The sequence below is a fragment of the Lysobacter dokdonensis DS-58 genome (assembly GCF_000770795.1).
Taxonomy (GTDB): domain Bacteria; phylum Pseudomonadota; class Gammaproteobacteria; order Xanthomonadales; family Xanthomonadaceae; genus Noviluteimonas; species Noviluteimonas dokdonensis.
In genome coordinates this window covers 53850-108941 of record NZ_JRKJ01000007.1, presented here as the reverse complement: position 1 = coordinate 108941, position 55092 = coordinate 53850, and the positions used below count along the sequence as shown (strand labels likewise).

Here is a 55092-nt window from a genome sequence, read left to right as displayed (position 1 = left end):
AACTTGGTCCACGTGCCGCCCTCGGCGACGCCGGTCCGGATTCCCCTGCACCTGGCGCGTGACAACGCCGAGATCGACCGGTTGTGGGTGCAGCGCGTCATGGTCGACGAGGTGTGGCTCGAACACGGGACGTGGCGCTCGCCGAAACAATCGTTCTTCCGGCCCGAGGAAGACATCCCGTCCTTCCCCACCGGCTTCGCGTTCGAGCTGCCGCGAGGCGTGGAAGACGTCGACCTGATGATTTCGACGCAGGCGCCCGTGAACGTGCGCCCCACGTCGCAGACCGCCTCGGGCGTGGCCGAATTGCAGCAGCGCGGCGGCGCGCTCGCTGGCGCCAACTACGCGAGCCTCGCGGTGCTCGCGTTCATGGCGCTGTCGTTGTTCGCCGCGGTGCGCGACCGCATCTACCTTGCGTTGCTGGCGTTGTCGGCGAGTGCGTTCGCGTGGTTCGTCGCCTCCAACGGGCATCTGTACGGATGGACCGGCGTGCGGTGGTTCGCGCTGTGGGGTGCGCAGGGCGTGTGGGCGCTGCAACTGCTGCATTGCGCGGCGGCGACGTGGCTCGCGCAGCGGTACGCGGAACTCGAACTCGCATCGCCCAGGCTCGATCGCGTCGGCAATGTCCTGCGCTACGTGGCGCTCGGGCTGGCCGCGATCGCGCTGCTGCGCCTGGATGCGCTGGCGTGGCCGATGGCGTGGGGCGCGGCATTGGTCGGCGGTGCGACGTTGGTGTTCACCATCGCCACCGCCATCGTGGCCGTGCGCAACCGGGTCTGGAACAGTTTGTCGGTGCTGACCGTGGTGCTGCTCGTCGCCGGCGCGTTCGCGTTGCGCGCGTTCGCGCCGTTCGGCATCCACGGCTTCTGGGTGCGCTACGGACCGCAGCTCGCGCTGACGATCTGCGTATTGCTCGTCGCGGTCGGCATGATCGGCCGCATCGCGCATGTGCGCGACGAGCGCGACCGCGAACGCCTCGCGCGTGGCGACAGCGAGCGCCGCCTCGAACGCGAAGCGGCGCGCGTCGAACTCGTGCAGCAACTCCAGCGCCGCTTGCGCGAACTGCCTGCCGGTGACCTGGAATGGGCCGCCTTCCGCAGCGTGTTCGAACGCCTGCTGCCCTTGCTGCGGCTGGAATCGGCGGCGCTGGTCGCATACGGCTTCCACGGCTTCGATCTGCTGCTGGCCGAACCGATCTCGAGCAAGCCGCACTACACCGACCTGCTCGCCGCGCGCATGGGCATGATGAAAGGCCTGGCGCGCACGCAGGCGCCGGTGCAGTTGCAACTGGGCAACGGCGAGTCGGTGCACCTCCTGCATGGCGTGGTGCCGCTGCCGATCCGCGCCCCGGCATGGGGCGTCCTGCTCCTGCAGCGCAGCGATGGGTCGAGCTTCACCGACGAAGAACTCGCGCTCGCCAGCGACTTCGGGCGCCTGGCGGTGCAGCACGCGGACGAGGCGGCGGCGGCGCTGAGCCTGCGCCGCTCGGCGGAACTCGATGCGCTGACCGGCACGTTCAACCGGCGCACGATCGACCTGTGGCTCTCGCGCTGTTTTTCCGACGCGCATCGCGAGGAGCAATTGCTGTCGGTGCTGTTCGTCGACATCGACCACTTCAAGTCGATCAACGACACGCACGGCCATGCGGCGGGCGATGCGGTGTTGCGGCAGGTCTCCGAAGTGTTGCGGAAGGAATTGCAGCCGACCGACCTGCTGGGCCGCTACGGCGGCGAGGAGTTCGTCATCGTGCTGCCGGGCCGCAACGGCGACGATGCGCGCCAGCTCGGCGAACGGATCCGCTCGGCGATCGAACTGGTGCGCCTGGACTACGAAGGCAAGCCGATCCGCATCACGGTGAGCGTGGGCGTGGCCACGCGCCTGCCGCGCGAAAGCGAACCGGCCGCCGCCGTCGCGCGCGCCGACCAGGCGTTGTATGCCGCCAAGCGTGGCGGACGGAACCGGGTGAACGTGGCGCCGGCGGTGTTCTCCTAGCTAGGATGGGCGTCTGTCCGCGTTCGGCCCCCCTTCGATGCTTACCCTCGTCATCGGCAACAAGAACTACTCCTCCTGGTCCCTGCGTCCCTTCCTCGTGCTGCGCACCTTCGGCGTGGCGTTCGATGAAGTGCGCATCCTGCTCGACACGCCGCACTTCCAGCAGGACGTGGGCAAGTGGGCGCCGAACCTGCGCGTGCCCGCATTGCACGACGACGGCCTGGTGATCTGGGACTCGCTCGCGATCTGCGAATACGCCAACGAGCAGTACCTCGATGGGCGCGGCTGGCCGGCGGAGACGGCGGCCCGCGCGCAGGCGCGTTCGGCCGCCGCGGAGATGCATTCGGGCTTCACGGCGCTGCGCAAGCAATGCCCGATGAACATGCGCCGCACGCCCGACAACTATCGGCCGGATGCGGAAGCGCAGCGCGACATCGACCGCATCCAGGCGATCTGGCGCGAACTGAAGCAAACACACGGGCAGGGCGGTGACTTCCTGTGCGGCGCGTTCTCGATCGTCGATGCGATGTACGCGCCGGTGGTCTCGCGCTTCCTGTCGTACGGCGTGGAAATGGACGACACCGCACGTGCGTTCGCCGATGCCATCCAGTCGCTGCCGGCGTGGCAGGAGTGGCGCGACGCCGGGTTCGCCGAAATCGAATATCTCCCCGACACCGAAAAGTTCCGCGCATGAGCAGCGCCGCCGCGCGCGGCCCGCTGGCAACGATGCTGCTCGGCGCAGTGCTGATCAGCACCTCGGCGGTATTCGTGCGGTGGGTCGACATGGGGCCGACGGCGTCTGCCTTCTGGCGCATGGCGCTGGCAGCAGGAATGTTGTTGCCGGTACTCGCGGTCGCCATCCGGCGCGGCGTGTCCACGTTCACGCCCACGCCGCGCGTGCTCGGCCTGGTCGCCATCGCCGCGGTGTTCTTCGCGCTCGATCTGTGGATGTGGCACCGGAGCATCCTGTTCGTCGGCGTGGGCATGGCGACGCTGCTGGGGAACTTCCAGGTGTTCGTGCTCGCCGGGTACGGTGCGCTGTTGCTCGGCGAACATGGGGGTTGGCGGCTGTGGGCCGGCTTGTCGCTCGCGGTCGCGGGCCTGGCGCTGATGCTCGTGCCGGGGTGGTCGCATTTCGACGCCCGCTTCCATGTCGGCGTGTGGTTCGGCCTCGGCACCGCCGCGGCTTACGCCGGCTTCCTGATCGCGTTCCGAAAGGCGCAGGGCACGCGCGAAGGCGCGTCGAACGAATCGCTGTTGTGGTGGATGTGCGTGTTCACCGCCGTGTTGCTGCTGCCGATGGCGCTTGCCGGCGGCGAAGCATTGCCGCCGAAAAGCCACGCGGACTGGGGGTCTCTGCTCGCCTATGCGCTCATCGCGCAGGTGTGCGGGTGGCTCGTGATCGGCAAGGCGATGCCGAAGTTGACCGCCGGCGTGCTGGGCCTGTGCCTGTTGCTGCAACCGCTGATGGCGTATGTCTGGGATGCGCTGCTGTTCGGCACGCGGCTCGATGCGCTGGGCATGATCGGGCTTGCGCTTTCGCTTGCGGGCATCTTCCTGGGATTGACGCGCGGTGCGGGCAACCGCGCCGCCGACGCGTGACTCACTCGCGCGAAATCGAACACACGTAGACGACTTCGCAGGCGCCGCTGCCGCTGTCCTCGCGCGTGAGCGAGCTGCGCCAGCGCCAGCCATCGGGGGCGTCGGCTTCGACCAGCCAGCCGTCGATGCGCACGTTGTCGCCGGCGCGCACCTGCGCGAGCGCACGCGCCGCGTTGCCGTCGGCGGGAATCATGTGCATGTTCGCGCTGGAGCGGACGATCTCGCGCACGGGAATCGGCGGGTCGCCGCGCCAACGATAGTGGTACCAGCGGTTCGACTGATCGATCGACAGGTGGTCGAGCACCGCGTCGTCGCGCATGCGGCCCCAGCCGAGCGCGAGATCGGTGGGAGAGAGATCGGATTCGCGGCCGAGTGCGTAGTCCTCGCGCGACAGCACGCGCGCATCGACGCTGAACCCCGCGAGCGGCCGCAGGCGTGCCGGTTGCAGGGGGATGGCGCCGAACCCGTCGGGCACCGGGCTTTGCAACGGTGCTTCCCCCGCGATGACGCGCGGCGGCGGCGGGCACGACACCGTCGCACCGGCGACGGCAGCCGGCGCATCGGGCGTGCGATGCCACCACCAGAAGGCGATGGCGGCGATGACCACGAGGACCGGCCCACTTGCGGAGGCTCATGCGCGTTTGCCTTTCGCCTCCGGGCGTTTGGCGGGCGGCGGGGGAGCGAGCTCGGACGTCGGCGTGAACAGTTCCGGCGGCAGCGTGCAGAAGACTTGCGCAAGGCGTTCGAGGAACGCGCCCATCGCCGAACTCTTGCGCCACACCATCGCGATCCTGCGGCTCGGGTTCGTGTCGCGGAACGGAATCAGGTGGATGTCCATCGACCGTGCGACCGGCGGCTTCACCGCGAGCGTGGGCAACAAGGTCACGCCGACATTCGCGGCGACCATCTGGCGCAGCGTTTCCAGGCTCGTCGCCTGGAAATCGCGCATCTCGCCGGCCCCCGCGAGCTGGCACACGTCCAATGCCTGGTCGCGCAGGCAATGACCGTCTTCGAGCAGGAGCAGGCGTTCGTCGGCCAGGTCGGCCAGCGCCAGTTGCTTGCGCTTCGCGAGGTGGTGGGTTTCCGGCACCGCGAGCAGGAAGGGTTCCTCGAACAGGAATTGCACGTGCAGTTGATCGTCGTGCACCGGCAGCGCGAGCAGGCCCGCGTCGAGTTTGCCTTCGCGCAGGCGCGAGAGGATCACGTCGCTCTTTTCCTCCACGAGCAGTAGTTCGAGCTTCGGGAACTGCGCGCGGATGCGCGGCACGACATGCGGCAACAAGTAAGGCCCCAGCGTCGGGAACAAGCCGAGGCGCACGGTCCCCGCTTCGGGGTCGCGGCTGCGGCGCGCGGCTTCGCGCATCTGTTCGACTTCCGCGACGATGCGGCGCGCGCGGTCGGCGATGTCGCGGCCGGCGGGCGTGAGCATCACCTTGCGCGGGGCGCGTTCGACCAGCGCCACGCCGAGTTCTTCCTCCAGCTTGCGGATCTGCGTCGACAACGTCGGCTGGCTGACGAAGCTGGCCTCGGCCGCGCGGCCGAAGTGCTTGTGGTCGGCGAGAGCCACCAGGTAGCGCAGATCGCGGAGGTTCATGACCGATAGCCTATACCTATCGTCTGCATCGTAACAATCGACTTGCCGTATCGGGCGACGAACGGCAAACTGCCTGTTCTTCGCCGGGGGTCCGCACCCGGCGACCCCAATCTCCCCTCTTTCCCCTGTGCACTTTAGGAGCACTCCCGCATGTTGACCGTCGGCGACAAGTTCCCCCAGTTCAACCTCAAGGCCACCGTCTCGAACGACCTGAACAACGCGTTCGTGGACATCGACAACAACACGTACAAGGGCAAGTGGCTGGTCGTGTTCTTCTACCCGAAGGACTTCACCTTCGTGTGCCCGACGGAAATCACCGGTTTCGCCAAGCTCGACCAGGCCTTCAAGGACCGTGACGCGCAGCTGCTGACCGGGTCGACCGACAGCGAGTTCGTGCACCACGCCTGGCGCACGCACCACAAGGACCTCAACAGCCTGCCCTTCCCGATGCTGGCCGACATCAAGCGCGAGCTGACCTCGGCGCTGGGCATCCTGGGTTCCGACGGCGTTGCGCAGCGCGCGACGTTCATCGTCGACCCGAACGGCGAGATCCAGTTCGTCTACGTGACCGCCGGTTCCGTCGGCCGCAACCCGGAAGAAGTGCTGCGCGTGCTCGACGCGCTGCAGACCGACGAGCTGTGCCCGTGCAACTGGAAGCAGGGCGACGACACCCTCAAGGTCGCCTGATCCGCGCGTGATGTAAGACCGCCTCCCCCTCGAAGCGGGACCCACCGTGGCCGGGCGACCCCCGGCCACGGTTTTATCCGGAGCACTGAAAAATGAATTTGCAGGAATTGCGCAACACGCTTCCCGACTACGCGAAGGATCTCAAGCTCAACCTCGACTCGGTGCTGAGCGAAACCGGCGCCGCGGGCCTCGACGCCAAGCGCATCCGCGTCATCGCGCTGGCCTGCGCGATCGCCGCGCGCCACCGCCCGCTCGTGTCGGCCATCGAAGCCTTCGCCGCCGAACAGCTCTCGCCGGAAGAATTGAACGGTGCCCGCGCCGCGGCCGCGATCATGGCGATGAACAACATCTATTACCGCGCCACGCACCTGATCCACAACGACGAGTACGGCACGATGCGCGCCGGCCTGCGCATGAACGTCATGGCCAGCCCGGGCGTCGACAAGATGACCTTCGAACTCGCCTCGCTCGCGGTGTCGGCCATCAACGGCTGCGGCGCCTGCCTGGATTCGCACGAACGCACGCTGCGCATGCACGATATCAGCGCGCAGGGCGTGCAAAGCGCGCTGAAGATCGCGGCGGTGCTGCACGCGGTGGCGGTCACGTTGGAACAAAGCGCGGATTGATCCAATCATGGTCGGAGCTTTCGGCGGAAACCGGTGAAAGCTCTCCGACGTTAAGCGCGTCATTCCTCCGCTCATGGGTCGAACGGATTTGTAACGTCCGTTGGCCGCCGCAATCGCGGCCAAACACAGACCGGAGAGACCCATGACACGCACGATGCTGCGCGACGCCATTTGTCGCGCCCTATTCGCGGGCGCGACATTCGCCGTCGTCCTGCCGCTCCACGCGCAGGACGCCCCTGCTGCCGCAGACGCCGAAGGCACCCCCGCGCCCGCCACCCTCCAGACCGTCACCGTCACCGGTTCGCGCATCGCGCGTGCGGTGGACGTGGAAACCGTCCAGCCCGTCCAGGTCATCTCGCGCGTCGAGATGCAGCGCATGGGCCTGCAGTCCGTCGCCGACATCCTGCAGTCGTCGACCGCCATCGGTTCGCCCGCCATCAGTCGTGCCGACGCGCTGTCGAGCGGCGAGAACGTCGGCGGGTCCTACATTTCGATGCGCGACCTCGGCCCGCAGCGCACGCTGATCCTGCTCGACGGCCAGCGCCTCGGCACCACGACGAGCGGCTACTCCGACGTTTCGCAGATCCCGACCGCCGTCGTCGAACGCATCGAGATCCTGAAGGACGGCGCCTCGTCGATCTACGGCTCCGACGCGATCGCCGGCGTCGTCAACATCATCACGCGTCGCCGGTTCGACGGTGGCGAAGCCAATGTCTACCTCGGCGAATACGACGTGGGCGACGGGCGCAAGCAGTCCTACGACGCAACCTTCGGGTTGACCAACGACCGTGGCTGGATCACCGCGGGCGTCGCGCACGCGGTGGAAGACCCGGTGTGGGCGAAGGACCGCGCGTTCACCGCCGACGGCACCAACAGCGCCGTCTCCGAGAAGGGCGTGCTGCGCATTGGCCGCACCAATCCGTCGACGTGGCTGACGTATGCCAGCGGCGACCCGCGCGACCTGGCGAGCTACCGTCCGTACACCTCCGCCGACTATGCCGAGCCCAACGCGCAGATGTCGTTGATGACGGGCATGGAACGCACCTCGGTGTTCGCCAACGCGGGCGTCGACCTCAACGAACACCTCACCCTCGTCGTCGATGCGCTCTACAACCACCGCGACACGATGCAGCAGATCGCCGGTTATCCGTGGCAATCCTCCGGCAGCAACCTGTTGTCGGGCCAGAGCTGGTTCAACCCGACCGGCAACGACGTGCATTACTTCCGCCGCACGTGGGAAGTGCCGCGCGTGACCGACAGCAAGGCCACCACGCAGCGTTACGGCGTCAAGCTCGAAGGCCGCTTCGACGCGGGTGGCATGCCGTGGACGTACGACACCGGCTTCTTCCAGAACACCTTCCGCACCGTGAAGGACAGTACCGGCAACCTCCTGATTCCCGCCGTGCAGCGCGCGACGGGCGCCTCGTGGTTCAACCCGGCGACCAATCGCGTGGAATGCGGCACCGCGGCTGCGCCGATCATGTACGGCGCGAACTACGGCGCCGGCCAGTGCATCCCGTGGAATCCGCTCGCGCCGTACGGCAGCGGCGTGGTGGGTTCGCTCGCCGATCCGGCGCTGCAGTCCTACCTGATGCCCATCGGCCACGACGTCGGCGAAACGGAAACGACCTCGCTGTTCGCCAACGTCGCCGGCGTCCTCGCGGAACTGCCCGCAGGCGACCTCGGTCTGGCCGTCGGTTACGAACACCGCCGCGAACGCGGCAACTTCTCGCCCGACGCGCTGCGCCAGACCGGTCTGTCGACCAACCTCGGCTCGGGCAACAGCGGTGGCGCGTACCACCTCGACGAGCTCTACGCCGAAGCGAACATCCCGCTGCTCGCCGACAAGCCCTACGCGCAGGTCCTCGCGGTCAACCTGTCGTCGCGCTATTCGAACTACAGCTCGTTCGGCGCGACCACCAACAGCAAGGTTGGCATGGAATGGAAGCCGATCGCCGACCTGATGGTGCGCGGTACCTGGGGCGAAGGCTTCCGCGCGCCGACGATCAACGACCTGTACGGGCCGCAGAACCAGAGCTTCGTCTTCTATACCGACCCATGCGATTCGCGGTACGGAGCGGCGCGCGGCACGCCGGCGTGCGACGCCGCGGTGCCGCCGGGTTACCAGCAGATCGCGCAGGGCGGCATTCCAGCCGCCGGTCCGAACTCGCAGTCGAACATGCCTTTCCTGTCGGGCTCCAATCCGGATCTGCAGCCGGAAGAGTCGGAAACGGCGACCATCGGGTTCGTGTACAGCCCGAGCGAAGTCGAGGGTCTCAACGTCAGCCTGGATTGGTGGCGGGTGAGCATCGACAACGCGATCGTGGCCGACAGCGCGACTGCGATCCTCAACGATTGCTACGTCCGCAACGTGTCGAGCAGCTGCGCGCGCTTCACCCGCGATGCGGTGACGGGCGAAGTCACAAGCCTGAGCTACGCGGTCGACAACATCGCGGCATTCGAAACCGCGGGCTACGACTTCGGCGTTCGGTACCGCTTCCCGGAGCAGTCGTGGGGCGTGGTGGGCCTCGCGTGGGACACGACCTACGTGGACTACTACCAGGCCAAGGTCAGCAGCGATGCGCAGGTGGCCACGCAGTACACCGGGTGGGCAGGCAACTTCCGCGTGCGCTCGAACCTCAACACCGACTGGTCGTTGGGCAACCACGGCGTGCGCTGGGGCCTGCGCTACTACTCGGCGTTGTACGAAGACTGCACGTCCAACGGGTGCAGCGATCCCGACTTCGCCGCGCCGTACACCAACGGCAAGGTCGTCGGCCGCAATCGCGTGGGTTCCAACACGTTCAACGACATGCAGTACCGCTGGTCGACGCCGTGGGAGTCCACCGTGTCGGTCGGTGCCAACAACGTCTTCGACAAGGTCGGCCCCACGATGTACAGCCAGCCCAACAGCAGCTTCAACTACTACGGCGGCTTCGACATCGGGCGCTTCCTGTACCTGCAGTACCAGCAGAAGTTCTGATCCCCATGGCGTGAACGCATCCCCGGCCCTCTCCCGTTCATGCGGGGGAGGGCAGGGCGCGCGGTGACGTGAGTCGCGGTCTCTAGGACTTTCGTCATGGGTTCTTCCGGCACGGCCGACGTACTCTCGGCGGATTCGTCCCTGGAGTTCCCCTGCATGACCATGCTTCGCCGCAGTCTCCTCGCCACCGCGCTGGTCGCCTCGCTCGGCCTCGCGCATGCCGCCGACAACACCGACGTCCCGAAGGGCCCCCTGCCGCGCACCGTGGTGCCGTCGCTGGTGTCGCTGGAACTCAAGCTCGATCCGAAGCAGGCCCACTTCACCGGCACCACGCGCATCGAAGCGCAGGTGTCCGAGGCGACCGATTCGTTCTGGATGCACGGCCGCGACCTCAAGATCTCGAAGGCAGAAGCGATCGTCGGCAAGAAGCGCATCGCGCTGACCGCGACCCCCGCCGATGTCTCCGGCGTGCTGAAGGTCCAGGCCGCCAGCAAGATTCCCGCCGGCAAGGTGGTGATCGAAATCGCGTACGAAGCCCCGTTCGGCGAACTGCAGGGCGCGTACCGCGTCAAGCCGGACGGCAACGATTACGTCGTGACGCAGATGGAACCGATCGGCGCGCGCAACACGTTCCCGTCGTTCGACGAGCCCGCGTTCAAGCAGCCCTGGGACATCACGCTGATCGTTCCGGAGAACGACGTCGCGGTGGCCAACAGCGCCGAAGCGAAAACCGAAACGCTGCCGGGCGGCTGGAAGAAGGTCACCTTCAACCGCACCGAAGCGTTGCCGAGTTACCTCATCGCATTCGCCGTCGGCCCCTGGGATGTGCCGGCCGGCCCGGACATCGGCCCGAACGGCACGCGCACCACGCCGATCAAGCTGCGCGGCGTCGCGGCCAAGGGGCAGGGCGGCCGCATGCAGTACTCGCTGGCCAACACCCCGCCGATCGTCAAGGCGCTCGAGGATTACTTCGGCACGCCGTATCCGTTCGACAAGCTCGACAACGTCGCCGCCCCCGACTTCTGGGCCGGTGCGATGGAGAACGCGGGCCTGATCGTCTATCGCGACAGCCTGATGTTCCCCGACGAGAAGTCCTCGGTGGCGCAGCGCCAGTCGTTCTGGGGCGTCAGCGCGCACGAACTCGCGCACCAGTGGTTCGGCGACCTGGTCACGATGCGTTGGTGGGACGACCTGTGGCTCAACGAAGCCTTCGCCACGTGGATGGGCAACAAGATCCACGGCCAGTTGCGCCCCGAAGCCCACACCGACCGCGGCCTGCTCGAAGGCGCCATCGGTGCGATGGGCGCCGACAGCCTTTCCAGCACGCGTCGCGTGCATGAGCCGATCAACGACTTCACGCAGATCCAGTCGGCGTTCGACGGCATCACCTACCAGAAGGGCGGCGCGGTGCTCGGCATGTTCGAGCGCTACATCGGCGAGGACCAGTTCCGCACCGGCATCCGCAACTATCTGCACGACCACGCGCGCGGCAACGCGACGAGCGCCGACCTGATCGCCTCGGTGGCGAAGCAGAGCGACGATCCGGCGGCGGTGGACGCGGCGTTCAAGAGCTTCATCGACCAGCCGGGCGTCCCGTTCGTCACCGTCGCGGTCGAGTGCGGTGCCGGCAAGCCCGCGCTCGTCGTGACGCAGAAGCGTTATCTCCCGCTCGGCTCGTCGGCCAATGCGAACATCACGTGGGGCATCCCGCTCAGCGTGCGCTATGCGGACAACGGCACGATCCGCGAACAGAAGGGCATCGTCACGGGCCAGTCCGCGCGCGTCGAACTCACGCAGGCCACGTCGTGCCCGCAGTGGGTGATGCCGAACGCGCACGGCGCCGGTTACTACCGTTTCGCGCTGGAGCCGAAGTTCCAGAAGGCGTTGTCGGATTCCTTCGCCAAGCTCGACGAACGCGAACAGCGCGTTTACGCCGATTCGATCACCGCCGCCTACGGCGCGGGCCACATCGGTCCGAAGGAGCTGCTGGCCGCGCTGCCGCAGTTCACGACCGCGCAGGTGCGCCAGACGGTGACCGCCGGCATGAGCGCCATCGGCTGGATGGACGAGCAGCTGCTGACCTCCGATGCCGAGCGCACCGCGTTCCGCGCGAAGGCCGCCGACATCTATCGCCCGCGCCTCAACGCGCTGGGCCTGATGCCGAAGGACGGCGAGTCCGACGACGACCGCCTGTTGCGCGCCTCGCTGGTGAACTGGTTCGCGCTGACGGCGAAGGACCCGCAGGTCCGCGCCGAAATGGGCAAGCAGGGCCGCGCGGTGCTGGGCCTGGGCGGCGACGGCCAGTTGCACGCCGACGCGGTGCCGAAGGACCTGCGCGCCGTCGCGCTCGACGTCGCGGTGCAGGAGGGCGGCAGCGAAGCGTTCGACGCGGCCGAGAAGCACTTCCGCGCGAGCCAGGACCCGACGATCCGTTCGCAGATGCTCTCCGCGATGGGCTCGACGGAAGACGCCAAGCTCACCGAACGTGCGCGGGCTCTCGTCTTCGAAAAGGGCCTGCTGCGTCGGAACGAGATCTTCCCGATCGTCGGCGGCCAGACCGACAGCGAGAAGACCCGTCCGGCGCTGCGCCAGTGGGTCGATGCGCACTTCAGCGAGCTCGAGGCGCGCCTGGCGCCGGCGGGCGCGGCACTGGTCGGCCTGTATTCGGCCGGCATGTGCAGCGAGGCCGAGGCGGCGGATGTCGAATCGCGTTTCGCCGACCGCATGAAGTCGATCGAAGGTGGCCCGCTGGAGCTCAAGCAGACCGCCGAAGCGATCCGCCTGTGCTCGGCGCAGAAGACCGCGCGCAAGGGCATGCCGCTGGCCTTCGTGGCACCGAAGAAGAAGTAAGACCGGCACGTCGCGGCCCGGGGCGCATCGCAGTACGATGCGCCCCATGGCCGATCCTTCCCCCGTTCGCGTCGACGCCTTGCTTGCGCAGGCGCGCACGAAAGTCGACCACGCCGACGCCGAATGGCTCCTCGCCTTCGTGCTCGGCAAGTCGCGCAGTTGGTTGTACGCGCGTGGCGACGACGAAGTCGCCGCCGACAACGCGCAACGATACGAAGCCTTGCTCGCGCGGCGCATCGCCGGCGAACCGCTCGCCTACCTCACCGGCCGCAAGGGTTTCTGGCGTTTCGAACTCCAGGTCACGCCCGACACGCTCGTTCCGCGCCCGGAAACCGAACTCCTCGTCGAACTCGCGCTCGCGCACCTCTCGCGCGACGAGACGATCCGCGTCGCCGATCTCGGCACGGGCAGCGGGGCGATCGCGCTGGCCATCGCCTATGAACGCCCCCGCGCGGAGGTCGTCGCCGTCGACGACAGCGCCGCCGCACTCGAGGTCGCGCAGGCGAATGCGCGCGCGCTGCGCCTGACCAACGTCGAATTCCGCAACGGCCACTGGTGCGAACCGCTGGGTGAGGCGCTGTACGACACCATCGCGAGCAATCCGCCTTACATCGCGCTCGGCGACCTGCACCTGGAGGCGTTGCGCTACGAACCGGCGTCCGCGTTGTCGTCGGGCTCCGACGGGCTCGATGCGATCCGCGAAATCGTGCGCACTGCGCCCACGCATCTCAAGCCCGGCGGTGCGTTGCTCATCGAGCATGGCCGCGACCAGGGCGCGGCCGTGCGCGCGTTGTTTGCCGACGCGGGCTTCATCGACATCGACACGGGCGTCGACATGGAACGCCGCGAACGCGTGACCTCCGGCGTCAAGCCGGGCGGACCGTCGCTGGGATAGACTTTCCGTCCCACGTCGCGGCTCGGAGGCCGACCATGTTGCGCGAGCTCTATCCCGACCTCCAGCCCTTCGACACCGGCACGCTCAAGCTCGACGCGCGCCACACCATGTATTACGAACAGTGCGGCAATCCCGACGGCAAGCCCGTCGTGATCCTGCACGGCGGCCCGGGCGGCGGCGTCAGCGACCGCATGCGCCGCTTCCACGATCCGGCCAAGTACCGCATCGTGTTGTTCGACCAGCGCGGCAGCGGGCGTTCGACGCCGCACGCGGACCTTGTCGACAACACCACGTGGCACCTGGTCGCAGACATCGAAACGCTGCGCGGCAAGCTCGGCATCGCGCGCTGGCAGGTCTTCGGCGGTTCGTGGGGCTCGACGCTCGCGCTCGCGTATGCGCAGAAGCACCCGGAGCGCGTGACCGAACTCGTGCTGCGCGGCATCTTCATGCTGCGGCGCTGGGAGCTGGAGTGGTTCTACCAGGAAGGCGCTTCGCGCTTGTTCCCCGACGTGTGGGAGCACTACCTCGCGCCGATTCCGCCGGTCGAACGCCACGACATGATGAGCGCCTACCATCGCCGCCTCACGAGCGAGGATCCGGAAACGCGCATCGCCGCCGCGCGCGCATGGAGCGTGTGGGAAGGCGCGACGAGCTTCCTGCGCACGGACCCGGATTTCATCAGCGGGCATGACGAAGCGGAGTTCGCGCTCGCCTTTGCGCGCATCGAGAACCACTACTTCGTCAACGGCGGCTTCTTCGAAGTCGAGGATCAGTTGCTGCGCGATGCGCACCGCATCGCGTCGATCCCGGGTGTCATCGTGCACGGCCGGTACGACGTGGTCTGCCCGATCGCGAATGCGTGGGAGCTCAAGCGTGCGTGGCCGGGGTCGGAGCTGGTGATCACGCCGACGTCGGGGCACTCGGCGTTCGAACCGGAAAACATGGACGCGCTGGTGCGCGCGACGGACAAGTTCGCCGGCTAACGCAACGAGCCGTCGGGGTTGCGTTCCAGCATCCACAGCCCGGCCCACAGCTTCAGATCGAGCTCGTACCCTTCGGCCTGCTTGCGCATCAACCACGCCGCCGCCTGCGCGCGCTGCACCGCGTGCACGGTGATGTCTTCTCCGTCGACGCCGCCGCCTGCACCCGTACGCACCAGCCCCTCCGCGCGCACGAACGCGATGCGCTCGTTGCTCATGCCCGCCGACGTGGGGCCGACCAGCAGCACTTCGACATGCGCAGGCCGCCAACCGGTTTCTTCCTCCAGTTCGCGCGTCGCCGCCGCTTCGAGCGTGTCGTTGTCGGACTGATCGCCGACCAGGCCTGCGGGCATCTCGATCGTCTTCGACCCGAGCGGCACGCGGTATTGCTCGACGAAGAGCACCTCGTCGTCCGGCGTGGCCGCGACGATGATCACCGCCATGCCCTTGCCGTGCGTGCGCTCGCACGATTCCCAATGCCCGCGCTTCACCAGCCGCAGCCATTGGCCTTCGAACAGGAGCGTCTTGTCGTCGTCGGATGCGGGGCGGTCCATGCCCCCGATCCTAGCCCGCGACAGTGACGGCCGTCTGCACGCCGGAGGCCTGTTGCAAGCGACGGCGCGTGAGCGGGCCGAAGCGGAGCGCATCGCACAGGCCCACCAGCGCAGCGCCGTCGGCCTGGCCGCGATGGAATGCGTCGTGCGACAGCGGTGCATCGAGCGCGATGGTCGTCAGGCGACGCCACAACAACGCCTGTTCCTTGTGCGCCTTCAGTTTCGCCGCGACCTGCGCCGCGCCGCGAATGCGCAGGAACGTCACTTCGTCCACGCGTGCGAGCAACGTATCGAGGTCGCCGAAATGCGCGAGCAGGATCGCCGCGGTCTTCGGCCCCACGCCCGGTACGCCGGGAATGTTGTCCACCGCGTCGCCGGTCAACGCCAGGTAGTCCGCGATCTGGTGCGCTTCGACGCCGTGGCGATCCTTGACCCCCGCCATCGTCCAGCGCTGGTTGCGTGCGTAGTCCCATTGCTCGTCCATGCCGGTGAGCAACTGCGAGAGATCCTTGTCGGCGGAGACGATCACGCCGCGATGGCCGTGCGCGCGCGCGGCATGCAACGCGCTGCCGATCAGGTCGTCGGCCTCGTAATCCGCGTGCGCGAGCACGGCCAGGCCCAGCGCCACGCACAAGGCCTTGCAATGCACGAACTGGCGGCGCAATTCCTCCGGCGCCGATTCGCGGTTCGCCTTGTAGGCCGGGTACAGCGCGTTGCGGAAACAGGAATCGAGCGCTTCGTCGAACGCGACGACGATGTGGCGCGGCCGCTCGCGTTCCAGCAGCTCCAACAGGAAGCGCGCGAAACCGTGGACGGCGTTGGTCGGCCAGCCTTCGTGGTCGTGGAATTCATTCGGCATCGAATGCCACGCACGGAACACGTACATGCTCGCGTCGACGAGGTAGAGCGGGGCTGACGGTGGCTGCGTGGCGGCCGGTGCGTTCATGCGGGGCTCCAGTCGGTGAGCAGCGATTGCGGGTCGGGGCGGTCGCGTTCGGGCGCTTCGAGTTTCGGCGTGCCGATGTGGAGGAAGCCCGAGATGCGTTCGTCTTCCGCCAGGCCCAGCACGCCGGCGATTTCCGGATCGTACGCCGGCCAGCCCGTCAGCCACTGCGCGCCGAAGCCGCAGGCCTGCGCGGCCTGCAACAGCGCGAAGCACACGCAGGCCGCGGTGCTGAAGCGCTCGGATTCGGGAATCTTTTCGTCGAATCCTTGTTTGGCGACCACCACAAGCACCAGCGGCGCATGCGCGAACCGGTTGCGGTCCTTTTCGATCGCGCCGTCGCCGGCCTGCGGGTCGCGAACCCGCGTGCGCGCGACCAGGCGCTCGCCGAGCGCGTGGCGGGCCTGCCCGGCGATGCGGATGAACCGGAAGGGCACGCGCTTGCCGTGGTCGGGCACCCGGACCGCGGCCGCGAGGATGCGCGCCAGGGTGGCCGGATCGGGCCCGGGTTCGCCCAATTGCTTGGCCGGCACCGACCGCCGCGCGTTCAGGAAATGCAGTTCGTCGGACGAATCGGGGTCAACTGGGGACATGGGTCACAGAACCGGAATTTCGAAGATGAGTTGACACAACGCGACACTATGCTGCCCCTCAGTGTCGCATTTGGTCACTTGGTGACGCGACACAAACCGGGGAGCGCGTGGACATGTCGGGACAGGCAATGGATCTGGGCACCAGGGAACGGGCCAACCCGACGGGCGTCCTCGAAGAGATGAAGCGCCTGGCCGTCGAGCAGCTGGGCGGCGTGCCCAGCGCATTGTACGCGCCGGTGGCCGAGGCCCTCGACGATGCCGCGCGCCGCGCCGGGCTGATTCAGATTCGCCGCGGCGACCACATCGCACTGCTCAACCTGCGCCAGCGCAACGCCGGTTACGTCATGCGCTATCGGCAGTTGATCGCGCAGGGCTTCGAGGATTTCCGCGCGCTGCCCAACCGCTCGCGCAACGGGCAACCGCTCGGCCTGGTCGAAGACCGCCACCTCGGTTTCCATTACGCGGGACAGAAGCTCGCCGAATCCATCGGCCAGCGCTACGTGCGGCAGCTGGAGATGCTCGACCAGCGCCTGGAAACGCTGGCGAGGGACCTGGGCGCGAACTCCTCCTCCAACCCGATCGGCGCCACGCGCCTGGCCGGTGCGTTCCTCGCGACCTTCCACGACGCCGACCTGCCGGAAACGCTGCGCCCGTTGCTGTTTCGCCAGTACGAACACGAGCTCTCCCGCGTGCTGGGCGATCTCTACGGCCGCATCAACACGTTGCTCGCAGCCGCCGGTTACGGCCTGAGCCAGACCGCATCGCCTGCCGCGCAAGCCGCCGATGGCGCCACGGTGGCCCCGGCCGCCGCGCATGCCCGTCCTGAATCCCCCGATGTCGACGCGATGGAACGCTTCGGAGAACTGCGCGCCATGTTGCATGCCTGGAGAGATGGGTCGTCCGAGTCCGCCCCCGCGGGCGCCGCTGCCACAGGGGGTCCGCGCCGCGAATTGCGCTCGGCCGAAGTGATCAGCGTGACCTCGCTGCTGCAGCGCGATGGCATCGAGCCGTACGCACGCGCGCTCGCAGGCGCCGGTTCGCTCGCCGATGCGATCCGCAACCAGCTCAGCGAAGGCGCGCGGCGGCTGGGCCTCGACCCGGACCAGACCCGCATTGGCGCGCACGAGAACGACGCGATCGACCTGGTCGGCCTGTTGTTCGAATCGCTCTTCCAGACCCACGCGATGCTCGACCGCGCGCGCCGCGTGTACGCGCGCCTGGTGTTGCCGTACGTGAAGGTCGCCCTCAGCGACGACGGCCTGTTCCTGCGCCGCGACCACCCCGCGCGCCGCCTGTTCGACACGATCACCGAGGCCTGCGAAGGCAACGACGGCGCCACGCCGCAGGACCGCGAGCTGCTCGAACGCGCGGCCGGCATCGCGCAGCGCATCGTCGCCGACTACAACGAAGATATCGAGATCTTCGCGCTCGCCAGCGCGGAACTCGAAGCGCTGCTCGACCAGCAGCGCAAGCGCGTGGACCTGCTTGAAAAGCGCGCCGCCGAAGCCGTGCACGGCAAGGAGCGCCTGCTGCAGGCGCGCCTGCAGGCGGGCGCCGCGCTCAACCAGCGCCTGCGCACGCCGCTGACCGAAGCGGTCGCCGAATTCCTCGTCGAACACTGGCAGCACCACCTGTTGCAGACGCTGCTGCGCGAAGGCCGCGAGTCGCCGAAACACGCCGACGTCCTCGCGCTCGCCGATGCGCTCATCGTCGTCGACACTCTCGCGGCGCAGGCGCGCGGCGGCGTGGTCGCCGATCGCCTGATCGCACTGCAGCCGGCCATCGTCGAATGCCTCGTGGCCTGCGGCCATGATGAGCACGGTGCGAACGACTGGCTCGCCGGCGTCGTACGCGCGCTCGCGCAACCCGACCTTCCTCGCATGGTGCGCAACCTGCCGCCGCCGGTCGTCGCGGACGACGATTCGGAGCAGGGCGCGTTGCGCGTGGTCGGCGGCCATGCCGGCCTCGACTTCGATCCGGACGTCGCGCAGCGCATGCGACTGCTCGCCCCGGGCGAGTGGCTGCGCCTGCTCGACCAGCAGGGCGAACACGTCGCGGCCAAGGTCGCGTGGACCAGCCCGCTCAGCGGTCGCTTCCTGCTCGTGAACCGCCGCGGCGCACGCGTGCTCGTCGCTTCGGCCGAACAACTCGCCGCGCTGGTGGCCGAAGGGCGCCTGGTCGCGGGCACCGAGCAGGCGCCGTTCGACGAAGCCATGCGCCAGATGCGCGCGCGCCTGAACCGGGCCGTCGGGCAGAACTGATCCCGCGCAAGGCCGTTGCGTCGCGCTAGGATGCGTCGAACGCACCCGACAGGCGAGGCGGATCGAATGGCGGTCGAAGTGGGAGTCGCGCGGGAAACCGCACCCGGCGAACGGCGCGTCGCGCTGACGCCCGAAACCTGCAGGAAGTTGGCCAAAGCCGGCGCCTCCGTGCGCATCGAGCGTGGCGCAGGCGCATCCGCCGGCTTCACAGATGCCGATTACACGGACGCGGGCGCGCAAGTCGTCGATGACGGCCACCTCGCGCTCGGCGACGCGGATGTCGTGCTTTGCGTCCAAGCGCCCGACGCGGTGCGCCTGTCGCAACTGAAGGAAGGCGCGGTCCTCGTCGGCTTGTTGCAACCGCAGGCCGATGCCTCGCGCGCCGAAGCGATGCAGGCGCGCAAACTCCTGGCCTTCCCGCTCGAACGATTGCCGCGCACCACGCGCGCGCAAGCGATGGACGTGCTGAGTTCGCAGGCCGGCATGGCCGGCTACAAGGCGGTGCTCATCGCCGCGCAGCTCGCGCCGCGTTTCTTCCCGATGCTGACGACCGCCGCGGGCACCATCCGGCCTTCGCGCGTGTTGATCGTCGGCGCGGGCGTCGCGGGCCTGCAGGCCGTCGCGACGGCCAAGCGCCTCGGTGCGCAGGTCGAAGGGTTCGACGTGCGTCCCGAGACGCGCGAACAGATCGAATCGCTCGGCGGCAAGTTCCTCGACCTCGGCGTGAGCGCGACTGGCGAGGGCGGTTACGCACGCCAGCTCACCGATGAAGAACGCGCCGAACAACAACGGCGCCTGGGCGAACACCTGAAGAATGTCGACGTCGTCGTGTGCACGGCCGCGGTGCCTGGCCGCCCCGCCCCGAAGATCGTCACCGCATCGATGGTCGCCGGCATGCGCCCCGGCAGCGTGATCGTCGACCTCGCCGCGGAAACCGGCGGCAACTGCGAACGCACGCAACCGGGCGAGACGATCGAATCGAACGGCGTCGTCGTCGCGGGCCCGCTGAACCTCGCGAGCATGGGCGCATTGCACGCGAGCGAGATGTACGCACGCAACGTCTACAACTTCGTGGCGTTGTTGTTGAAGGACGGCGCGCTCGCCTTCGACTGGGACGACGAGTTGCTTGCGAAGACGGTGTGGCCGGAGCGCTAGCCCGCGCTCAATCCTTCGGCGGATGCTGCTCCAGCCACGCCTTGCGTTGTTCCGGTGTCATCGCGCGCCACTTTTCCTTCAACTCGCGGCGTTGGTCCGGCGGCATCGAGCGCATGCGTTCGAAGAGGTCGCGGGCCTGGTCGCGTTGTTCCGGCGAGAGGTGGTCCCAGCGGCGCATGCCTTTGTGTGCGGCTTCGCGTTGCGCGGGCGTCATCGTCGTCCAACGGCGCGCGTGGTCGAGCATGCGGCGGCGCTGGCCTTCGTCGGCATCGTTCCAGCGGTCGCGGATCGGTGCGATCAGCACGTCGCGCTCGGCGGGCGTGAGTTGTTCCCACTTCGGCGGCGGCGGGCCCACGGGCGCGGGGTGTTGCTGCGCGAATACAGGCAGCGCGAGCAACGCGAGCGTCAGGGCGAGCCAGGCAGGGCGGCGGTTCATCGGGTTACTCCATGGCCATCAGGGCGGCGTCGTCGGACGCCAGCCATACGTAGAGATCGGGGTTTTCTTCGAGCGTCGAGGCGATGACCGTTTCGTCGGCGTTCGCGCTCGCATTCGTCGCGGCCGGTTGCACCACCGCGACCGTCGGCGCCGACGTCGTCGGCGGCAGCGAATTCAATTGCACGCCGATCGCCAGCGCACCCACCGCCGCCGCGGCCGCGAGCGGGAACGCCAGGCGCCACCTGGAAGCCGGCGCTTGCGCGCCTTCGCCCCGCAGTGCCACGCGACGGCGTTGCTGCAATTGCGCGCGCACGCGCGGAGAGAGTTGGTCGAGCGCGTCGGCGTGCAGGGCACGGATCGCCTCGTCGGACTTGTGTTCGCCGATGCTCATGCGAATTCCTCCAGTTGCGCCTGCAAGGCTTCGCGGGCGCGGAACAGATGCGTTTTCACCGACCCTTCGCTGCATCCCATCACGCGCGCGGTGGTCGCCACGTCGAGTTCTTCGATCACGCGCAGCGTGAAGGCTTCGCGTTGCCGCGCGGGCAAGCCGCGGACCGCCAGGGCGATGCGCGAATACGCTTCGCGGTTGTCGTGCTTGCGCGACGGGTCGGATTCCGGGTCGTGCGTCGGCACCAGCTCGCTCCAGTCGATGGGATCTTCGGCGTTGGCCGATTGCGGCCGCAGCCATTTCAATCGGAAGGTGTTGCGGCGCTGCGCATCGACGATGCGGCTGCGCAACACGCTCCAGAACAGGGGCGTCCATTCCTCCGGCGGCTTGTCCGCGTAACCCAGCATGCGGAGCATCGCGTCCTGCACGACGTCGAGGGCGTCGTCGCGATGGCGCAGGCCCATTTCCGCGAAACGGAAGGCGCGCGCCGAAATGCCGTCGAGGAACGCCTCGAGCGTGCGCGGCGCCTGCGCGGCGCGCTCGGGGGCGTCCACGGCCGCGAAGGCGGTCATCGGATCGTCTGCGTCATCGGTCACCCGGAGGAACATACCAATAGGCCGGTCAGGGTCGCCTGAGCGGGAACGCGGCCGGGCTCCGGTCGTTGACCGGCATTGCCGAGGGTTCACCTGTCGTTATGATGGCCCGACACGACGACGGGGGCAGGGCATGGCGGCGGACGGGTTCGTGGTGCTGTACATCTTCATGCTGGCCGCCATCGCGGGCCACGTGATCATTTCCCGGGTCCCGGTGATCCTGCATACGCCGCTGATGTCGGGCTCCAACTTCATCCACGGCATCGTGCTCATCGGTGCGATGGTGGTCCTCGGCCACGCGGACACGACGCTGGAGAAGGCCATCGGTTTCCTCGCGGTGTTGCTGGGCGCGGGGAACGCGGCCGGTGGCTACGTGGTCACCGAGCGCATGCTGGACATGTTCAAGGCCAGCAAGAAGCCGGAGCCCAAGCCGTGATGGCGTCCTGGCAGGGGCTGCTCGCCGCCACGAGCTATCTCGTCGCCGCCACGTTGTTCCTCCTCGGACTGCAACGCATGGCCTCGCCGGTGACCGCGCGCAGCGGCATCCAGTGGGCGGGCGTGGGCATGGTGATCGCGACCGTGGCGACGTTCCTGTTGCCCGGCCTGCACAACATGGCGCTGATCGTCGTCGCGCTCGTGCTCGGCACCGTCGGTGCGTGGGTGTGGGGCAAACGCGTGGCGATCACCGACATGCCGCAGATGGTCGCGTTGTTCAACGGCATGGGCGGCGGGTCGGCCGCGGCGATCGGTTTCGTGGAACTCTCGCGCGGCAACGATGGGAGCCTGACCTATCCGCACGTCGTCCTCGCCGTCGTGGGTTCGCTGATCGGTGCGGTTTCGCTGACGGGTTCGATCATCGCGTGGGCGAAGCTCGACGGGCGCATGGACAAGCGGTACACGTTCCCGGGGCAGCAAGCGTTCAACGCGCTCGTCTTCATCGCCGCCGTCGTGCTTGGCGCGGTCGTGGTGTGGGGACGCATGGAGTGGGGGTTCGAAGGGTTCCAGCTCGTCGGCCTGGCGCTCCTGGCATTCTTCGCGTGCGCACTCCTCGTCGGCGTGCTGATGACGCTCCCCATCGGCGGCGCGGACATGCCCGTCGTCATTTCGCTCTACAACGCATTCACCGGCCTGGCCGTGGCGTTCGAGGGCTACGTGCTCGGCAACCAGGCCCTGATCATCGCCGGCACGATGGTCGGCGCGGCCGGCATGCTGCTTACGCGCCTGATGGCGAAGGCGATGAACCGCAAGATCACCAACGTGCTGTTCTCGAACTTCGGCGGCGGCGGTGCGCAGGCGCAGGAAATCTCCGGCGCGCAGAAGCCGATCGAAGCGGCCGACGTCGCCGCGATGATGGCCTACGCCGAGCGCGTGGTGATCGTCCCCGGCTACGGCATGGCGGTGGCGCAGGCGCAGCACAAGATCTGGGAACTCACGCAGCGCCTCATCGCGCGCGGCGTGAAGGTGAAGTTCGCGATCCATCCCGTCGCCGGCCGCATGCCCGGCCACATGAACGTGCTGCTCGCCGAAGCCGGCGTGCCGTACGACCTCATCGCCGACATGGACGACATCAATCCGGAATTCCCGAACACCGACGTCTCGCTGGTGATCGGCGCAAACGACGTCGTCAACCCCGTCGCGAAGACCGACCCGGCCTCGCCGATCTACGGCATGCCGATCCTCGACGTGAACAACTCGAAGCAGACCATCGTCATCAAGCGCGGCAAGGGCACGGGCTTCGCCGGCATCGAGAACGCGCTCTTCTACGCCGACAACACGCGAATGCTCTACGGCGACGGCGCGGAAATGGCGAGTGCGCTGGTCAGCGAGCTCAAGGCGCTCGACGGCGGCGGTCACTGATCCCGTAGCGCACCGCGTGCGATGAACGCGCACGCGATGCCGATGATCGCGTGCACCATGACGCTCGCGATCATCCACGCCGGCCGCACCGGCGCGGGCCCCGCGGCCGACAACGGCACGACGACGAAATTCATCGCCGCGTACAGGACCAGCCCGTACGCCGCGCCCCAACGCCAGGGGAACCGAATGAGCGTCGGTAAACGCGAGGCGGCCAGCGCATAGGCGAGCACCATGCACGCGGCGATGAAGTAGTGCGCGATCACGCCGATCGTCGCGGTGCGCACGCCGCCGTCGAAGCTCGCATCGCCGTACAGCCCGGCGGCGATCGACTGGAAGATGCGCACGGGCGCCACCTTCGCTGCGACCGCCCACCACGCGCAGGCGAAAACGAGATCGAATGTTCCCACCGCCAGCGCGCCGAGCGCGACGCGGGGCAGGCGGAAACGCGGCGGGGCGGATCGCGAAGCGGCGTGCGCGGTGTTCATTGCGTGCAGATCGTCCCGGTGATTTGCGTGGTGACCACAGGGCCCGTCGTGCCGAACACGAAGAGGTTGCCGGTGGCGTTTTCGTAACGGCCCGTGCCAGACACCACTTCGTGGTGCGCGAGCACCTGGCCTTTGCCGGTGAGGCCGGCTTCGACCATCGTCAGCGTGCCGTCGCGCAACTCGTAGCGGAAACTGCCCGCGTAGGGCGACCATTCGGGCGAACCCGATGCGGGCGTGCCGCCGCTGTTGGCGCGGAAATGGGTGGTGCCGCGGAACCCGTGGTTGCCGTCGACTTCGCCGAGGAAACAGGACGGTTCACCGGCATCGCATCCGGTGGTCACGCGGATCTCGGTCATGTCGGCGTGGATGTCCTTGCATTTGTCGTTGCCCGCGAGGGCCGCAGGTGCGAGGGCGAGCGTGCACAGCGCCATCGCCAAGCGGGTTGCATGCGTCATGGCTGTTCTCCGAATCCGGCGAACGGCTCGCCGGGTGGACGCATGCTTGGTGTCGATGGTCTGCTGCGCGAGCACCGCCTGCACGGTACGCGGGGGAACCAATCAGCGCGCTTGCGAGCGGGCGATGGCGGCGCATCCGATGCCGATGCCGGCATACGAGACGAGGCAGGCGAGCGTCCACGACACCGGCGCGTGTCCGTTGCCGACGCTCGCCGCGGAGACATACGGCACGAGCACTTCGAACAACAGCCCATACATCGCGATGCCGTACACCGTGCCCGCGAACCATGCGCGCGCATGCAATCGCGGCCAGCGCGCGGCGATGCGCATGTAGCCGGCGACCATCGCCGCCACCGTCGCGCAATAGAGCAACGCGCCCGCGATCGCCGCATCGAGCCCGCCGGCATGCGCCGCCTGCGAGCCGACGACCCACGACGCGATGCCTTGGCCGATCCGCACCGGCGCGACGCCCGAATGCAGGAACCAGTACACCGACACGAACCCCAGGTCGGCGAGTGCGAGCGCGCTGCCGCCGAGGGCGACGACCGCCCAGGCCGGCCACGCGCGCGGGGTCGGGGCGAGGGTCGGGGAGGGGGACCAAGCGGGGCGAACGTGCATGGCGGGCCTCGGGCAGGCAGGATTGGCCTCATCACACGCCCGTGGATTGGCACTGGCAAGGGCCAATCGACCGGCCCGGAATGGGGCCATTCCCCTGGAGACCGGCCATGCACCTGCAACTCGACGGACGCGGACCCCTGCATGCGCAGCTCACCCGCGCCCTGAAGACGGCGCTCGCCGGCGGCCGGCTCGGGCAGGGCAGCCGCTTGCCGCCGACGCGAGCGCTGGCGCGCGACCTCGGCCTGTCGCGCAACACCGTGCTGACTGCCTACGAGCAACTGCGTGCCGAAGGCTTCATGGCGGCGCGCGTGGGGTCCGGGAGTTTCGTCGCCGCGCCCCTGATGGCCGAAGCGGCCAACGATGCGCCTGCGACCATCGCGCCACCGCAGACCGCGTATGCGCGTCGCGCACGCAACGCCGACATCCGCCGCCTGCTGCGCAACAAGCCGCGCGCATCGGTGCGTTACTCGTTCCAGTACGGCCTGCCGCTGATCAACCCCGCGCTCACCACCGCGTGGGCACGCGAACTCGCGCACGCCGCGGCGTACACCGCGCCCGACTATCCCGATCCGCAAGGCGTGCCCGCGTTGCGCGAAGCGATCTGCGATTACCTGGCGCGCCGCCGCGGCGTGCAGGCCGTGCCCGAAGACGTCCTCGTCGTCGGCGGGACGCAACAAGCCGTGTCGCTGGCCGCACGCGTGTTGCTCGACGCCGGCGACATGGCGGTGGTCGAAGAACCGCAGTACTTCGCGCTGCGCAAGGTGTTGCAGATCCACGGCGCGCGCTTGCATGGCGCGGATGTCGACGGCGATGGAATGCGGCCGGATCGCCTGCCGGTCGATGCACCGCGATTGATCTGCGTCACGCCGTCGCATCAATTCCCCGGCGGCTCGGTGTTGTCGCTCGCGCGACGCCTCGAGCTGTTGCAGTACGCGCGCATGCAGGATTGCTGGATCCTCGAGGACGACTACGACGGCGAATTCCGCTACGACACGCAACCGCTCGCGGCGCTGCGTTCGCTGGATCGCGACGGGCGCGTGTTGTACGTCGGCACGTTCTCGAAGACGTTGTTTCCGTCGCTGCGGCTGGGCTACGTCGTGATGCCGCCGGCCTTGCGCGACGACCTCGTCACCGCGAAGTGGGCGCAGGATTTCGGCAGCTCGGCGATCGAGCAGGCGGCGCTGGCGCGGTTCATGGCGGGCGGCGGATTCGAACGCCACCTGCGGCGTAGTTCACGCACGTTGCTGGAACGGCGCACGGCGTTGCTCGACGGGTTGCGCGCGGTCGGAAAAGGACGCCTGGAGATCAACGACTCGCACGCCGGGATGCACCTGGTCGTGTGGCTGAAGGACCAGCCCGACGCGGCGCTCGATGCGATCCTCGCGCACGGCGAATCGATCGGCCTTGGGCTGTACACGATCCGCCCGCACTACCTGCGCCGCCCGCAGCGCGCGGGGTTGCTGATGGGATTCTGCGGCCTGTCGCCGGCCCAGATCCGCGAGGCGATGCCGTTGTTCGAACAGGTGCTCGACCGCGCGTACGCGTGAGCGCCTCAGCGCGAGGCGAAGGCCGCGACGACCAGACCGGCGCCGATCCACGCCCAGTCGGCCGGCGAGTTCGCCAGGGTCGTGAGCGTCCATGCGAGCGAGGGCCCGAGCTTGCCCATCGTGTCCGCGAAGCCGAGCCCGAGCATTCCCGACAGATGCGCCGACACGATGCCCCATTGGGCGAGCGCAACCGCGAGGATCGTGGCACCGACCCCGATCGCCATCCGCGCCAGTCCGCGCGGCGCGCGGGCCAGGCGCAGAAGGAAGGCTGCATCGAGCGCGGCGACGACCGCCATCCACCCGCATTGCGACGCGGTCACCATCGACACGGCGACCCACGCCGCCGCCACGCCGCCGCTGCCCACCAGGGCCAGCGCGGCCCCGAACCAGCGTGAATGTGCGATCCCCTGCGTCGACATCGGGCTCCCCTGCGTGATCGCACAGCATACCGGGGCCCGAACGCCTAGAATGCACGGCCTTGCGGCGCACGCCGCACGCCCCCACGTTCCCGGCATGTATTCCCGCAGCAGCGAACCCGTGCGCTTCGAGCGCGATTGCGACGTCGTCCTCGTCCCGCAGGGCGAGCAGGTCACGCTGCCCGCGGGCAGCATCGGCTACATCACGCAGGCGCTCGGCGGCAGCTACACGGTGTTCGTCGAAGGCAACCTGTTCCGCGTCGCGGGCAAGGATGCCGACGCCATCGGCAAGGAACCGCCCGAGCCGCTCGAGCTGTCGGCGGGCGCCACCGACGAGGACGTCGAGAAGCTGGTGTGGAAGCAATTGCGCACGTGCTTCGACCCGGAGATCCCGATCAACGTCGTCGACCTGGGGCTGGTGTACGAAGCGACGGTCCGCGCGCGCGAGGACGGCCTGCGCGATGTCGAGATCAAGATGACGCTGACCGCGCCGGCCTGTGGCATGGGCGACATCCTCGTGGATGACGTGCGCAGCAAGCTGGAGATGATCCCCACGGTGCACGAAGCCGATGTCGAACTGGTGTTCGACCCGCCGTGGAACCGCACGATGATGTCGGAAGCCGCGCGGCTCGAAACCGGGATGCTTTAAGTCGCTTCGAACTTGTTCGCGGCGACGTTCTTGCGCACCTTGTGGATGTCCCACACGCGTCCGTTCATCGCGATGTAGACGCCCGGCGGCAGGCATTGCACCGCACCCACCGCGGTGCCGACGTTGAACTCCGCATCCGACCCGCGGAAACGCGCGGGGCTCAACGCGCCCGTCAGCACGATCGTGCGGTCCGTCAGCGATTCCAGCACCTGCGCCGTCTCGACCATCGTGTCGGTGCCGTGGGTGACCAGCACGTGCTTGGCCGGCTGCGCGGCGATCGTCGCGCGGATCAGCTCGCGATCCTCGGCCGTGATGTGCAGCGAATCCTTGCGGATGATCGGGATCACGGTGAACTGGAACGCGACGCCGAGCTCACGCAGGATGCCGCCGATCTGCGGTTCCCCGATCTGGTAATCCGACTTGTCGTCGAAGTAGATCTTGTCGATCGTGCCGCCGGTGGTGACGATGCAGAGCTGGTCCATGGGCGGCGATTATAGGAGCTAGCGGCGGCCGCCGAAGCGCGCCTGCAGCCCCGGCAGCGTGGCGCCGACGAAGACGACCAGCGCCAGTGCGATCTCGATCAACGCCAGCTGGCGTTGCTCGGCATGCGACCAGGCCACCATCACGCCGTGCGAGAACCACCCCAGCGCGCACAGGCCCGCCCAGAACGCGGGCTTCTGCCGGCCCGTCCAGTTGAACGCGGCCAGCAGCAACGGGATGCCGGCGAACCACGCCACCGTCGGCCAGCCCTCGTGCAGGTACCAGAACACGAACAACGCCACGAGCCCGAACAGCCCCGCGAGCAACACGCGCGTCGCGATGCTCATGCCAACCTCGCGGCGAGTTCTGCAACGCGACGCCCGAGCGCGCGCGCAAGTTGCGCTTCCTCGTCCGACGGGCGCGGATCGTCCTGCATGCCCGAGACGTGGCTCGCACCGTAGGGCGTGCCGCCGGTGCGCGTGGAATTCAGGCCGGCCTCGGTGTAGGGCAACCCGGTGATCACGCAACCGTGGTGGAGCAAGGGCAGCATCATCGAGAGCAACGTGGCTTCCTGTCCGCCATGCATGGTGGCGGTCGAGGTGAACACCGCCGCAGGCTTTCCGACCAACGTGCCGCTGGCCCATTCGGCACCCAGGCCATCGATGAAATGCTTCAACGGCGCGGCCATGATGCCGAACCGCGTCGGGCTGCCGAGCAGCAGGCCGGCGCATTCGGAAAGGTCCCTGCGGTCGACGTAGGGCGCGCCGTCGTCGGGTACCGGGGGCGCGGCGACTTCGGTCACCGGCGCCACGGGCGGCACGCATCGCAGGCGCGCGGACATGCCGCCGACTTCCTCGATCCCGCGCGCGACCTGCCGCGCAAGGCGCGCAACCGAGCCGCCGCGGCTGTAATAGAGCACGAGTACTTCGGGCATCGATGCCACCTCCGATGCGCAGGATAGCCGAGCGGTGGGGTAGGCTTTCGCCGATGGAGCCCCTGGACACCCTCTATCGCTGGACGGGATACCTGCGCGATCGCCATCGCCTGGGGACCTTCTTCCGCTTCCTGTGGCAGCGGTTCATGGGCGACAACCTGTTCCAGGCCGCCGGCGCGCTGTCGTACACGACGGTGTTCGCGCTGGTGCCGTTGTTCGTCGTCGGCTTCGGCGTGTTGTCCGCCTTCCCCGTGTTCGACCTCTGGCGCGACCGCCTGGTCGATTACATCTTCTCGAACTTCGTCCCGAGCTCGGCGCGCGCGGTGGAAGCCTACCTGCGCCAGTTCTCCGCGAACGCGGGGCAACTCACCGCAGCGGGCATCGTCGCGCTGGTGGTGTCGTTGCTGATCACGTTGAACAGCGTCGAGGTGACGTTCAACCGCATCTGGCGCGTGCCCACCGCGCGGCCGAAGTTCGCTCGGTTCCTGGTGTACTGGACGGTGTTCACGCTCGGTGCGCTGGTGGCGGCGACGAGCCTGGCGTTGTCGTCGCGCTTCTTCGCGATGGCGTTGTTCGAAACCGACGCCGGCCGCTTCCTCGAGCAAGCGCTCGTGCGCGCGACGCCCTTCGTCATCGAGCTGGTCGCCTTCGCCACCGTGTTCAAGGTGGTCCCGCACCGCACGGTGTTGTGGCGGCATGCCTTCGCCGGCGCGTTCCTGGCGGCGTTGCTGTTCGAAGGCGTGAAGTTGTGGCTCGGCGTGTTCATCGGCAACTTCGCCAGCTACGGCAAGGTGTACGGCACGCTCGCGTTCCTGCCGATCTTCCTGGTGTGGATCTACCTGGGATGGACGTCGATCCTGCTCGGCGCGTCGTTCGCCGCGTCGATGTCCTCGTTCCGCTATCAACCGGTGTCGCTGCGCCTGCCGCTCGGCTACGAGATGTACGGGCTGTTGCGCATGCTCGGCCGCTTCCACGTCGCGCGCGCGCACGGCAAGGGCCTGCACAGCCAGGAGATCCAGACGCTGGAGCCAGTGCTGACCGATTCGATGATCCAGGAAATGCTCGGCCAGCTGTGCCAGATCGGCTTGCTCAGCCGCGCGGAAAGCGGCGAGTGGTTGCTCGCGCGCGACCTGGACGACATCACGCTGTCCGAACTGTACGAAGCCTGCCAGTTGCGCGTTCCGGTAGCGGAGGCGCACGTGCCGATGCGAGACGATCCGCTCGGCCAGTGCGCGTACCATACGCTCGACGAGCTGCGGCTCCCGCTGCGCGATTTGCTGAAGAAGAAGGTGTCTTCGATCTATGAGTCCCTCGAATAAGCTGGCGTTGCTCGCGTTGGTCGCGCTGCTGTCCGCATGCAAGCAACCCGCCGCACCCGCACCCGCGAACGACACCATGGCGCCCGCGGCTGCAGCCACGTCCACCATCGCGCCCGCGCCTTCGACTGCGGCCGAACCTGCCTCCGCGCAAGTGAAGACGACGAAGGACTTCCCGACGCTGGTGATCCCCACCGTCGACGGCAAGCGATTCGACCTGGCATCGCATCGCGGCAAGTGGGTGGTCGTGAATTTCTGGGCCACCTGGTGTGGCCCGTGCCTGAAGGAAATGCCGGCGCTCTCCGCACTCGACACGATGCGCGAGCACATCGATGTCGTCGGCCTGGCCTACGAAGACACCACGCCGCAGGAGATGCAGGCGTTCCTGAAAAAGCACCCGGTGTCGTATCCGATCGCGATGGTCGACGTGTACGACCCGCCGAAGGACTTCGAAACGCCGGCCGGCCTGCCGATGACGTATCTCATCGGGCCCGACGGCAAAGTGGCCAAGCGCTTCGTCGGCCCGGTGGAACCGCACGACATCGAAGCAGCGGTCGCCGCCGCCGGCGGCCCGAAGCCGGAAGGCGCGTGAGATGACCGCCGCGCGTTTCTTCGTCGAAGGGCGCGTGCAGGGCGTGTTCTTCCGCGCGTCGGCGCGGCAGCAGGCACAATCGTTGGGTGTGCGCGGATACGCGCGCAACCTGCATGACGGGCGCGTCGAAGTGCTCGCCGTCGGCGATGTGCAGGCTGTCGAACGGCTCGAAGAATGGTTGAAGCACGGCCCGGCGCATGCGCGCGTGGATCGGCTCGAACGCATCGCCGCCGACGAGGGCGAAGCCGGGCCCGAGTTCGAAACGGCCTGAGGTTCAGGCGTCGAACGATTTGATCGGCGCCACGACGGTGAAGCGTTCCTTCTTCGGCTTGCCCGACAGCGCATCGAGCGTCAAACCCGCCTCGGGCACGCGCGTGTCGGGCAGGCGATCGAGCAGGTCCCGGATCAGCGTGAGGCGCCCGCGGCGCTGGTCGTTGAAGTCGACGAGCGTCCACGGCGCGTGGCCGGTGTGCGTCGCGCGCAACATGTCCTCGCGCGCCTTCGTGTACTGGTCGTAGCGCTTGCGCGCTTCCAGGTCGATGGGCGAGAGCTTCCAGCGCTTGAGCGGGTCGGCGCAGCGTTCGGTGAAGCGTTCTTCCTGCCGCGCCTGGTCGCACGCGAGCCAGTACTTGAATAGCAGGATGCCGTCGTCGACGAGCAGCTTCTCGAACGCGGGCGCCTGTTCGAGGAACGCATTCACCTGCGCGGGCTTGGCGAAGCCCATGACGCGCTCGACGCCTGCGCGGTTGTACCAGCTGCGGTCGAACAGGACGATCTCGCCCGCGCTGGGCAGGTGCGGCACGTAGCGTTGGAAATACCACGCCCCCTGTTCGCTTTCGCTCGGCTTGCCCAGTGCGACGACACGGCACTGGCGCGGGTTCATGTGCTCGCGGATGGTGTCGATCGCGCCGCCCTTGCCGGCGGTGTCGCGGCCTTCGAACAGCACGACGATGCGCTGTCCCGTGTCGCGCGCCCAGCGCGCCATCGCGACCAGTTCGAGCTGCATCGGCTCGAGGGCGGCCTTGTAGTCTTTCTTCTTGATCTCTTTCATTTCGCGGCCTTGCGGCGGCGCGGCGCCGGCTGATCGGCGAGGCCGCGCGCGATCTCGAGCAGCGCGCCCTGTTGTCGCGTGGTCATCGCGCGATAGGCGTTCAGCAGATCGTGTTCGCCCTGCGTGCGCGCCGGGTCCAGCGTGCTCGCCAATTCGGCGAGCAATGCACCGGCCGGCACGCCGAGCGTGCGCGCGAGCGCATCGAGTTGTTCCTTGCCCGGCAGCTTCTCGCCGCGCATCCACGCCGACACCGTGTCGACGCCCGCGCGCGGGATCGCGGTGGCGATTTCGGTCGCGCTCATCCCGCGCGCCCTGGCGAGCAAACGCAACGTCGTGGCGAGCGGCATGAGGTTCACTCCTTGAGGCGTGGACGCAAGGTGGCGAGGTTGCATGGCCGCGTGCGCGCATCGAGTTGCGCGCGCAGGATCTTGTCCCACGCCGTGCGGCAGGCGGAAGTCGAGCCCGGCAGCGCGAAGAGGAACGTGCCGTTGGCCATGCCGGCGAACGCGCGTGATTGCAGCGAGGACGTGCCGATCTCTTCGATGCTCACCGCGCGGAACATTTCGCCGAAGCCGGGCATCTGCTTGTCGAGCAACGGGAGCAGGGCCTCGGGCGTGGAATCGCGGCCGGTGAAACCGGTGCCGCCGGTGACGAGGATGCCGTCGATGGTGTCGTCGGCGATCCATTGCGAAACGACCGCACGCAGCTTGTAACGATCATCCGGCAGCAACGCGCGATCCACGCATCGATGGCCGGCCTGCGTCAGCGCTTCGACGAGATAGTCGCCCGACGTATCGTTCTCCTGCGTGCGCGAGTCGGAGACCGTCAGCACGCACAGGGCGAGGGAAACGAAGTCGGCGGCGGGCTTCATACGTTCACGCTATACCACTGGGTGTCGTCTTCATGCCAGCCGGCGGCGCGATAGAGCGCGCGGGCGGGGGCGTTGTCGCGGGTGGTTTCGAGCATCAGGCCCGCAGCGCCCTGTTCGCGTGCGAAATCGGCGGCGCCGTCCAGCAGTGCCTTCGCGACGCCATGCCGCCGCGCGCCTTCGGCGACGAACAGATCATTGAGCAACCACGTCCGCGCGGTGCGCACCGACGAAAAGATCGGATAGAGCTGCGTGAAGCCGACGATGTCGCCATCGCGCTGCGCCACCAGCACGACGGACTCGCCGTTGTCCATGCGCTCGCGCAGGAACGCGCGCGCACGCGGCACATCGCCCGGCTGCGAATAGAACCGGCGATAGGCGTCGAACAACGGCGCGACGGCATCGAGATCGTCGGGCGTCGCGCGGCGGAGCAGGGTGTCGGTCATCAGCTGTTCTCCGTGAGGCGCGCGAGTTCGTCGGCCTGGTGTTCGCGTTGCAGGCGTTCCACCAGTGCGTCGAGGTTGCCTTCGAGCACGTGCGGGAGATCGTAGAGCGTCAAGCCTTCCACGCGATGGTCGGTGATGCGGCCCTGCGGGAAGTTGTACGTGCGGATGCGCTGGCTGCGGTCGCCGCTGCCGACCTGCAGCTTGCGGTCCTGCGCCTGCGCGGCCTCGCGGCGTGCGATGTCGGCTTCCACCAGCATCGCCTTGAGGCGCTTCATCGCCTTGTCGCGGTTGGCGTGTTGCGAGCGCTCGGTCTGCGATTCCACGACGATGCCGCTCGGCACGTGCGTGATGCGGATCGCCGATTCGGTCTTGTTGACGTGCTGCCCGCCGGCGCCGGAGGAACGGAACGTATCGACCCGCAGGTCGGCCGGATTCACTTCGATCGGAACGCCCGGCGCTTCTTCCGCGATGATCGCCACCGTCGCCGCGCTCGTGTGGATGCGCCCCTGCGATTCTGTTTCGGGGACGCGCTGCACGCGGTGCGTGCCGGATTCGAACTTGAGTTTCGAATAGGCACCGCGCCCTTCGACGCGTGCGACGATTTCGCGGAAGCCGCCGTGTTCGCCGGGATTGGCCGATTCCACTTCGACGCGCCACCCCTGGCGTTCGGCGAAGCGCGCGTACATGCGATACAGGTCGCCGGCGAAGATGGCCGCTTCGTCGCCGCCCGTGCCGGCGCGCACTTCGAGGTAGAGGTTGCCTTCGTCGCGCGCGTCCTTCGGGACGAGTTGCGCGAGCAGTTCGCCTTCGAGCTGTTGCAGGCGCTGCGTGGACGATGCGATCTCCTCGTCGGCCAGTTCGCGCATTTCGGGGTCGTCGCGCATCGCCTGCGCATTGGACAGGTCGCGCCGCGCCTGCGATTCCGCCGCCAGCGCGGTGGCGACCGGCTCCAGTTGCGAGAACTCGCGCGACAGATCGCGGAAGCGATCGGCGTCGGAGATCGTGCCGGGATCGGCCAGGAGACGTTCGACTTCCTCGCGTCGCTCGATCAACGCTTCGAGCTTGCGGCGGAGGCTCGGGATCATGCGTCGGGGTCGCCGCCCTCGACGGTGTCTTCGCCTGCTTGCGCGGGTGGGAACAGCTTGTCGGCGGCGCGTGCGAGTTCGGCATCGCCCGTCAGCGCGGCTTCGCGCAAGGCGGCGGTCGGTGCGTGCAGCAGGCGATTGACGAGCGTGTGTGCGAGCAGGTCGAGCACTTCGTGCGGGTCCTTGCCCGCGGCCAGTTGCGCGCGCGCCTTGTCGAGGGCGTCGAGGCGTGACCGCTCGCCATGCGCGCGCAGGCGCTTGAGCGGCGCGTGGCGCGTGCTGGCCTGCAAGGCTTCGACGTAGCGCGCGGTCTGGAGGTCGACGATGGCTTCGGCTTCGCGCGCGGCTTCGCGGCGGCTGCGGCGGTTGTCTTCGATGGACCGTTCGAGATCGTCGACCGTGTAGAGGAAGACGTCGTCGAGCGTGGCGACGGTGGGGTCGATGTCGCGCGGCACCGCGAGGTCGAGCAGCAACATGGGGCGATGCCGGCGCTGCGACAGCGCATGGGCGACCTGCGCGCGCGAGACGATGGGGTCGCGGCTGGCGGTCGCGGACAGCACGATGTCGGCCTCGGCCAGGTGCTTGTCGATTTCGCTCAGCGGCAGCGCGACGCCGCCGTGGCGCGTGGCGAGTTCCTGCGCGTGCGCCAGCGTGCGGTTGGCGACGAGCAGGCGCTTGGCCCTGCCTTCGACGAGGTGCCGCGCGGCCAGCTCGATCGTCTCACCCGCACCGATCAGCAGCACGGTGGAATCCGACAGGCGCGCGAAGGATTCCTGTGCCAGCCGCACGGCCGCCGACGCGACGGACACCGGGTTGGCGCCGATGCGGGTATCCGTGCGCGCGCGCTTGGCGGTGGTGAAGGCGTGCTGGAACAGCCGGTCCAGGTGCGAGCCCATCGTGCCCGCGGTGCGCGCGTTCGCCCAGGCTTCCTTCACCTGGCCGAGGATCTGCGGTTCGCCCAGCACCAGCGAGTCGAGGCCGGTGGCGACGCGGAACAGGTGGCGAACTGCGTCCGCGTCCTGGTGTCTATAGAGGTAGGCGTGCAGGTCGCCGGCATCGGGATGCGCCGCGAGCCAGTCGGCAAGCGCGTCGCCCTGGTCGTCGGCCAGCGCGTACAACTCGGTGCGGTTGCACGTGGAAAGCAGCGCGACCTCGCGCACTGCCGGAAGCGCGCGCAGCGCCGCCAGGGCGCGCGGCATCGCATCGCTCCCGAACGCGACGCGTTCGCGCAATCCGACCGGTGCGGTCTGGTGGTTGATGCCGAGGACAATCAAGCTCATGGAAAGCGTGGGCTCATGAGGTCGTTCGGTCGCGTGCGCTAAGCTCCCGATGGCCGCACATTCTACCGGCGGCGCGCCCTCGCGACGCCCCCCGTCCCCGGAACACGCCATGCCGCAGCTCCGCCCGTCGTTCACCTTCCCGCTGTTGCTGGCCGTGGCGCTGGCCGGTTGCACCGCCGCGGGGCCGCGCGAGACGCCGGCGGCGCAGACCCGGGTGGACGCCGTTCGATCGCCGATCGAAGGAACGATGGCCGGCGAGTTCGCCCTGCAGGCCGGGCAGTTGGACCAGGCGGCGCGCTGGTACCTCGACGCGGCCAAGGCCACGGACGACCCGGGCCTGGCCGAGCGCGCCACCCGCATCGCGCTGCTGGCCAACAACGACAAGCAGGCGGCCGAGGGGCTGGCGCTGTGGAAACAGCGCGCGCCGGGGTCGCTGGCGGCCCACGCGGCCGAAGCCACGCTTGCACTTCGTCGCAACGACGTGCGCCTGGCCAAGCAGGAGTTGCGCCTGCTGCTCACCGACAAGGGCGACATCGGCTGGCGCCATGCGCTGGCCGCGCTCGGCGCCGGCGGCCGGGACCCGAAGCTCTCGGGCAAGTTGCTCGGGGAGTTCGTCGACGAGCAGGCGATCCCGAACAAGTTGCAGGCCTGGCTCGCCTTCGGCGGCCTGGCGATGCGGCTGGAACAACCGGCGCTCGCCGAACGCATCATCGACAGGATCGTGCAGCAGTTCCCCAACGAACCGCGCGTCGCGCTGTTGCGCGCCAGCCAGTTGCGCGAAGCGGGCAAGACCGCCGAGGCGCGGCAGGTGCTCGGCGGCATCGCGCAGACGGCCTACGCCGACGAAGAAATGCGCATGTCGATCGCGGCCGAATATGACGCGATGGGCGATTCGGCGCAGGCCGCCGACGTGCTCGCGAAGGGCCCGCAGGACGATCGCAGCTACGGCTTGCGCGCGGCGCTGCTCTCGCGCGCCGACGACGACGCCGCGCTCGGAAAGCTCTACGACGAGCTGAAGAAGGAATCGGCCAAGCCCGATCCAGACCGTCGTTTGCTGCTTGGCCAGGTCGCGGAAATGCTGGAACGATTCCCCGAAGCGCTGGAGTGGTATCGCAGCGTGCCCGGCGGCGAGGCGCGCTGGACCGCACGCCTGCGCGAGGCGAACGTGCTGCACGAATTGAAGCGGGCGCCCGAGGCCTACACGGCGCTGCGCGGCCTGCAGTCGGATGCGACGGTGGACGAGGGCACGCGCCGCGACGCATACCTGCTCGAGGCGGAACTGCGCGGCAAGGACAACCAGCTTGTCGAGGAACTCGACGTGTTCGCGCGCGGGCTGGCTGCGTATCCCGACGATCCGGTGATCCTCTATTCGCGTGCGCTGACGTGGGAGCGCCGCGACGACATCCCGCGCGCGGAAGCCGATTTCCGCAGGATCCTCGTCGCCGAACCGGACAACGTCACCGCGCTCAACGCACTCGGCTACACGCTGGCCGACCGCACCAACCGGTTCGCCGAAGCCCTGGAGCTGATCGACCGCGCGCGCGCCGCCGAACCCGACAGCGCCGCGATCATCGACAGCTACGGCTGGGTGCTCTATCGCCTCGGCCGCAAGGAGGAAGCGCTGGTCGAATTGCGCCGCGCGTTCTCGATGCAGAAGGATCCGGAGATCGCCTCGCACCTGGCCGAAGTGCTGTGGATGCTGGGGCAGAAGGACGAGGCGCGGCGTTACTTCGACGAGGCGAAGAAGCTCGATCCGGAGAATCGTTCGCTCAAGCGCGCGCTGGAGACGACGGGGGCATGAGCATGCGGGCGATGTGTGTCGCGATGATCGCCATCGCGTTGTCGGCGTGCGCGTCGACGCGTTCCAACGTGCCGGCGATGGCGACGGTCGAACAACCGCAGGCGTACCAGTCCACGCGCGAAGCGCAACTGGCGACGCTGCGCGAATGGTCGATGTCGGGCCGCATCGCGGTGTCGAACGGGAAGGACGGCGGCAGTGGACGCATCGAATGGATCCAGAACGATCCGCTCTTCGAAGTCGTGATGTCGGCGCCGGTGACACGCCAGAGTTGGCGCCTGCTGAGCGACGGACGCGAGGTGGTGGTCGAGGGATTGGAGGGCGGACGACGCACCGGAAGCGATGCGCGCGCGATGCTCCTGGAAGCTACGCGCTGGGATATCCCGGTGGAGGCCTTGGCCGGCTGGGTGCGCGGCATTCCCGGCGCGGGTGCGGAGGTGCGATTTGGCGTCGACGGCCGTCTGGCCGGGCTGACCCAGGATGGCTGGACCGTGTCGTACACCGATTGGGCCCCGAGCCCGTCCGATGCGACGCTCGCGATGCCGGCCCGGCTTGAAGCCACCAAGGGCGAGGCCCGCGTGCGCCTGGCCATCGACGAATGGCATTTCGGCCCCCGCCCGTGACCTGGTCCGAATGGCCGGCCCCGGCCAAGCTCAACCTGTTCCTGCAGATCACCGGCCGTCGGCCCGACGGTTACCACACGCTGCAGACGGTGTTCCGTCTCCTCGACTGGGGAGACACGGTGCGGCTGCGCGTCCGCGAGGACGGCGGGATTTACCGCGTGGGAGGGTCCGCGCCGGGTGTCGCGGAAGCAGACGACCTGATGGTGCGCGCGGCTAAACTCCTTCAGCGCGAAGCGAACGTCAGGCTTGGAGCGGACATCTCCGTCGAAAAGCGCATTCCGGCCGGCGGCGGTTTCGGCGGCGGATCCTCCGATGCGGCGACGGTGCTCGTGGCGCTCGACCGGATGTGGGACACGAATCTGGGCATCGACCGCCTCGCAGCCCTGGGCCTGACGCTCGGGGCCGACGTCCCGGTTTTCGTCCGCGGCGACAATGCGTGGGCCGAAGGCGTGGGCGAAATCCTCACGCCGATCGACCTCCCGCCGGCCTGGTACGTCCTCGCCGACCCCGGCGTGCAGGTGCCCACCGCCGCTTTGTTCCAAACCCCTGAATTGACGCGCGATTCACCGCCCGCGACAATGCGCGACTTCGTTTCGGAAGCGGTGCTCGACAATGCGTTCGAGCCGGTGTTGCGCCGCCGCGAGCGGGCCGTCGAGGCTACGTTCGCAGCGCTCGCGCAGGTCGGCACGCCACGGTTGACGGGCACGGGCAGCGGTTGTTTCGTCGAATTCGCCACGCGCGACCTCGCCGAAGCGGCACTCGCCCGCGTGCATCGGGATGTGCCGTCGTTGCGGGCCTGGCTGGCCGCAGGGGCGCACGCGTCCCCGCTGCGCGGCGCGCTCGTTCGAATTTGAAGGGGCGTCGCCAAGTGGCCTAAGGCACCGGGTTTTGATCCCGGCATCCGCAGGTTCGAATCCTGCCGCCCCTGCCATCTCGGCCAATTCCGGTCGGCGTGGCAAGCAGTCCCACCCGCAACGGTCAGAGCGCAGCGGAGCCCACATGCAAGACGATCGCAATCTGCTGGTCTTTTCCGGCAACGCCAACCGCCCGCTCGCCGACGCGGTGTGCAAGGAGCTCGGCGTGCGCATGGGCAAGGCGCTCGTCAGCAAGTTCTCCGACGGCGAAGTGCAGGTGGAGATCGAGGAGAACGTGCGGCGGCAGGAGGCGTTCGTCATCCAGCCGACGTCCGCGCCGAGTGCGGAAAACCTCGTGGAATTGCTGGTGCTGATCGACGCTCTCAAGCGCGCATCGGTCTCCAGCGTCACCGCGGTGGTGCCGTACTTCGGTTATGCGCGGCAGGATCGCCGTCCGCGTTCGGCGCGCGTGCCGATCACGGCCAAGGTGGCCGCGAAGATGTTCGGTGCGGTGGGGGCCGATCGCGTGTTGACGGTCGACCTGCACGCCGACCAGATCCAGGGCTTCTTCGATCTGCCGGTGGACAACGTGTATGCCTCGCCGCTGCTGCTCGCCGACATCTGGCGCGCGCACGGCACGGACAACCTGATCGTGGTGTCGCCCGACGTCGGCGGCGTGGTGCGTGCGCGAGCGATCGCCAAGCGCCTCGACGACGCCGACCTCGCCATCATCGACAAGCGCCGTCCGCGCGCCAACGTGGCCACGGTGATGAACATCATCGGCGACGTGAACGGCAAGACGTGCGTGCTGGTCGACGACATCGTGGACACCGCGGGCACCTTGTGCGCGGCGGCCGCGGCGCTGAAAGCGCAGGGCGCGACCAAGGTGGTCGCGTACTGCACGCACCCCGTGCTGTCGGGTGCGGCGATCGACAACCTGAACAAATCGCAGCTCGACGAGCTGGTGGTGACCGACACCATCCCGCTCAGCGAACCTGCAAAGGCCTGCGGCCGCATCCGCCAGCTCAGCGTCGCCGAGCTGCTCGCGGAAACCATCCGCCGCATCGCCTTCGGCGAATCCGTCAGTTCGCTTTACGTGGACTGACATCCTTGCTCCACCTGGTCGCGGGTGGGGCTTCATCGCAACACAGTGAGTGAAACATCATGGCTATCGAACACAAGATCACGGCCACTGGCCGCAAGGACGAAGGCAAGGGTGCGAGCCGCCGCCTGCGTCGCGCGGCGCAGATCCCGGCCATCGTCTACGGCGGCACCGCCGCTCCGCAGAGCATCCAGCTCGAACACGAGAAGACCTGGCTCGCCAGCCAGAACGAGTGGTTCTACTCGTCGATCCTGACGCTCGAACTCGACGGCAAGGCCCAGAAGGTCCTGCTGCGCGACATGCAGCGCCATCCGTACAAGCAGATCATCATGCATCTCGACTTCCAGCGCGTCGACGAGAACCAGGCGATCCGCGTGCAGGTGCCGCTGCACTTCCTCAACGAAGACAAGTCGCCGGCCGGCAAGTCGGCCGAAGTGGTCGTCACGCACGAGCTCAACGAAGTCGAAGTGAGCTGCTTGCCGAAGGACCTGCCGGAGTTCATCGAGATCGACCTGTCGGCCCTCGCGGTCGGCGACATCGTCCACCTCTCCGACCTCAAGCTGCCGAAGGGCGTCGAGATCCCCGAGCTGAAGCTCGGCAAGGAACACGACGTGGCGATCGTCATCGCCAAGCACGGCAAGGAAGAAGTCGAAGAGCCGACCGAAGCGCCGGTCGCGGCCGAAGTGCCGGCGGCAAAGGTCACGAAGAAGGACGAAGAGAAGAAGTAAGTCTTGTCAGGCTTGCGTCTCATCGTGGGGCTGGGCAATCCCGGCCCCGAGCACACCCGGACCCGGCACAACGCCGGGTTCTGGTTTGTGGACGCGCTCGCCGAGCGTTTGGGCGTGCGCTTCGGCGTGGAGTCCAAGCTCTTCGGCGAAACCGCGAAGGTCGACATCGGCGGGCGCCAGGTGTGGCTGCTCAAGCCGTCGACCTACATGAATCTCAGCGGCAAGTCGGTCACGGCGGCCTTGCGCTACTGGAAGATCGAGCCGGAAGAGGCGCTGCTGGCGCACGACGAACTCGATCTTGCCCCCGGCATCGCGCGCCTGAAGTTCGATGGCGGCCATGGCGGGCAGAACGGCCTGCGCGACACCATGAAACTGCTGGGCCACGGCAAGTTCCATCGCCTGCGCATCGGCATCGGCCATCCCGGCCACAAGGACAAGGTCACCCCGTGGGTGCTGGGCAAGCCCGGCCGCGACGACGAAGCCGCGATATTGCGCGCCATCGAAGACGCGACCGACGTGCTGCCGCTCGCCGTCGCGGGGGACATCAACGAGGCCACCAAGCGCCTCAATACCGCAAAGGCGTAAGTATTCGATGGGCATCAAATGCGGCATCGTCGGCCTGCCGAACGTCGGCAAGTCGACCCTGTTCAACGCGCTGACCAAGGCGGGCATCGCCGCGGCCAACTTCCCCTTCTGCACGATCGAGCCGAACGTCGGCGTCGTACCCGTGCCCGATCCGCGCCTGACCGCGCTGTCGGACATCGTCAAGCCGCAGAAGGTGATCCCGACCGCCGTCGAGTTCGTCGACATCGCGGGCCTGGTGGCCGGCGCGGCCAGCGGCGAAGGCCTGGGCAACAAGTTCCTCGCGCACATCCGCGAGGTCGATGCGATCACGCACGTGGTGCGCTGCTTCGAGCACGGGGACATCGTCCACGTGACCGGCAAGGTCGACCCGATCTCCGACATCGAGACCATCGATACGGAACTGGCGCTGGCGGACCTGGATTCGGTCGAGAAGGCCCTCAACCGCGCCGAACGCTCGGCCAAGACCGGCGACAAGGACGCCAAGGCGCGCGCCGAGGTGCTCGGGCGTGTGCGCACGGGCCTGGATTCGGGCAAGCCGGCGCGCGCGCTGGGCCTGTCGGAGGAGGACAAGGCGCAGGTCCGCGACCTGTTCCTGCTGACGCTCAAGCCCGTGATGTACGTGGCCAACGTCCTGGAAGACGGGTTCGAGAACAACCCGCACCTGGAGGCCGTCCGCGCCCGCGCGGTGGGCGAGGGGGCCGAAGTGGTGCCGGTTTCGGCCGCCATCGAGGAAGAGCTGAGCCAGCTCGACGACGCCGACCGCGACACCTTCCTGCACGACCTGGGCCTGGACGAGCCGGGCCTGAACCGCGTGATCCGGGCGGCCTACAAGCTCCTGGGCCTGCAGACCTACTTCACGGCGGGCGTGAAGGAAGTCCGCGCGTGGACCGTTCGCGCCGGTTCGACCGCCCCGCAAGCGGCCGCGGTGATCCACACGGACTTCGAAAAGGGCTTCATTCGCGCCGAAACCATCGCCTACGACGACTACATCAAGTACCGGGGCGAGTCGGGCGCCCGCGACGCCGGCCGCTTGCGCCTGGAAGGCAAGGAGTACCGGGTCCAGGAAGGCGACGTGCTGCACTTCCGCTTCAACGTCTGACCGATTTGCCCGGATCGTTCAGATGACGTCGACGAAGCGTTGACTTCGTCCCGCGCTCACGCCAGAATTTCGGGCTCTTTTGGAGGGATACCCAAGCGGCCAACGGGGGCAGACTGTAAATCTGCTGGCTTACGCCTTCGGTGGTTCGAATCCACCTCCCTCCACCAGATCGTGAAAACCAGCGGCCTTACCAGCCGATGGCGCAAGACCCAAGCGAGTTTCCGGCGCGGGAGTAGTTCAACGGTAGAACCTCAGCCTTCCAAGCTGATGGTGCGGGTTCGATTCCCGTCTCCCGCTCCATTGAACGCCGCGACGAAACGCTTGCTGCAAGACACGCTCACGTAGCTCAGTCGGTAGAGCACCTCCTTGGTAAGGAGGAGGTCGCTGGTTCGATTCCAGTCGTGAGCACCACATCGCAACACCGTTCCACCCGCCACACCGTCGTCCACCACCGTATCCACGAGATAAAGCCATGGCCAAGGGTAAGTTCGAGCGCACCAAGCCCCACGTGAACGTGGGCACGATCGGTCACGTCGACCACGGCAAGACGACGCTGACGGCGGCGCTGACGAAGGTGGGCGCGGAACGTTTCGGCGGCGAGTTCAAGGCGTACGACGCCATCGACGCGGCGCCGGAAGAGAAGGCGCGCGGCATCACGATCTCGACGGCGCACGTGGAATACGAATCGGCCAAGCGCCACTACGCGCACGTCGACTGCCCGGGCCACGCGGACTACGTCAAGAACATGATCACGGGTGCGGCGCAGATGGATGGCGCGATCCTGGTGTGCTCGGCGGCCGACGGCCCGATGCCGCAGACGCGCGAGCACATCCTGCTGTCGCGCCAGGTCGGCGTGCCGTACATCGTGGTGTTCCTCAACAAGGCCGACATGGTCGACGACGCCGAGCTGCTCGAGCTGGTCGAGATGGAAGTGCGCGAGCTGCTGACCAAGTACGACTTCCCGGGCGACGACACCCCGATCATCAAGGGTTCGGCGCGCCTGGCGCTGGAAGGCGACCAGTCGGAAATCGGCGTGCCGTCGATCCTGGCGCTGGTGGATGCGCTGGACTCGTTCATCCCGGAGCCGGAGCGCGCGATCGACAAGCCGTTCCTGATGCCGGTGGAAGACGTGTTCTCGATCTCGGGCCGCGGCACGGTGGTCACGGGCCGCATCGAGCGCGGCATCATCAAGGTCGGTGACGAAATCGAAATCGTGGGCATCCGCCCGACGCAGAAGACGACGGTCACGGGCGTGGAAATGTTCCGCAAGCTGCTCGACCAGGGCCAGGCGGGCGACAACGCCGGCCTGCTGCTGCGCGGCACCAAGCGTGACGACGTCGAGCGCGGCCAGGTGCTGGCCAAGCCGGGTTCGATCACGCCGCACACGACGTTCGAAGCCGAGGTGTACGTGCTGTCGAAGGACGAAGGCGGCCGCCACACGCCGTTCTTCAAGGGCTACCGCCCGCAGTTCTACTTCCGCACGACCGACATCACGGGTGCCGTGACCCTGCCGGAAGGCGTGGAAATGGTCATGCCGGGCGACAACATCAAGATGGTGGTCGAGCTGATCAACCCCGTCGCGATGGACGAAGGCCTGCGCTTCGCGATCCGCGAAGGCGGCCGTACGGTCGGCGCCGGCGTGGTGGCGAAGATCGTCAAGTAATCACCGAAGGGCAGGCGCGGGGAACACCGCGCCGCCCGGAGGGTCGGAAGACGGCGTGGCGGCGCGAGCCGCCGTTGCCATTTTTCGGAATCGTGTTTCAACACATGTACGCCAGTAGCTCAATTGGCAGAGCAGCGGTCTCCAAAACCGCAGGTTGGGGGTTCGAGTCCCTCCTGGCGTGCCACTTCAGGCGCATCGCATCACGCGTCGGCGAGAACGGATGAACAGCAAGGTCGAACAACCGAAGGCCGCCTCGACGGGCGACGTCGTCAAGATCGCACTGGCCGTGTTGCTGGTGGCGGCGGGCGTGTTCGCCTTCTACTGGTGGCCGGATGCGCAATGGCGCTGGCTCGCCGTGGTCGGCGGCCTGGTCGCCGGTTTCGCGGTGTTCATGACCTCGGGCAAGGGCGCGCAGACGCGCGAGTTCTTTACCGAGTCGCGCTTCGAGCTGCGCAAGGTCGTGTGGCCGACGCGCCAGGAAGCCGGCCGCGCGACGGTGATGATCGTCATCGCCGTCACCGTGATCAGCCTGATCCTCGCGTTGTTCGACTGGATCATCCAGTCGGGCGTCAAAGCCCTGCTCGGTAGCTGATTCAGAGGATCTGATGGAAGAGAACGTCGACAAGCGCTGGTACGTGGTCCATGCCTACTCGGGCTTCGAGAAGTCGGTGGCGCAGGCGCTGCGCGACCGCATCGTGCGCACCGGCATGCAGGACCGCTTCGGCGACGTTCTGGTTCCGACCGAAGAAGTCGTGGAAATGCGCTCCGGCCAGAAGCGCCGTTCCGAGCGCAAGTTCTTCCCGGGCTACGTGCTCGTGCAGATCGCCACGCACGACGAAGGCGGCATTCCGCGCATGGACAGCGAAAGCTGGCACCTGGTGAAGGAAACGCCGAAGGTGATGGGTTTCATCGGCGGCACCGCCGACCGCCCGCTGCCGATCCGCGACGAGGAAGCGGCGATGATCCTCGACCGCGTGCAGGAAGGCGTCGAGAAGCCGAAGCCGAAGGTGTTGTTCGAAGCGGGCGAGATGGTGCGCGTCACCGACGGCCCCTTCAACGACTTCAACGGCGTCGTGGAAGAAGTCAATTACGAGAAGAGCCGCCTGCGCGTCGCAGTGCTGATCTTCGGCCGTTCCACTCCGGTGGAACTGGAATTCGGCCAGGTCGAGAAGGCCTGACGAAAGCAGGCCCGGGAAATTCGACGGAGCGAGTGGTTCGCTTCGTCATGTAACGCGAGGAGCCGATAAGGCGCCAGCACTCGCAGGAGCAAAGCAATGGCAAAGAAAGTCGTCGGTTACATCAAGCTGCAGGTCAAGGCCGGCCAGGCCAACCCGTCGCCGCCCGTGGGCCCCGCCCTCGGCCAGCGCGGCCTGAACATCATGGAATTCTGCAAGGCGTTCAATGCCGCCACGCAGAAGCTCGAGCCGGGCCTGCCGATTCCGGTGGTCATCACCGCGTACTCGGACCGCACCTTCACCTTCATCACGAAGACGCCGCCGGCGTCGATCCTGCTGAAGAAGGCCGCGGGCATCCAGTCCGGTTCGAAGCGCCCGAACACCGAAAAGGTGGGCAAGGTCACGCGCAAGCAGGTCGAGGAAATCGCGAAGGCGAAGGAACCCGACCTGACGGCTGCCGACCTGGAAGCCGCGGTGCGCACGATTGCGGGCTCCGCCCGTTCCATGGGTCTGGTGGTGGAGGGTTAAGTCATGGCGATGACCAAGCGACAGAAAGCAATCAAGAATGCGGTCGAGCCGGGCAAGGCCTACGCGATCGACGAAGCCCTGAAGATCCTCCAGTCCGGCACGAAGGCGAAGTTCGTCGAAGCGATCGACGTCGCCGTGCGCCTGGGCGTGGACGCGAAGAAGTCCGACCAGCAGGTGCGCGGTTCCACCGTGCTGCCGGCCGGTACCGGCAAGTCGGTGCGCGTGGCGGTGTTCGCCCCGGCCGGCGCCAAGGCCGATGAAGCCCGCGCCGCTGGCGCCGAGGCCGTCGGCATGGACGACCTCGCCGAAGCGATGCAGAACGGCGACCTGAACTACGACGTCGTCATCGCGACGCCGGATGCGATGCGAGTGGTCGGCAAGCTCGGCCAGGTGCTCGGTCCGCGCGGCCTGATGCCGAACCCGAAGGTCGGCACCGTTTCGCCGAACCCGGCCGAAGCCGTGCGCAATGCGAAGGCGGGCCAGGTGCGTTACCGCACCGACAAGGCCGGCATCATCCACTGCACGATCGGCAAGGCCAGCTTCGAAGCCGAAGCGCTGAAGGGCAACCTCACCGCGCTGCTGCTCGACCTGATCAAGGCCAAGCCGTCGACGGCCAAGGGCCAGTACCTGCAGAAGATCTCGCTCAGCTCGACGATGGGCCCGGGCGTGATCGTCGACCAGTCGACGCTGACGCTGAAGTAATTCGATTCGAGCGCATCCGTCGCGAGGCGGATGCGTGCAACAAGTTTTGAGGGCATCGCGCCGCAAGGCGCGACGCCGTCAAAGACCGCAGGTGCGGTCCGCGCGATGCGAAGACGGGCAGGAAGCTCGGTACGGCATGGAGTCGTCTTCGTGGCAGGCGGGAACGCGTAATCCATTCGCTCGAATGGGCCTGCGTAGATGGTGCCGCCCCCTCTGGAAGTTTTCTGGAAGGGCCACCACCGGGATGCACGCGCATCCCCGGCGCCAATGGAAGGCGTCGCTCGAGGACCGCAAACGGCAGGAGCCGGGCGCGGAGTTCAATTGGAGGAGTGTCAATGGCTCTCAATCTGTCCCAGAAGCAGGAAGTTGTCGCCGAGCTGGCAGACGTGGCCTCGAAGGCTCACTCCCTGGTCGCAGCCGAATACGCAGGCATCACCGTCAGTCAGATGACGGCGATGCGCAAGAAGGCCCGCGAAACCGGCGTGTACTTGAAAGTCGTCAAGAACACGCTCGCGTCGCGCGCCGTCGTCGGCACCGAGTTCGAGGTCGTCAAGGACGCCCTGACCGGTCCGCTGCTGTATGCGTTCTCGACGGAGGAACCCGGCGCTGCCGGTCGCCTCATCAAGGAGTTCGCCAAGGGGAACGACAAGCTGAAGGCTCGCGTCGTGTCGGTGGAAGGCAAGTTGCTTCCGGCCGCGCACGTCGAGGTCCTGGCTTCGCTGCCGACCCGTGAGCAGGCGCTTGCCATGCTCGCCCGCGTGCTCGCCGAGCCCGCTGCGATGTTCGCCCGCGCCGTCAAGGCCGTGGCCGACAAGCAGGGTGGCGGCGAAGCGTCCGCGGAAGCCCCGGCTGCCGAAACTGCCTGATTTCCGAATCAACCATTCAAATATCCAGAGGTAATCACCATGTCCCTTTCCAACGAGCAGATCGTTGACGCCATCGCCGCCAAGTCGCTGATGGAAGTGATGGAGCTGGTCAAGGCCATCGAAGAGAAGTTCGGCGTTTCCGCCGCCGCCCCGGTCATGGCCGCTGCCGGCCCGGCCGCCGCTGCCGCCCCGGTCGAAGAGCAGACCGAATTCACCGTCGTCCTGAAGGCCGCCGGCGAGAAGAAGGTCGAAGTCATCAAGGCCGTCCGCGCCATCACCGGCCTGGGCCTGAAGGAAGCGAAGGACCTCGTCGAAGGCGCCCCGCAGACCGTCAAGGAAGCGGTGTCGAAGGACGAGTCCGAGAAGTTCAAGAAGGAACTCGAGGCCGCTGGCGCGTCCGTCGAAGTCAAGTAATCGCAATTGCGTCGCCGGTGACATTGGCGACCACCCAAGGCTGGGGACGAAAGTCCCCGGCCTTTGGCCGTTCCAAAGGCAACACCAATTCACCGAGTTGACAGTTGGAAGTAGCGGGAGAAGGCGTGCTGGTGCCGGCAATACCAGCGACTCCCAACTGGCAATTTGACGTTCCCCCCGGCCCGCCACGCGCGGCCGACATCAGAGGCGAGTAGCCACATGACTGCGTCCACCCAATATTCGTTCACCGAGAAGAAGCGCATCCGCAAGGACTTCGGCAAGCGCCGTTCGATCCTCGAGGTGCCGTTCCTCCTGGCGATCCAGGTCGATTCCTACCGCGAGTTCCTGCAGGAACACGCCGAAATGAACGCGCGCGGCGACAAGGGCCTGCATGCCGCCCTGAAGTCCGTGTTCCCGATTTCCTCCTACAGCGGCAACGCCGCGCTCGAATACGTCGGCTACCGCCTCGGCGACCCGGCGTTCGACGAGCGCGAATGCCGCAACCGCGGCCTGTCGTACGGCGCGCCGCTACGCGTCACCGTGCGCCTGGTGATCTACGACCGCGAGTCGTCGACCAAGGCCATCAAGTACGTGAAGGAGCAGGAGGTCTACATGGGCGAGATCCCGCTCATGACCGAAAACGGCACCTTCATCGTCAACGGCACCGAGCGCGTCATCGTCTCGCAGCTGCACCGTTCGCCGGGCGTGTTCTTCGACCACGACCGCGGCAAGACGCACAGCTCGGGCAAGCTGCTGTACTCCGCGCGCATCATTCCTTACCGCGGTTCGTGGCTCGACTTCGAGTTCGATCCCAAGGACGCGCTGTTCACCCGCATCGACCGCCGCCGCAAGCTGCCGGTCTCCGTGCTGCTGCGCGCGCTCGGCTACAACAACGAAGAAATGCTCCGCGCGTTCTTCGACATCAACACCTTCCACATCGAACCCGAAGGCGTGCAGCTGGAGCTCGTCGCCGAGCGCCTGCGCGGCGAAACGCTGGAGTTCGACCTGGCCGACGGCGATCGCGTGATCGTCGAAGCCGGCAAGCGCATCACCGCGCGCCACGTCAAGCAGCTCGAGCAGTCGGGCATCGCCGCGCTGGCCGTGCCGGACGCCTACCTCGTCGGCAACATCCTCGCGCACGACGTCGTCGACGCGAAGACGGGCGAGCTGCTCGCCTCGGCCAACGACGAGATCAACGAAGACCACCTGGCGAAGTTCCGCAAGTCGGGCATCGATTCGGTCGGCACGATCTGGGTCAACGACCTCGACCGCGGCCCGTACCTGTCGAACACCCTGCGCATCGACGGCACCAAGACCAAGCTCGAAGCGCTGGTCGAGATCTACCGCATGATGCGTCCGGGCGAACCGCCGACCAAGGACGCCGCCGAGAACCTGTTCCACAACCTGTTCTTCACCTTCGAGCGTTACGACGTCTCGGGCGTGGGCCGCATGAAGTTCAACCGTCGCATCGGCCGCAAGGACGTGCTCGGTCCGTCGGTGCTGTACGACCGCAAGTACTTCGGCGACTACAAGAACGGCAAGGATGAAGAAGCGCAGCGCCTCGTCGCCGCGCAGGGCGATACGTCCGACATCCTCGACGTCATCCGCGTGCTGACGGAAATCCGCAACGGCCGTGGCGTGGTGGACGACATCGACCACCTGGGCAACCGTCGCGTGCGTTCGGTCGGCGAAATGGCCGAGAACGTGTTCCGCGTGGGCCTGGTGCGCGTCGAGCGCGCCGTCAAGGAACGCCTGTCGATGGCCGAGTCCGAAGGCCTGACGCCGCAGGAACTGATCAACGCCAAGCCGGTGGCCGCCGCGATCAAGGAATTCTTCGGTTCCTCGCAGCTCTCGCAGTTCATGGACCAGAACAACCCGCTGTCGGAAGTGACGCACAAGCGTCGCGTCTCGGCGCTGGGTCCGGGCGGCCTGACGCGCGAACGCGCGGGCTTCGAAGTGCGCGACGTGCATCCGACGCACTACGGCCGCGTGTGCACCATCGAAACCCCTGAAGGCCCGAACATCGGCCTGATCAACTCGCTCGCCGTGTTCGCGCGCACCAACCGTTACGGCTTCCTCGAGACGCCGTACCGCAAGGTCGTCGACGGCAAGGTCACCGACGACGTCGAATACCTGTCGGCGATCGAAGAGAACGAGTACGTGATCGCGCAGGCCAACGCGCCGCAGGACGACAAGGGCACGATCACCGCCCAGTTCGTCGCCTGCCGTTACCAGGGCGAGTCGCTGCTCAAGCCGCCGAGCGAGATCCACTTCATGGACGTCTCGCCGATGCAGACCGTGTCGGTCGCGGCCGCGCTCGTGCCGTTCCTCGAGCACGACGACGCCAACCGCGCGCTGATGGGCGCGAACATGCAGCGCCAGGCCGTGCCGACGCTGAAGTCGCAGAAGCCGCTCGTCGGCACCGGCATCGAGCGTGCGGTTGCGCGCGACTCGGGCGTGACGGTGAACGCGCGCCGCGGTGGCGTGATCGTGCAGATCGACGCCGGCCGCATCGTGGTGAAGATCAACGAGAAGGAAATCGTCGGCGAAACCGATGCCGGCGTCGATATCTACACGCTGATCAAGTACACGCGTTCCAACCAGAACACCTGCATCAACCAGACCCCGCTCGTGAACGTGGGCGACCGCGTCGAACGCGGCGACGTGCTGGCCGACGGTCCCTCGACCGACATCGGCGAGCTCGCGCTCGGCCAGAACATGCTGGTCGCGTTCATGCCGTGGAACGGCTACAACTTCGAAGACTCCATCCTGCTCTCCGAGCGCGTGGTGGAAGAGGATCGCTACACGACGATCCACATCGAAGAGCTGACCTGCGTCGCGCGCGACACCAAGCTCGGTCCGGAGGAAATCTCCGCCGACATCCCGAATGTTTCGGAACAGGCGCTCAACCGCCTCGACGAATCGGGCGTGGTGTACATCGGCGCCGAAGTCCGCGCCGGCGACATCATGGTCGGCAAGGTCACGCCGAAGGGCGAATCGCAACTGACGCCGGAAGAGAAGCTCCTCCGCGCGATCTTCGGCGAGAAGGCCTCGGACGTGAAGGACAGCTCGCTCCGCGTTCCGCCGGGCATGGACGGCACCGTCATCGACGTGCAGGTCTTCACCCGCGACGGCATCGAGAAGGACAAGCGCGCGCGCCAGATCGAGGAATCGGAAATCCGTCGCGTCAAGAAGGACTTCGACGACCAGTTCCGCATCCTCGAAGGTGCGATCTACGCGCGCCTGCGTTCGCAGCTCGAAGGCAAGGTCGCCAACGGCGGTCCGAACCTCAAGAAGGGCGACGCGATCACCAGCGAATACCTCGACAGCCTGAAGAAGGCCGAGTGGTTCCAGCTGCGCATGAAGGACGACGACGCCAACGACGCCATCGAACGCGCCTCGAAGCAGATCGACGCGCACGAGAAGGAATTCGAGCGCCGCTTCGCCGACAAGCGCGGCAAGATCACGCAGGGTGACGACCTCGCCCCGGGCGTGCTCAAGATGGTGAAGGTGTTCCTCGCGGTGAAGCGCCGCATCCAGCCGGGCGACAAGATGGCCGGCCGCCACGGCAACAAGGGTGTCGTGTCGACGATCGTGCCGGTCGAGGACATGCCGTACATGGCCGACGGTTCGTCCGTCGACATCGTGCTCAACCCGCTGGGCGTGCCGAGCCGTATGAACATCGGCCAGATCCTCGAGACGCACCTGGGCTGGGCCGCGAAGGGCCTGGGCCAGAAGATCGACCGCATGCTCAAGGCGCAGACCGCGCTGGCCGACCTGCGGACGTTCCTCGACCAGATCTACAACCACGACGACGCGATGGCCGGCAAGCGCGTTGACCTGGCGCAGTTCACCGACGAGGAACTGCTGCGCCTGGCCAAGAACCTGGTCGACGGCGTGCCGATGGCCACCCCCGTGTTCGACGGCGCAGCCGAGACCGAGATCAAGCGCATGCTCGAACTCGCCGAACTGCCGCTCAGCGGACAGACCGTGCTGCACGACGGTCGCACGGGCGAGGCGTTCGAACGCCCGGTCACCGTGGGTTACATGCACATGCTGAAGCTCAACCACCTGGTCGACGACAAGATGCACGCGCGTTCGACCGGTCCGTACTCGCTCGTCACCCAGCAGCCGCTGGGCGGCAAGGCGCAGTTCGGCGGCCAGCGCTTCGGCGAAATGGAAGTCTGGGCGCTGGAAGCCTACGGCGCGGCCTACACCCTGCAGGAAATGCTGACGGTGAAGTCCGACGACGTGCAGGGCCGCAACCAGATGTACAAGAACATCGTCGACGGCGAACACGAGATGGTCGCGGGCATGCCGGAGTCCTTCAACGTGTTGGTGAAGGAAATCCGTTCGCTCGCGATCAACATGGAACTCGAAGAGCACCGTTAAGCCGCCGCCGACTCAGGAGACACCCATGAAAGACTTGCTCAATCTGTTCAACCAGCAGCGGCCGACCCTCGACTTCGACGCGATCAAGATCGCGCTGGCGTCGCCGGACCTCATCCGCTCGTGGTCCTACGGCGAAGTGAAGAAGCCGGAGACCATCAACTACCGTACGTTCAAGCCCGAACGCGACGGCCTGTTCTGCGCCGCGATCTTCGGTCCGATCAAGGACTACGAGTGCCTGTGCGGCAAGTACAAGCGCATGAAGCACCGCGGCGTGGTCTGCGAGAAGTGCGGCACGGAAGTGACGCTGGCCAAGGTGCGCCGCGAGCGCATGGGCCACATCGACCTCGCATCGCCCGTCGCGCACATCTGGTTCCTCAAGTCGCTGCCCTCGCGCATCGGCCTGATGCTCGACATGACGCTGCGCGACATCGAACGCATCCTGTACTTCGAAGCCTACGTCGTGACCGAGCCGGGCCTGACCCCGCTCGAGCGCGGCAACCTGCTGACCGAAGAACAGTTCATGCAGGCGCGCCAGGAACACGGCGACGATTTCGACGCCGCGATGGGCGCCGAGGCCGTGTACGAGCTGCTGCGCACGATCGACCTGCAGTCGGAAATGCTCCGCCTGAAGGAAGAGATCGCCGCGACCAACTCCGAGACCAAGCTCAAGCGCCTCACCAAGCGCATCAAGCTGATCGAGGCGTTCCTCGACTCCGGCAACCGGCCGGAGTGGATGGTCATGACCGTGCTGCCGGTGCTGCCGCCGGACCTGCGTCCGCTGGTGCCGCTGGACGGCGGCCGCTTCGCGACGTCGGACCTCAACGATCTGTACCGCCGCGTCATCAACCGCAACAACCGCCTCAAGCGCCTGCTCGAACTCAATGCGCCCGACATCATCGTGCGCAACGAAAAGCGCATGCTGCAGGAGTCCGTTGACGCCCTGATGGACAACGGCCGCCGCGGCCGCGCCATCACCGGCACCAACAAGCGCCCGCTCAAGTCGCTCGCCGACATGATCAAGGGCAAGCAGGGCCGCTTCCGCCAGAACCTGCTCGGCAAGCGCGTCGACTACTCGGGCCGTTCGGTCATCGTGGTCGGCCCGACGCTGCGCCTGCACGAGTGCGGCCTGCCGAAGAAGATGGCGCTCGAACTGTTCAAGCCCTTCATCTTCGCCAAGCTGCAGCGCCGTGGCCTGGCCACGACGATCAAGGCCGCCAAGAAGCTCGTCGAGCGCGAAGAAGCGGAAGTCTGGGACATCCTCGAGGAAGTGATCCGCGAGCATCCGGTGCTGCTCAACCGCGCACCGACGCTGCACCGCCTCGGCATCCAGGCGTTCGAACCGGTGTTGATCGAAGGCAAGGCCATCCAGCTGCATCCGCTGGTCTGCACCGCGTTCAACGCGGACTTCGACGGCGACCAGATGGCCGTGCACGTCCCGCTGTCGCTCGAAGCGCAGCTGGAAGCGCGCGCGCTCATGATGGCGTCGAACAACATCCTGTCGCCCGCCAACGGCGAGCCGATCATCGTGCCGTCGCAGGACGTCGTGCTCGGCCTGTACTACATGTCCCGCGCCCTCGAGAACAAGAAGGGCGAGGGCATGGCGTTCGCGAACGTCGCCGAGGTCAAGCGTGCGTACGACAACCGCGTCGTCGAGCTGCACGCCAAGGTCAAGGTGCGCATCACGCAGACGGTGATCGCCGAAGACGGCACGCGTTCGCGCCAGACCTCGATCGTCGACACCACCGTCGGCCGTTCGCTCCTGCAGGAAATCCTGCCGGACGGCCTGCCGTACGCGCTGGCCAACGTCGAGCTGACCAAGAAGGCCATCTCGCGCCTGATCAACTCGTGCTACCGCATGCTCGGCCTGAAGGACACGGTCGTGTTCGCCGACAAGCTGATGTACACCGGCTTCGCGTACGCCACGCGCGCCGGCGTCTCGATCGGCATCGACGACATGATCATCCCGACCGAGAAGAAGGGCATCCTCGACGAAGCCGAGACCGAAGTGCTGGAAATCCAGCAGCAGTACCAGTCGGGCCTGGTCACCTCGGGCGAGCGCTACAACAAGGTCGTCGACATCTGGTCGCGCACCAACGAACGCGTCGCCAAGGCGATGATGGACGCGATCGGCACCGACTCGGTGGTCAACGCCAAGGGCGAGACCGTCCCGCAGAAGTCGATGAACTCGATCTACATCATGGCCGACTCGGGTGCGCGTGGTTCGCAGGCCCAGATCCGCCAGCTCGCCGGCATGCGCGGCCTGATGGCCAAGCCGGACGGCTCGATCATCGAAACGCCGATCACGGCGAACTTCCGCGAAGGCCTGAACGTCCTCCAGTACTTCATCTCGACCCACGGCGCCCGTAAGGGCCTCGCGGATACGGCGCTGAAGACGGCGAACTCCGGTTACCTGACGCGTCGACTCGTCGACGTCGCACAGGACGTGGTCATCACCGAAACCGATTGCGGCACCTACGACGGCCTCACCATGACGCCGATCGTCGAAGGCGGCGACGTCGTCGAACCGCTGCGCGACCGCGTGCTGGGCCGCATCGTGGCGGAAGACGTGTTCCTGCCGGGCAACGACGAAGATCCGTTCGTCACCCGCAACACGCTGCTCGACGAAGCGTGGGTGCAGAGCATCGAAGACGCCGGCGTGCAGGCCATCAAGGTCCGCTCGACGATCACGTGCACCAGCGCGTTCGGCGTGTGCTCGCACTGCTACGGTCGCGACCTCGGCCGCGGCCACCTGGTCAACCACGGCGAAGCGGTCGGCGTCGTCGCCGCGCAGTCGATCGGCGAGCCGGGCACGCAGCTGACCATGCGTACGTTCCACATCGGTGGTGCGGCATCGCGTGCGGCGGCGATCGACAACGTGACCGTCAAGACGACGGGTACGGTGAAGTTCAACAACCTCAAGCACGTCGACCACGCCTCGGGCCACCTGGTCGCGGTGTCGCGTTCGGGCGAACTGTCCGTGCTCGACGGCCACGGCCGCGAGCGCGAGCGTTACAAGCTGCCCTACGGTGCGACGATCCAGGTCAAGGACGGCGCGTCGGTCAAGGCCGGCCAGACCGTCGCGAACTGGGATCCGCATAACCACCCGATCGTGTCGGAAGTGGCGGGCCAGATGCGCTTCATCGACTTCATCGACGGCGTCACCGTCATCGAGAAGACCGACGAACTCACGGGCCTGGCTTCGCGCGAAATCACCGATCCGAAGCGTCGCGGCACGCAGGGCAAGGACCTCCGCCCGATCGTGCGCATCGTCGACAAGAACGGCAAGGACCTCACCATCCCGGGCACCGATCTGCCGGCGCAGTACCTGCTGCCGCCGCGCTCGATCGTGAACCTG

55 protein-coding genes and 5 tRNA genes (2 of these 60 running past the window's edge) are annotated in these 55092 nt (G+C 67.4%); 39 read left to right on the top strand and 21 right to left on the bottom strand.

Features of this window, described 5'->3' with window-relative positions; translation table 11 throughout:
• The 3 genes in view from LF41_RS16095 to LF41_RS07130 are tightly spaced (at most 37 nt apart) and all read left to right on the top strand, a layout consistent with a single transcriptional unit that may run on beyond the window.
• On the top strand, window positions 1-1989 hold the 3' portion of the coding sequence (locus LF41_RS16095) for a sensor domain-containing diguanylate cyclase (RefSeq protein WP_152599924.1). The gene continues 66 nt to the left of window position 1, outside the view; only the last 1989 of its 2055 coding nucleotides appear in the window; the start codon falls outside the window, past its left edge; the stop codon is at window positions 1987-1989.
• Window positions 1990-2026: 37 nt separating this feature from the next.
• Complete coding sequence (locus tag LF41_RS07135; RefSeq protein ID WP_036167895.1) at window positions 2027-2683, top strand: glutathione S-transferase family protein; 657 nt, start codon at window positions 2027-2029, stop codon at window positions 2681-2683.
• On the top strand, window positions 2680-3591 hold the full coding sequence (locus LF41_RS07130; RefSeq protein ID WP_036167892.1) for a DMT family transporter: 912 nt from the start codon (window positions 2680-2682) through the stop codon (window positions 3589-3591). Before LF41_RS07135 ends, LF41_RS07130 begins: the two co-directional genes overlap by 4 nt.
• Window position 3592: 1 nt before the next feature.
• On the opposite strand, the gene LF41_RS07125 is transcribed toward LF41_RS07130, so the two are convergent.
• Window positions 3593-4198 (bottom strand): hypothetical protein, encoded by a 606-nt coding sequence (locus tag LF41_RS07125; protein ID WP_152599923.1) that lies wholly within the window; start codon window positions 4196-4198, stop codon window positions 3593-3595.
• Window positions 4199-4222: 24 nt separating this feature from the next.
• Window positions 4223-5185 (bottom strand): DNA-binding transcriptional regulator OxyR, encoded by a 963-nt coding sequence (oxyR, locus tag LF41_RS07120; RefSeq protein WP_036167888.1) that lies wholly within the window; start codon window positions 5183-5185, stop codon window positions 4223-4225.
• Window positions 5186-5335: 150 nt separating this feature from the next.
• Between oxyR and LF41_RS07115 the strand changes: the two genes are divergently transcribed.
• From LF41_RS07115 to pip, 6 genes are all read left to right on the top strand, one after another.
• Window positions 5336-5872 (top strand): peroxiredoxin, encoded by a 537-nt coding sequence (locus LF41_RS07115; protein ID WP_036167884.1) that lies wholly within the window; start codon window positions 5336-5338, stop codon window positions 5870-5872.
• Between the two features lie 92 nt (window positions 5873-5964).
• Entirely contained in the window at window positions 5965-6498 is a 534-nt protein-coding gene (gene ahpD / locus LF41_RS07110) for an alkylhydroperoxidase, AhpD family (RefSeq protein WP_036167880.1), read from the top strand.
• Between the two features lie 142 nt (window positions 6499-6640).
• Window positions 6641-9481 (top strand): TonB-dependent receptor domain-containing protein, encoded by a 2841-nt coding sequence (locus LF41_RS07105; RefSeq protein ID WP_152599922.1) that lies wholly within the window; start codon window positions 6641-6643, stop codon window positions 9479-9481.
• A 156-nt stretch (window positions 9482-9637) separates the two neighbouring features.
• On the top strand, window positions 9638-12331 hold the full coding sequence (locus LF41_RS07100) for a M1 family metallopeptidase (RefSeq protein WP_036167877.1): 2694 nt from the start codon (window positions 9638-9640) through the stop codon (window positions 12329-12331).
• Window positions 12332-12377: 46 nt separating this feature from the next.
• A complete protein-coding gene (prmC, locus tag LF41_RS07095; protein WP_036167874.1) occupies window positions 12378-13226 on the top strand; it encodes a peptide chain release factor N(5)-glutamine methyltransferase in 849 nt (282 codons plus the stop codon).
• 38 nt (window positions 13227-13264) lie between these two features.
• On the top strand, window positions 13265-14209 hold the full coding sequence (gene pip / locus LF41_RS07090; protein ID WP_036167958.1) for a prolyl aminopeptidase: 945 nt from the start codon (window positions 13265-13267) through the stop codon (window positions 14207-14209).
• Here the strand turns inward: pip and LF41_RS07085 are convergent.
• From LF41_RS07085 to LF41_RS07075, 3 genes are read right to left on the bottom strand one after another with little or no spacing between them, the layout of a single operon-like run.
• The gene (locus LF41_RS07085) at window positions 14206-14760 is read right to left on the bottom strand and encodes an NUDIX hydrolase (RefSeq protein WP_036167871.1); all 555 of its coding nucleotides are present in this window, start codon (window positions 14758-14760) and stop codon (window positions 14206-14208) included. The genes pip and LF41_RS07085 overlap by 4 nt on opposite strands.
• Before the next feature lie 10 nt (window positions 14761-14770).
• On the bottom strand, window positions 14771-15706 hold the full coding sequence (locus tag LF41_RS07080; protein WP_036167868.1) for a 5'-3' exonuclease: 936 nt from the start codon (window positions 15704-15706) through the stop codon (window positions 14771-14773).
• A complete protein-coding gene (locus LF41_RS07075; RefSeq protein ID WP_036167865.1) occupies window positions 15703-16296 on the bottom strand; it encodes a nitroreductase family protein in 594 nt (197 codons plus the stop codon). Before LF41_RS07075 ends, LF41_RS07080 begins: the two co-directional genes overlap by 4 nt.
• A gap of 113 nt (window positions 16297-16409) precedes the next feature.
• On the opposite strand from LF41_RS07075, the gene LF41_RS07070 reads away from it, so the two are divergent.
• Both LF41_RS07070 and LF41_RS07065 read left to right on the top strand, forming a co-directional pair.
• Window positions 16410-18557, top strand: coding sequence for a DUF1631 family protein (locus tag LF41_RS07070; protein WP_152599921.1), 2148 nt, complete (start codon window positions 16410-16412; stop codon window positions 18555-18557).
• A gap of 66 nt (window positions 18558-18623) precedes the next feature.
• Complete coding sequence (locus tag LF41_RS07065) at window positions 18624-19712, top strand: NAD(P) transhydrogenase subunit alpha (protein WP_036167859.1); 1089 nt, start codon at window positions 18624-18626, stop codon at window positions 19710-19712.
• 7 nt (window positions 19713-19719) lie between these two features.
• Here the strand turns inward: LF41_RS07065 and LF41_RS07060 are convergent, their stop codons facing one another.
• From LF41_RS07060 to LF41_RS07050, 3 genes are read right to left on the bottom strand one after another with little or no spacing between them, the layout of a single operon-like run.
• Window positions 19720-20148, bottom strand: a complete 429-nt coding sequence (locus LF41_RS07060; protein ID WP_036167856.1) for a DUF3106 domain-containing protein — start codon at window positions 20146-20148, stop codon at window positions 19720-19722.
• Window positions 20149-20152: 4 nt separating this feature from the next.
• Complete coding sequence (locus LF41_RS07055) at window positions 20153-20539, bottom strand: hypothetical protein (RefSeq protein WP_036167854.1); 387 nt, start codon at window positions 20537-20539, stop codon at window positions 20153-20155.
• The gene (locus LF41_RS07050; RefSeq protein ID WP_052116216.1) at window positions 20536-21108 is read right to left on the bottom strand and encodes an RNA polymerase sigma factor; all 573 of its coding nucleotides are present in this window, start codon (window positions 21106-21108) and stop codon (window positions 20536-20538) included. The genes LF41_RS07055 and LF41_RS07050 overlap by 4 nt, the downstream gene beginning before the upstream one ends.
• A gap of 154 nt (window positions 21109-21262) precedes the next feature.
• Between LF41_RS07050 and LF41_RS07045 the strand changes: the two genes are divergently transcribed.
• A complete protein-coding gene (locus LF41_RS07045) occupies window positions 21263-21565 on the top strand; it encodes an NAD(P) transhydrogenase subunit alpha part 2 (protein WP_036167852.1) in 303 nt (100 codons plus the stop codon).
• On the top strand, window positions 21565-22986 hold the full coding sequence (locus tag LF41_RS07040; protein ID WP_036167850.1) for an NAD(P)(+) transhydrogenase (Re/Si-specific) subunit beta: 1422 nt from the start codon (window positions 21565-21567) through the stop codon (window positions 22984-22986). Before LF41_RS07045 ends, LF41_RS07040 begins: the two co-directional genes overlap by 1 nt.
• On the opposite strand, the gene LF41_RS07035 is transcribed toward LF41_RS07040, so the two are convergent.
• The 3 genes from LF41_RS07035 to LF41_RS07025 form a co-directional block, all read right to left on the bottom strand.
• Window positions 22980-23471, bottom strand: coding sequence for a hypothetical protein (locus LF41_RS07035; protein ID WP_052116214.1), 492 nt, complete (start codon window positions 23469-23471; stop codon window positions 22980-22982). The genes LF41_RS07040 and LF41_RS07035 overlap by 7 nt on opposite strands.
• Entirely contained in the window at window positions 23468-23926 is a 459-nt protein-coding gene (locus LF41_RS07030) for a hypothetical protein (RefSeq protein ID WP_036167848.1), read from the bottom strand. The genes LF41_RS07035 and LF41_RS07030 overlap by 4 nt, the downstream gene beginning before the upstream one ends.
• 102 nt (window positions 23927-24028) lie before the next feature.
• On the bottom strand, window positions 24029-24544 hold the full coding sequence (locus LF41_RS07025) for a hypothetical protein (RefSeq protein WP_036167846.1): 516 nt from the start codon (window positions 24542-24544) through the stop codon (window positions 24029-24031).
• Between the two features lie 107 nt (window positions 24545-24651).
• Between LF41_RS07025 and pdxR the strand changes: the two genes are divergently transcribed.
• Complete coding sequence (gene pdxR, locus LF41_RS07020) at window positions 24652-26091, top strand: MocR-like pyridoxine biosynthesis transcription factor PdxR (protein WP_036167842.1); 1440 nt, start codon at window positions 24652-24654, stop codon at window positions 26089-26091.
• Between the two features lie 5 nt (window positions 26092-26096).
• Here pdxR and LF41_RS07015 read toward each other — a convergent pair whose 3' ends face one another.
• Window positions 26097-26510 carry a hypothetical protein gene (locus tag LF41_RS07015; protein WP_052116213.1) on the bottom strand — a complete coding sequence of 138 codons (414 nt, stop codon included), beginning with the start codon at window positions 26508-26510 and terminating at the stop codon, window positions 26097-26099.
• Window positions 26511-26604: 94 nt separating this feature from the next.
• Between LF41_RS07015 and sufT the strand changes: the two genes are divergently transcribed.
• Window positions 26605-27156: a putative Fe-S cluster assembly protein SufT gene (gene sufT / locus LF41_RS07010; RefSeq protein WP_036167839.1), complete on the top strand. Its 552-nt coding sequence runs from the start codon at window positions 26605-26607 to the stop codon at window positions 27154-27156.
• Here the strand turns inward: sufT and LF41_RS07005 are convergent.
• The 3 genes from LF41_RS07005 to wrbA are packed head-to-tail and all read right to left on the bottom strand — an operon-like array spanning window position 27153 to window position 28570.
• Window positions 27153-27638 carry an asparaginase domain-containing protein gene (locus tag LF41_RS07005; RefSeq protein WP_036167836.1) on the bottom strand — a complete coding sequence of 162 codons (486 nt, stop codon included), beginning with the start codon at window positions 27636-27638 and terminating at the stop codon, window positions 27153-27155. The two genes, sufT and LF41_RS07005, sit on opposite strands and share 4 nt — an antisense overlap.
• 18 nt (window positions 27639-27656) lie before the next feature.
• Window positions 27657-27983 carry a DUF2069 domain-containing protein gene (locus tag LF41_RS07000; RefSeq protein ID WP_036167833.1) on the bottom strand — a complete coding sequence of 109 codons (327 nt, stop codon included), beginning with the start codon at window positions 27981-27983 and terminating at the stop codon, window positions 27657-27659.
• Entirely contained in the window at window positions 27980-28570 is a 591-nt protein-coding gene (gene wrbA, locus LF41_RS06995; protein ID WP_036167944.1) for an NAD(P)H:quinone oxidoreductase, read from the bottom strand. Before wrbA ends, LF41_RS07000 begins: the two co-directional genes overlap by 4 nt.
• A 53-nt stretch (window positions 28571-28623) precedes the next feature.
• Between wrbA and LF41_RS06990 the strand changes: the two genes are divergently transcribed.
• The 3 genes from LF41_RS06990 to LF41_RS06980 are packed head-to-tail and all read left to right on the top strand — an operon-like array spanning window position 28624 to window position 30749.
• Complete coding sequence (locus LF41_RS06990; RefSeq protein ID WP_036167830.1) at window positions 28624-29889, top strand: YihY family inner membrane protein; 1266 nt, start codon at window positions 28624-28626, stop codon at window positions 29887-29889.
• Window positions 29873-30478 (top strand): TlpA family protein disulfide reductase, encoded by a 606-nt coding sequence (locus LF41_RS06985; protein ID WP_036167827.1) that lies wholly within the window; start codon window positions 29873-29875, stop codon window positions 30476-30478. The genes LF41_RS06990 and LF41_RS06985 overlap by 17 nt, the downstream gene beginning before the upstream one ends.
• Before the next feature lies 1 nt (window position 30479).
• The gene (locus tag LF41_RS06980; protein ID WP_036167825.1) at window positions 30480-30749 is read left to right on the top strand and encodes an acylphosphatase; all 270 of its coding nucleotides are present in this window, start codon (window positions 30480-30482) and stop codon (window positions 30747-30749) included.
• A 3-nt stretch (window positions 30750-30752) separates the two neighbouring features.
• Here LF41_RS06980 and ppk2 read toward each other — a convergent pair whose 3' ends face one another.
• Genes ppk2 through hemA form a run of 6 tightly spaced genes read right to left on the bottom strand, consistent with a single transcriptional unit; the run spans window position 30753 to window position 35208 of the window.
• Window positions 30753-31529, bottom strand: coding sequence for a polyphosphate kinase 2 (gene ppk2, locus LF41_RS06975; protein WP_036167822.1), 777 nt, complete (start codon window positions 31527-31529; stop codon window positions 30753-30755).
• Window positions 31526-31876, bottom strand: coding sequence for a helix-turn-helix domain-containing protein (locus LF41_RS06970; protein WP_036167941.1), 351 nt, complete (start codon window positions 31874-31876; stop codon window positions 31526-31528). Before LF41_RS06970 ends, ppk2 begins: the two co-directional genes overlap by 4 nt.
• Window positions 31877-31881: 5 nt before the next feature.
• Window positions 31882-32400 carry a molybdenum cofactor biosynthesis protein B gene (gene moaB, locus LF41_RS06965; RefSeq protein ID WP_036167819.1) on the bottom strand — a complete coding sequence of 173 codons (519 nt, stop codon included), beginning with the start codon at window positions 32398-32400 and terminating at the stop codon, window positions 31882-31884.
• Window positions 32397-32843, bottom strand: coding sequence for a GNAT family N-acetyltransferase (locus LF41_RS06960; protein WP_036167816.1), 447 nt, complete (start codon window positions 32841-32843; stop codon window positions 32397-32399). The genes moaB and LF41_RS06960 overlap by 4 nt, the downstream gene beginning before the upstream one ends.
• The gene (prfA, locus tag LF41_RS06955) at window positions 32843-33928 is read right to left on the bottom strand and encodes a peptide chain release factor 1 (protein WP_036167814.1); all 1086 of its coding nucleotides are present in this window, start codon (window positions 33926-33928) and stop codon (window positions 32843-32845) included. The genes LF41_RS06960 and prfA overlap by 1 nt, the downstream gene beginning before the upstream one ends.
• A complete protein-coding gene (gene hemA, locus LF41_RS06950; protein ID WP_052116212.1) occupies window positions 33925-35208 on the bottom strand; it encodes a glutamyl-tRNA reductase in 1284 nt (427 codons plus the stop codon). The genes prfA and hemA overlap by 4 nt, the downstream gene beginning before the upstream one ends.
• Before the next feature lie 109 nt (window positions 35209-35317).
• Here hemA and LF41_RS06945 point away from each other — a divergent pair, with 109 nt between their 5' ends.
• From LF41_RS06945 to rpoC, 21 genes are all read left to right on the top strand, one after another.
• Window positions 35318-37009 (top strand): tetratricopeptide repeat protein, encoded by a 1692-nt coding sequence (locus LF41_RS06945; protein ID WP_052116211.1) that lies wholly within the window; start codon window positions 35318-35320, stop codon window positions 37007-37009.
• Window positions 37006-37629, top strand: a complete 624-nt coding sequence (gene lolB, locus LF41_RS06940; RefSeq protein WP_036167811.1) for a lipoprotein insertase outer membrane protein LolB — start codon at window positions 37006-37008, stop codon at window positions 37627-37629. The genes LF41_RS06945 and lolB overlap by 4 nt, the downstream gene beginning before the upstream one ends.
• Entirely contained in the window at window positions 37605-38483 is an 879-nt protein-coding gene (ispE, locus tag LF41_RS06935) for a 4-(cytidine 5'-diphospho)-2-C-methyl-D-erythritol kinase (RefSeq protein ID WP_036167808.1), read from the top strand. The genes lolB and ispE overlap by 25 nt, the downstream gene beginning before the upstream one ends.
• Window positions 38484-38560 (top strand) — tRNA-Gln (locus tag LF41_RS06930).
• Between the two features lie 68 nt (window positions 38561-38628).
• Entirely contained in the window at window positions 38629-39588 is a 960-nt protein-coding gene (locus tag LF41_RS06925) for a ribose-phosphate diphosphokinase (RefSeq protein ID WP_036167806.1), read from the top strand.
• A gap of 59 nt (window positions 39589-39647) precedes the next feature.
• Entirely contained in the window at window positions 39648-40313 is a 666-nt protein-coding gene (locus LF41_RS06920; RefSeq protein ID WP_036167803.1) for a 50S ribosomal protein L25/general stress protein Ctc, read from the top strand.
• 3 nt (window positions 40314-40316) lie between these two features.
• The gene (pth, locus tag LF41_RS06915; RefSeq protein ID WP_036167801.1) at window positions 40317-40898 is read left to right on the top strand and encodes an aminoacyl-tRNA hydrolase; all 582 of its coding nucleotides are present in this window, start codon (window positions 40317-40319) and stop codon (window positions 40896-40898) included.
• A 7-nt stretch (window positions 40899-40905) separates the two neighbouring features.
• The gene (gene ychF / locus LF41_RS06910) at window positions 40906-41997 is read left to right on the top strand and encodes a redox-regulated ATPase YchF (protein ID WP_036167797.1); all 1092 of its coding nucleotides are present in this window, start codon (window positions 40906-40908) and stop codon (window positions 41995-41997) included.
• Between the two features lie 81 nt (window positions 41998-42078).
• Window positions 42079-42164 (top strand) — tRNA-Tyr (locus tag LF41_RS06905).
• Between the two features lie 59 nt (window positions 42165-42223).
• Window positions 42224-42297 (top strand) — tRNA-Gly (locus tag LF41_RS06900).
• Between the two features lie 35 nt (window positions 42298-42332).
• A tRNA-Thr gene (locus LF41_RS06895) sits at window positions 42333-42408 on the top strand.
• 61 nt (window positions 42409-42469) lie between these two features.
• Window positions 42470-43660 (top strand): elongation factor Tu, encoded by a 1191-nt coding sequence (gene tuf / locus LF41_RS06890; protein ID WP_036167768.1) that lies wholly within the window; start codon window positions 42470-42472, stop codon window positions 43658-43660.
• Between the two features lie 108 nt (window positions 43661-43768).
• Window positions 43769-43844 (top strand) — tRNA-Trp (locus LF41_RS06885).
• A gap of 36 nt (window positions 43845-43880) precedes the next feature.
• Window positions 43881-44252, top strand: a complete 372-nt coding sequence (gene secE, locus LF41_RS06880) for a preprotein translocase subunit SecE (protein WP_036167796.1) — start codon at window positions 43881-43883, stop codon at window positions 44250-44252.
• Between the two features lie 13 nt (window positions 44253-44265).
• The gene (nusG, locus tag LF41_RS06875; RefSeq protein WP_036167793.1) at window positions 44266-44838 is read left to right on the top strand and encodes a transcription termination/antitermination protein NusG; all 573 of its coding nucleotides are present in this window, start codon (window positions 44266-44268) and stop codon (window positions 44836-44838) included.
• 96 nt (window positions 44839-44934) lie between these two features.
• Window positions 44935-45363 carry a 50S ribosomal protein L11 gene (gene rplK, locus LF41_RS06870; protein ID WP_036167791.1) on the top strand — a complete coding sequence of 143 codons (429 nt, stop codon included), beginning with the start codon at window positions 44935-44937 and terminating at the stop codon, window positions 45361-45363.
• Window positions 45364-45366: 3 nt separating this feature from the next.
• Complete coding sequence (gene rplA, locus LF41_RS06865; RefSeq protein ID WP_036167789.1) at window positions 45367-46065, top strand: 50S ribosomal protein L1; 699 nt, start codon at window positions 45367-45369, stop codon at window positions 46063-46065.
• A gap of 335 nt (window positions 46066-46400) precedes the next feature.
• Window positions 46401-46931, top strand: a complete 531-nt coding sequence (gene rplJ / locus LF41_RS06860) for a 50S ribosomal protein L10 (RefSeq protein WP_036167786.1) — start codon at window positions 46401-46403, stop codon at window positions 46929-46931.
• 39 nt (window positions 46932-46970) lie between these two features.
• Window positions 46971-47345, top strand: a complete 375-nt coding sequence (rplL, locus tag LF41_RS06855; protein WP_036167784.1) for a 50S ribosomal protein L7/L12 — start codon at window positions 46971-46973, stop codon at window positions 47343-47345.
• 219 nt (window positions 47346-47564) lie between these two features.
• Window positions 47565-51737, top strand: a complete 4173-nt coding sequence (gene rpoB / locus LF41_RS06850; RefSeq protein WP_036167780.1) for a DNA-directed RNA polymerase subunit beta — start codon at window positions 47565-47567, stop codon at window positions 51735-51737.
• 25 nt (window positions 51738-51762) lie between these two features.
• A protein-coding gene (gene rpoC, locus LF41_RS06845; protein WP_036167777.1) for a DNA-directed RNA polymerase subunit beta' crosses the window boundary here: on the top strand, window positions 51763-55092 show its 5' portion. 906 nt of this gene lie beyond the right edge of the window; only the first 3330 of its 4236 coding nucleotides appear in the window; it begins with the start codon at window positions 51763-51765; its stop codon lies beyond the right edge, outside the window.

What these genes read in the sequence shown, in the direction of transcription:
- LF41_RS07040 (WP_036167850.1), top strand. Translation starts at nt 21,565, where the DNA reads ATGGCGTCCTGGCAGGGGCTGCTCGCCGCCACGAGCTATCTCGTCGCC.
- LF41_RS07070 (WP_152599921.1), top strand. Translation starts at nt 16,410, where the DNA reads ATGTCGGGACAGGCAATGGATCTGGGCACCAGGGAACGGGCCAACCCG.
- hemA (WP_052116212.1), bottom strand. Translation starts at nt 35,208, where the DNA reads ATGAGCTTGATTGTCCTCGGCATCAACCACCAGACCGCACCGGTCGGA.
- LF41_RS06985 (WP_036167827.1), top strand. Translation starts at nt 29,873, where the DNA reads ATGAGTCCCTCGAATAAGCTGGCGTTGCTCGCGTTGGTCGCGCTGCTG.
- LF41_RS06920 (WP_036167803.1), top strand. Translation starts at nt 39,648, where the DNA reads ATGGCTATCGAACACAAGATCACGGCCACTGGCCGCAAGGACGAAGGC.
- LF41_RS07030 (WP_036167848.1), bottom strand. Translation starts at nt 23,926, where the DNA reads ATGACGCATGCAACCCGCTTGGCGATGGCGCTGTGCACGCTCGCCCTC.
- LF41_RS07005 (WP_036167836.1), bottom strand. Translation starts at nt 27,638, where the DNA reads ATGGACCAGCTCTGCATCGTCACCACCGGCGGCACGATCGACAAGATC.
- secE (WP_036167796.1), top strand. Translation starts at nt 43,881, where the DNA reads ATGAACAGCAAGGTCGAACAACCGAAGGCCGCCTCGACGGGCGACGTC.
- LF41_RS07085 (WP_036167871.1), bottom strand. Translation starts at nt 14,760, where the DNA reads ATGGACCGCCCCGCATCCGACGACGACAAGACGCTCCTGTTCGAAGGC.
- ppk2 (WP_036167822.1), bottom strand. Translation starts at nt 31,529, where the DNA reads ATGAAAGAGATCAAGAAGAAAGACTACAAGGCCGCCCTCGAGCCGATG.
- prfA (WP_036167814.1), bottom strand. Translation starts at nt 33,928, where the DNA reads ATGATCCCGAGCCTCCGCCGCAAGCTCGAAGCGTTGATCGAGCGACGC.
- LF41_RS06945 (WP_052116211.1), top strand. Translation starts at nt 35,318, where the DNA reads ATGCCGCAGCTCCGCCCGTCGTTCACCTTCCCGCTGTTGCTGGCCGTG.
- prmC (WP_036167874.1), top strand. Translation starts at nt 12,378, where the DNA reads ATGGCCGATCCTTCCCCCGTTCGCGTCGACGCCTTGCTTGCGCAGGCG.
- LF41_RS07130 (WP_036167892.1), top strand. Translation starts at nt 2,680, where the DNA reads ATGAGCAGCGCCGCCGCGCGCGGCCCGCTGGCAACGATGCTGCTCGGC.
- pdxR (WP_036167842.1), top strand. Translation starts at nt 24,652, where the DNA reads ATGCACCTGCAACTCGACGGACGCGGACCCCTGCATGCGCAGCTCACC.
- LF41_RS06980 (WP_036167825.1), top strand. Translation starts at nt 30,480, where the DNA reads ATGACCGCCGCGCGTTTCTTCGTCGAAGGGCGCGTGCAGGGCGTGTTC.
- LF41_RS06990 (WP_036167830.1), top strand. Translation starts at nt 28,624, where the DNA reads ATGGAGCCCCTGGACACCCTCTATCGCTGGACGGGATACCTGCGCGAT.
- LF41_RS07050 (WP_052116216.1), bottom strand. Translation starts at nt 21,108, where the DNA reads ATGACCGCCTTCGCGGCCGTGGACGCCCCCGAGCGCGCCGCGCAGGCG.
- rplL (WP_036167784.1), top strand. Translation starts at nt 46,971, where the DNA reads ATGTCCCTTTCCAACGAGCAGATCGTTGACGCCATCGCCGCCAAGTCG.
- moaB (WP_036167819.1), bottom strand. Translation starts at nt 32,400, where the DNA reads ATGAAGCCCGCCGCCGACTTCGTTTCCCTCGCCCTGTGCGTGCTGACG.
- nusG (WP_036167793.1), top strand. Translation starts at nt 44,266, where the DNA reads ATGGAAGAGAACGTCGACAAGCGCTGGTACGTGGTCCATGCCTACTCG.
- LF41_RS07060 (WP_036167856.1), bottom strand. Translation starts at nt 20,148, where the DNA reads ATGAACCGCCGCCCTGCCTGGCTCGCCCTGACGCTCGCGTTGCTCGCG.
- LF41_RS07035 (WP_052116214.1), bottom strand. Translation starts at nt 23,471, where the DNA reads ATGAACACCGCGCACGCCGCTTCGCGATCCGCCCCGCCGCGTTTCCGC.
- LF41_RS07105 (WP_152599922.1), top strand. Translation starts at nt 6,641, where the DNA reads ATGACACGCACGATGCTGCGCGACGCCATTTGTCGCGCCCTATTCGCG.
- LF41_RS07045 (WP_036167852.1), top strand. Translation starts at nt 21,263, where the DNA reads ATGGCGGCGGACGGGTTCGTGGTGCTGTACATCTTCATGCTGGCCGCC.
- rpoB (WP_036167780.1), top strand. Translation starts at nt 47,565, where the DNA reads ATGACTGCGTCCACCCAATATTCGTTCACCGAGAAGAAGCGCATCCGC.
- LF41_RS07015 (WP_052116213.1), bottom strand. Translation starts at nt 26,510, where the DNA reads ATGTCGACGCAGGGGATCGCACATTCACGCTGGTTCGGGGCCGCGCTG.
- LF41_RS07075 (WP_036167865.1), bottom strand. Translation starts at nt 16,296, where the DNA reads ATGTCCCCAGTTGACCCCGATTCGTCCGACGAACTGCATTTCCTGAAC.
- LF41_RS07000 (WP_036167833.1), bottom strand. Translation starts at nt 27,983, where the DNA reads ATGAGCATCGCGACGCGCGTGTTGCTCGCGGGGCTGTTCGGGCTCGTG.
- lolB (WP_036167811.1), top strand. Translation starts at nt 37,006, where the DNA reads ATGAGCATGCGGGCGATGTGTGTCGCGATGATCGCCATCGCGTTGTCG.
- LF41_RS06960 (WP_036167816.1), bottom strand. Translation starts at nt 32,843, where the DNA reads ATGACCGACACCCTGCTCCGCCGCGCGACGCCCGACGATCTCGATGCC.
- ychF (WP_036167797.1), top strand. Translation starts at nt 40,906, where the DNA reads ATGGGCATCAAATGCGGCATCGTCGGCCTGCCGAACGTCGGCAAGTCG.
- LF41_RS07080 (WP_036167868.1), bottom strand. Translation starts at nt 15,706, where the DNA reads ATGAACGCACCGGCCGCCACGCAGCCACCGTCAGCCCCGCTCTACCTC.
- LF41_RS07100 (WP_036167877.1), top strand. Translation starts at nt 9,638, where the DNA reads ATGACCATGCTTCGCCGCAGTCTCCTCGCCACCGCGCTGGTCGCCTCG.
- rplJ (WP_036167786.1), top strand. Translation starts at nt 46,401, where the DNA reads ATGGCTCTCAATCTGTCCCAGAAGCAGGAAGTTGTCGCCGAGCTGGCA.
- oxyR (WP_036167888.1), bottom strand. Translation starts at nt 5,185, where the DNA reads ATGAACCTCCGCGATCTGCGCTACCTGGTGGCTCTCGCCGACCACAAG.
- tuf (WP_036167768.1), top strand. Translation starts at nt 42,470, where the DNA reads ATGGCCAAGGGTAAGTTCGAGCGCACCAAGCCCCACGTGAACGTGGGC.
- LF41_RS07065 (WP_036167859.1), top strand. Translation starts at nt 18,624, where the DNA reads ATGGCGGTCGAAGTGGGAGTCGCGCGGGAAACCGCACCCGGCGAACGG.
- wrbA (WP_036167944.1), bottom strand. Translation starts at nt 28,570, where the DNA reads ATGCCCGAAGTACTCGTGCTCTATTACAGCCGCGGCGGCTCGGTTGCG.
- LF41_RS07025 (WP_036167846.1), bottom strand. Translation starts at nt 24,544, where the DNA reads ATGCACGTTCGCCCCGCTTGGTCCCCCTCCCCGACCCTCGCCCCGACC.
- rplK (WP_036167791.1), top strand. Translation starts at nt 44,935, where the DNA reads ATGGCAAAGAAAGTCGTCGGTTACATCAAGCTGCAGGTCAAGGCCGGC.
- ispE (WP_036167808.1), top strand. Translation starts at nt 37,605, where the DNA reads ATGGCATTTCGGCCCCCGCCCGTGACCTGGTCCGAATGGCCGGCCCCG.
- LF41_RS07055 (WP_036167854.1), bottom strand. Translation starts at nt 20,539, where the DNA reads ATGAGCATCGGCGAACACAAGTCCGACGAGGCGATCCGTGCCCTGCAC.
- rplA (WP_036167789.1), top strand. Translation starts at nt 45,367, where the DNA reads ATGGCGATGACCAAGCGACAGAAAGCAATCAAGAATGCGGTCGAGCCG.
- LF41_RS07115 (WP_036167884.1), top strand. Translation starts at nt 5,336, where the DNA reads ATGTTGACCGTCGGCGACAAGTTCCCCCAGTTCAACCTCAAGGCCACC.
- sufT (WP_036167839.1), top strand. Translation starts at nt 26,605, where the DNA reads ATGTATTCCCGCAGCAGCGAACCCGTGCGCTTCGAGCGCGATTGCGAC.
- LF41_RS06970 (WP_036167941.1), bottom strand. Translation starts at nt 31,876, where the DNA reads ATGCCGCTCGCCACGACGTTGCGTTTGCTCGCCAGGGCGCGCGGGATG.
- LF41_RS07135 (WP_036167895.1), top strand. Translation starts at nt 2,027, where the DNA reads ATGCTTACCCTCGTCATCGGCAACAAGAACTACTCCTCCTGGTCCCTG.
- LF41_RS06925 (WP_036167806.1), top strand. Translation starts at nt 38,629, where the DNA reads ATGCAAGACGATCGCAATCTGCTGGTCTTTTCCGGCAACGCCAACCGC.
- ahpD (WP_036167880.1), top strand. Translation starts at nt 5,965, where the DNA reads ATGAATTTGCAGGAATTGCGCAACACGCTTCCCGACTACGCGAAGGAT.